Annotated in this window: 45 protein-coding genes (1 of these 45 running past the window's edge); 28 read left to right on the plus strand and 17 right to left on the minus strand. The window is 40.7% G+C overall.

Annotated elements, in window-relative coordinates; all coding sequences use genetic code 11:
- Positions 1-831 precede the first annotated feature (831 nt).
- Genes mutT through pilB form a run of 7 tightly spaced genes read right to left on the minus strand, consistent with a single transcriptional unit; the run spans position 832 to position 6,846 of the window.
- Positions 832-1,269 carry an 8-oxo-dGTP diphosphatase MutT gene (mutT, locus tag A9267_RS13940; protein ID WP_231919140.1) on the minus strand — a complete coding sequence of 146 codons (438 nt, stop codon included), beginning with the start codon at positions 1,267-1,269 and terminating at the stop codon, positions 832-834.
- Positions 1,244-1,453, minus strand: a complete 210-nt coding sequence (gene yacG, locus A9267_RS13945) for a DNA gyrase inhibitor YacG (RefSeq protein ID WP_065109600.1) — start codon at positions 1,451-1,453, stop codon at positions 1,244-1,246. Before yacG ends, mutT begins: the two co-directional genes overlap by 26 nt.
- Positions 1,454-1,493: 40 nt before the next feature.
- Complete coding sequence (gene zapD, locus A9267_RS13950) at positions 1,494-2,231, minus strand: cell division protein ZapD (protein WP_065109601.1); 738 nt, start codon at positions 2,229-2,231, stop codon at positions 1,494-1,496.
- A 9-nt stretch (positions 2,232-2,240) separates the two neighbouring features.
- Positions 2,241-2,846: a dephospho-CoA kinase gene (gene coaE, locus A9267_RS13955; protein ID WP_065109602.1), complete on the minus strand. Its 606-nt coding sequence runs from the start codon at positions 2,844-2,846 to the stop codon at positions 2,241-2,243.
- A 12-nt stretch (positions 2,847-2,858) separates the two neighbouring features.
- Positions 2,859-3,788, minus strand: a complete 930-nt coding sequence (locus A9267_RS13960) for a prepilin peptidase (RefSeq protein ID WP_065109603.1) — start codon at positions 3,786-3,788, stop codon at positions 2,859-2,861.
- Between the two features lie 28 nt (positions 3,789-3,816).
- Positions 3,817-5,079: a type II secretion system F family protein gene (locus tag A9267_RS13965; protein WP_065109604.1), complete on the minus strand. Its 1,263-nt coding sequence runs from the start codon at positions 5,077-5,079 to the stop codon at positions 3,817-3,819.
- A gap of 60 nt (positions 5,080-5,139) precedes the next feature.
- On the minus strand, positions 5,140-6,846 hold the full coding sequence (gene pilB, locus A9267_RS13970) for a type IV-A pilus assembly ATPase PilB (protein WP_065109605.1): 1,707 nt from the start codon (positions 6,844-6,846) through the stop codon (positions 5,140-5,142).
- A 327-nt stretch (positions 6,847-7,173) separates the two neighbouring features.
- Here pilB and A9267_RS13975 point away from each other — a divergent pair, with 327 nt between their 5' ends.
- The gene (locus A9267_RS13975) at positions 7,174-8,538 is read left to right on the plus strand and encodes an O-antigen ligase family protein (protein WP_065109606.1); all 1,365 of its coding nucleotides are present in this window, start codon (positions 7,174-7,176) and stop codon (positions 8,536-8,538) included.
- Between the two features lie 94 nt (positions 8,539-8,632).
- Here the strand turns inward: A9267_RS13975 and A9267_RS13980 are convergent, their stop codons facing one another.
- Positions 8,633-9,064 (minus strand): pilin, encoded by a 432-nt coding sequence (locus A9267_RS13980; protein WP_065109607.1) that lies wholly within the window; start codon positions 9,062-9,064, stop codon positions 8,633-8,635.
- A 1,123-nt stretch (positions 9,065-10,187) separates the two neighbouring features.
- A complete protein-coding gene (gene nadC, locus A9267_RS13985; RefSeq protein ID WP_065109608.1) occupies positions 10,188-11,066 on the minus strand; it encodes a carboxylating nicotinate-nucleotide diphosphorylase in 879 nt (292 codons plus the stop codon).
- A 237-nt stretch (positions 11,067-11,303) separates the two neighbouring features.
- Between nadC and ampD the strand changes: the two genes are divergently transcribed.
- From ampD to A9267_RS14025, 8 genes are all read left to right on the plus strand, one after another.
- Positions 11,304-11,864, plus strand: a complete 561-nt coding sequence (ampD, locus tag A9267_RS13990; protein WP_055022946.1) for a 1,6-anhydro-N-acetylmuramyl-L-alanine amidase AmpD — start codon at positions 11,304-11,306, stop codon at positions 11,862-11,864.
- 210 nt (positions 11,865-12,074) lie between these two features.
- Positions 12,075-12,926 (plus strand): beta-lactamase regulator AmpE, encoded by an 852-nt coding sequence (gene ampE, locus A9267_RS13995; protein WP_065109609.1) that lies wholly within the window; start codon positions 12,075-12,077, stop codon positions 12,924-12,926.
- Between the two features lie 369 nt (positions 12,927-13,295).
- Positions 13,296-14,048 (plus strand): pyruvate dehydrogenase complex transcriptional repressor PdhR, encoded by a 753-nt coding sequence (pdhR, locus tag A9267_RS14000; protein WP_055022944.1) that lies wholly within the window; start codon positions 13,296-13,298, stop codon positions 14,046-14,048.
- Between the two features lie 74 nt (positions 14,049-14,122).
- Positions 14,123-16,786, plus strand: coding sequence for a pyruvate dehydrogenase (acetyl-transferring), homodimeric type (gene aceE / locus A9267_RS14005; protein ID WP_055022943.1), 2,664 nt, complete (start codon positions 14,123-14,125; stop codon positions 16,784-16,786).
- Between the two features lie 11 nt (positions 16,787-16,797).
- Positions 16,798-18,774, plus strand: coding sequence for a dihydrolipoyllysine-residue acetyltransferase (aceF, locus tag A9267_RS14010; RefSeq protein WP_065109610.1), 1,977 nt, complete (start codon positions 16,798-16,800; stop codon positions 18,772-18,774).
- Positions 18,775-18,936: 162 nt separating this feature from the next.
- Positions 18,937-20,364, plus strand: coding sequence for a dihydrolipoyl dehydrogenase (gene lpdA, locus A9267_RS14015; protein WP_055022941.1), 1,428 nt, complete (start codon positions 18,937-18,939; stop codon positions 20,362-20,364).
- Between the two features lie 197 nt (positions 20,365-20,561).
- A complete protein-coding gene (locus tag A9267_RS14020; protein WP_065109611.1) occupies positions 20,562-25,004 on the plus strand; it encodes an EAL domain-containing protein in 4,443 nt (1,480 codons plus the stop codon).
- Between the two features lie 129 nt (positions 25,005-25,133).
- Positions 25,134-27,347, plus strand: a complete 2,214-nt coding sequence (locus A9267_RS14025; protein WP_065109612.1) for a patatin-like phospholipase family protein — start codon at positions 25,134-25,136, stop codon at positions 27,345-27,347.
- 79 nt (positions 27,348-27,426) lie between these two features.
- Here the strand turns inward: A9267_RS14025 and hxpB are convergent, their stop codons facing one another.
- Positions 27,427-28,098 (minus strand): hexitol phosphatase HxpB, encoded by a 672-nt coding sequence (gene hxpB / locus A9267_RS14030; protein WP_065109613.1) that lies wholly within the window; start codon positions 28,096-28,098, stop codon positions 27,427-27,429.
- Between the two features lie 434 nt (positions 28,099-28,532).
- Between hxpB and acnB the strand changes: the two genes are divergently transcribed.
- The gene (gene acnB, locus A9267_RS14035) at positions 28,533-31,130 is read left to right on the plus strand and encodes a bifunctional aconitate hydratase 2/2-methylisocitrate dehydratase (RefSeq protein ID WP_055022937.1); all 2,598 of its coding nucleotides are present in this window, start codon (positions 28,533-28,535) and stop codon (positions 31,128-31,130) included.
- 340 nt (positions 31,131-31,470) lie between these two features.
- Here acnB and A9267_RS14040 read toward each other — a convergent pair whose 3' ends face one another.
- The 7 genes from A9267_RS14040 to priA form a co-directional block, all read right to left on the minus strand.
- The gene (locus A9267_RS14040) at positions 31,471-31,875 is read right to left on the minus strand and encodes a MerC domain-containing protein (RefSeq protein WP_065109614.1); all 405 of its coding nucleotides are present in this window, start codon (positions 31,873-31,875) and stop codon (positions 31,471-31,473) included.
- Between the two features lie 412 nt (positions 31,876-32,287).
- Positions 32,288-32,668, minus strand: a complete 381-nt coding sequence (locus A9267_RS14045; protein ID WP_055022935.1) for a gamma-butyrobetaine hydroxylase-like domain-containing protein — start codon at positions 32,666-32,668, stop codon at positions 32,288-32,290.
- A gap of 236 nt (positions 32,669-32,904) precedes the next feature.
- The gene (hslU, locus tag A9267_RS14050) at positions 32,905-34,230 is read right to left on the minus strand and encodes an ATP-dependent protease ATPase subunit HslU (RefSeq protein ID WP_065109615.1); all 1,326 of its coding nucleotides are present in this window, start codon (positions 34,228-34,230) and stop codon (positions 32,905-32,907) included.
- Positions 34,231-34,252: 22 nt separating this feature from the next.
- The gene (hslV, locus tag A9267_RS14055) at positions 34,253-34,777 is read right to left on the minus strand and encodes an ATP-dependent protease subunit HslV (RefSeq protein WP_055022933.1); all 525 of its coding nucleotides are present in this window, start codon (positions 34,775-34,777) and stop codon (positions 34,253-34,255) included.
- Positions 34,778-34,929: 152 nt separating this feature from the next.
- Positions 34,930-35,508: an SPOR domain-containing protein gene (locus A9267_RS14060; protein ID WP_065109616.1), complete on the minus strand. Its 579-nt coding sequence runs from the start codon at positions 35,506-35,508 to the stop codon at positions 34,930-34,932.
- A gap of 1 nt (position 35,509) precedes the next feature.
- Complete coding sequence (argS, locus tag A9267_RS14065) at positions 35,510-37,255, minus strand: arginine--tRNA ligase (protein ID WP_065109617.1); 1,746 nt, start codon at positions 37,253-37,255, stop codon at positions 35,510-35,512.
- Between the two features lie 153 nt (positions 37,256-37,408).
- On the minus strand, positions 37,409-39,604 hold the full coding sequence (priA, locus tag A9267_RS14070) for a primosomal protein N' (protein WP_065109618.1): 2,196 nt from the start codon (positions 39,602-39,604) through the stop codon (positions 37,409-37,411).
- Positions 39,605-39,792: 188 nt separating this feature from the next.
- Between priA and A9267_RS14075 the strand changes: the two genes are divergently transcribed.
- The 18 genes from A9267_RS14075 to A9267_RS14160 all read left to right on the plus strand — a co-directional run.
- Positions 39,793-40,491 (plus strand): FimV/HubP family polar landmark protein, encoded by a 699-nt coding sequence (locus A9267_RS14075; RefSeq protein ID WP_197495545.1) that lies wholly within the window; start codon positions 39,793-39,795, stop codon positions 40,489-40,491.
- 127 nt (positions 40,492-40,618) lie between these two features.
- A complete protein-coding gene (gene rpmE / locus A9267_RS14080; RefSeq protein WP_055022928.1) occupies positions 40,619-40,831 on the plus strand; it encodes a 50S ribosomal protein L31 in 213 nt (70 codons plus the stop codon).
- A gap of 429 nt (positions 40,832-41,260) precedes the next feature.
- Positions 41,261-42,508: a malic enzyme-like NAD(P)-binding protein gene (locus A9267_RS14085; RefSeq protein ID WP_065109620.1), complete on the plus strand. Its 1,248-nt coding sequence runs from the start codon at positions 41,261-41,263 to the stop codon at positions 42,506-42,508.
- Positions 42,509-42,706: 198 nt separating this feature from the next.
- Positions 42,707-44,590, plus strand: a complete 1,884-nt coding sequence (csrD, locus tag A9267_RS14090; protein ID WP_065109621.1) for an RNase E specificity factor CsrD — start codon at positions 42,707-42,709, stop codon at positions 44,588-44,590.
- A gap of 401 nt (positions 44,591-44,991) precedes the next feature.
- The gene (locus A9267_RS14095) at positions 44,992-45,921 is read left to right on the plus strand and encodes a hypothetical protein (protein ID WP_065109622.1); all 930 of its coding nucleotides are present in this window, start codon (positions 44,992-44,994) and stop codon (positions 45,919-45,921) included.
- On the plus strand, positions 45,918-46,520 hold the full coding sequence (locus A9267_RS14100; protein WP_065109623.1) for a PilN domain-containing protein: 603 nt from the start codon (positions 45,918-45,920) through the stop codon (positions 46,518-46,520). Before A9267_RS14095 ends, A9267_RS14100 begins: the two co-directional genes overlap by 4 nt.
- Positions 46,517-47,167, plus strand: a complete 651-nt coding sequence (locus A9267_RS14105; protein WP_065109624.1) for an MSHA biogenesis protein MshJ — start codon at positions 46,517-46,519, stop codon at positions 47,165-47,167. The genes A9267_RS14100 and A9267_RS14105 overlap by 4 nt, the downstream gene beginning before the upstream one ends.
- Positions 47,154-47,468 (plus strand): hypothetical protein, encoded by a 315-nt coding sequence (locus A9267_RS14110; RefSeq protein ID WP_065109625.1) that lies wholly within the window; start codon positions 47,154-47,156, stop codon positions 47,466-47,468. Before A9267_RS14105 ends, A9267_RS14110 begins: the two co-directional genes overlap by 14 nt.
- A gap of 13 nt (positions 47,469-47,481) precedes the next feature.
- Complete coding sequence (gene mshL, locus A9267_RS14115) at positions 47,482-49,158, plus strand: pilus (MSHA type) biogenesis protein MshL (RefSeq protein WP_065109626.1); 1,677 nt, start codon at positions 47,482-47,484, stop codon at positions 49,156-49,158.
- Positions 49,159-49,182: 24 nt separating this feature from the next.
- Entirely contained in the window at positions 49,183-50,115 is a 933-nt protein-coding gene (locus tag A9267_RS14120; RefSeq protein ID WP_065109627.1) for an ExeA family protein, read from the plus strand.
- Positions 50,112-51,485 (plus strand): tetratricopeptide repeat protein, encoded by a 1,374-nt coding sequence (locus A9267_RS14125; RefSeq protein WP_065109628.1) that lies wholly within the window; start codon positions 50,112-50,114, stop codon positions 51,483-51,485. The genes A9267_RS14120 and A9267_RS14125 overlap by 4 nt, the downstream gene beginning before the upstream one ends.
- On the plus strand, positions 51,482-53,236 hold the full coding sequence (locus A9267_RS14130) for a GspE/PulE family protein (protein WP_065109629.1): 1,755 nt from the start codon (positions 51,482-51,484) through the stop codon (positions 53,234-53,236). Before A9267_RS14125 ends, A9267_RS14130 begins: the two co-directional genes overlap by 4 nt.
- 2 nt (positions 53,237-53,238) lie before the next feature.
- Entirely contained in the window at positions 53,239-54,453 is a 1,215-nt protein-coding gene (locus tag A9267_RS14135) for a type II secretion system F family protein (RefSeq protein WP_055022917.1), read from the plus strand.
- A 7-nt stretch (positions 54,454-54,460) separates the two neighbouring features.
- Positions 54,461-54,985 (plus strand): hypothetical protein, encoded by a 525-nt coding sequence (locus A9267_RS14140; protein ID WP_065109630.1) that lies wholly within the window; start codon positions 54,461-54,463, stop codon positions 54,983-54,985.
- Positions 54,986-55,122: 137 nt separating this feature from the next.
- Complete coding sequence (locus A9267_RS14145; protein ID WP_055022915.1) at positions 55,123-55,728, plus strand: prepilin-type N-terminal cleavage/methylation domain-containing protein; 606 nt, start codon at positions 55,123-55,125, stop codon at positions 55,726-55,728.
- Positions 55,729-55,905: 177 nt separating this feature from the next.
- The gene (locus tag A9267_RS14150) at positions 55,906-56,430 is read left to right on the plus strand and encodes a type II secretion system protein (protein WP_055022914.1); all 525 of its coding nucleotides are present in this window, start codon (positions 55,906-55,908) and stop codon (positions 56,428-56,430) included.
- 202 nt (positions 56,431-56,632) lie between these two features.
- A complete protein-coding gene (locus A9267_RS22170; RefSeq protein ID WP_065109631.1) occupies positions 56,633-57,121 on the plus strand; it encodes a type II secretion system protein in 489 nt (162 codons plus the stop codon).
- Positions 57,122-57,311: 190 nt separating this feature from the next.
- A protein-coding gene (locus A9267_RS14160; RefSeq protein ID WP_065109632.1) for a type II secretion system protein crosses the window boundary here: on the plus strand, positions 57,312-57,671 show its 5' portion. Its footprint extends 138 nt past the window's final position; the window shows 360 of its 498 coding nt (coding positions 1-360); the start codon lies at positions 57,312-57,314; the stop codon falls past the right edge of the window.

Below are 57,671 nucleotides of genomic sequence, written 5' to 3' on the forward strand. Positions count from 1 at the left end.
GCCAAGCGCCTAATTTCTCTTTTAAGAGAGCAGATAGCCCGTTACTCACGTAACGGGCTTTTTTGTGTCTGCTTGTTAAGTGAGTTGAGTGTAGTGAAAGAAAGTGTGGATGATATGCCCATGTGAAAGTCAGCTATGGTAAAGTGCCTAATTTGTTTTTTAAGAGAGTAGGTAGCCCGTTACTCATGCAACGGGCTTTTTTGTGTCTGTAATTTAAGATATACATCTTCAGAAACGAAGCTAAAGCTCAATTTTAGACTCATGAACTGCTGATCGTGTGATTGATATGCCATGTGAAAGTAGGTCACCACCAAGCGCCTAATTTCTCTTTTAAGAGAGCAGATAGCCCATTACTCACGTAACGGGCTTTTTTGTGTCTGATTGTTAAGTGAATTGAGTGCAGGGAAAGACAGTATGGACGATATGCCCATGTGAAAGTAGGTCATTGCCAAACGCCTAATTTCTCTTAATTGAGAGCAGGTAGCCCGTTACTCACGTCTCGGGCTTTTTTGTGTCTGATTATTAAGTGAATTGAGTGCAGCGAAATACAGTGTGGTCAATACGCCCATGTGAAAGTAGTTCATTGCCAAGGGCCTAATTTCACTCGTAAGAGAGCAGATAGCCCATTACTGATATAACGGGCCTTTGGAGTTTAATTCTTAAGTATTTAGAGTGGCGTTACAGATAGTGTAAGTGCTCAAGCATGTCATTATCATGCGTATATGTCATTAGCAGTAAAAAGTTGTAGTAGTAGCTATGGTAATGCGGTTGGTTACGTTGAAATATTTAAACTAAATTAAAGCTAATGTAATCAGCACCAGCCTGTGTGGTTCATATTATTTCGCTCATTAGTTTCTTTATGATGGGTATATTGGCTTCAGGAAATTCATATTGTGGCAAGGCTGAGACCTCTACCCATTTGATCTCTTGATTTTCAAGACCTTCTCCGCTCCCATCAAACTCTTTGACTAAATGTATATCCAGTAGTACATGTTTATCAGGATAATTATGTGCTATCTCCAAAAATGAAATCGAAGTATAAACATCTAGGTTTACTTCTTCTTTAAGCTCTCTAATTAGCGCTTGTGTGACCGTCTCATTGTTTTCCACCTTACCACCAGGAAATTCCCATTTACCACCTTGATGGAGGTGTGAGTGACGCTTTGCTAATAATATTTTTTGTTCATCATTAATGATAACGCCAACGGCTACATGAACTCTTTTCATTTTTACTTCCGGTAGGTTAATGCTTGAAGAAGTCACCTTCATCGAATCCTTCTGTATCTAATGTTTCGTGATCAAACTCTGGCTTTACTGGAATAGCATGTTTTTCACTAGCCCAATCTCCTAAATCAATCATTTTACAGCGTTCACTACAAAATGGCTTAAATTTAGATTCACTGTTCCATTGAACATCTTTTTGGCAAATTGGACATTTAACTGAAATTGGCATAATTCTTCTCTCTAACTAATACAGTGAGATCCTAAAGAATTTATTGGCAAGTAGCTAGTTTGAATTTAATTTGTTTGTCGGTATGCTTTTGAGAATCAAAATTAACAAAGTGAATGGCAAACCGGCTTTTATGACCGCTGATGGTAGGGTAACAACCATGAGATTGTGATAGTTTTACTCTAATAAGTGACAAGGTTTGGGGACTGGTTCCTTGATAGAAGCCTTGTTCTGCCTCTGAGGTTCTAAATTCAGCAGTACTTCGAGTTAGCTCTAGCAATAATGTAATAGGTTTCAAAATAGGTTCAAAATTTGCTATCCATGCTTTCAAATCTTTTTGTCTTTCATTCCAAGGCTTTGAAAGCCAAAAATGCAGTTGAGGTAAATCAAAATTACAACATGCTCCAGGCATACCAAAACGCTGCTTTAAAGCGGATATAAACCTATCTTGCTTTAACTTACAGCCGATACGGTCGTTACTTTGCAGTGGAGCTTTTGCTGCTTGAAGTTGGTCAATTATTGATTGTATTTGTTGTTTATCAACATGAGGTAAAGCATGCCATTTTGTTAATACAATTAGCTGCTTATCGATGTCTTTAAGAATATCAGAACGGTAATCACAACGATCTGTTAGTTCAGCAAGCGAAAAAAGAGGGTAGAAACAGTGGTGCTGCTGGTCATCATTGGCATGACTGTTAAGCTGATCTGCTAAATATTCGAGTCTTAGGTAACTACGCGTTTTTTCATTTAATGGTTGCTCATAAATCAGATCGTTATTCATTGTTATTATCTATGCTGAAGATGCTTGGGCTAAATATCTCAAATGTAATAACTGAACAGTGTCTCGTAATGCCTCGGGAGATTGAGTATTCTCAATAACGTTATCTGCTTTAGAAAGTCTCGTATTTCGGTCTATTTGGCTGGATATAATACGTTCAACTTGAGCTGATTCGACCCCGTCTCGTTTTGCTGTTCTGGCTATTTGTTCATGTGGTGGAATATCCACCACTAAAGTCGTATTGACTAAACTATCTAACCCATTCTCAAATAGCAAGGGAACAATCATAATTACATAGGCTGATTTAGCATTTTCTACCGCTAGGAGCATTGCGTTGCGGATCATTGGGTGTAGTAGGTTATTTAACCAAAGCCGTTCTTTCTCATTATCAAATACAATTTCTCTTAACGCTGCTCGATCGAGCTCACCAGAAGGCTGCAATAGTTTTTGGCCGTGACGGAGAACGATTTTTTTCAGTCCGTCGCTTCCTTTTTCAACGACTTTTCTTGCGATAATATCCGCATCTACAAGTTCAATTCCTAATTTTGCAAATTGATTTGCAACCGTGGTTTTACCTGAACCTATTCCACCTGTAAGTCCGACTATATATTTAGACATATTGCGCTCTAATTAATATAAGGTTCCAAGATACCAATTGATAATATCTTGTCCCCAGACTAATGCAATCCAGCCTGCTACCGCTATGTATGGGCCAAATGGAATCGGGTTTTCTCTCGATAAATTTTTCAATAACATCATAGTAATACCGACAATGGCTCCTACTAACGAAGATAGGAGGATGATAAGCGGTAAAAATTGCCAGCCTAACCAAGCACCAAACACGGCTAACAATTTGAAATCGCCATAACCCATGCCTTCTTTGCCTGTAATTAGCTTGAACAACCAAAACACAGACCAAAGACTTAAATAACCAGCAGCTGCACCGACTATGGCATCAGTAGGGCTTGCATAGATCCCCTTAAGATTAATAAGCAAGCCAAGCCACAATAAAGGTAAGGTTAACTGGTCCGGTAGTAGCATTTCATCTAGGTCGATACCTGTTAATGCTATCAGTATAAACGTCAGTATTGATGCAAATAGAAACTGCCAGGTAGGTCCAAAGTGCCAAGCAAGCACTGCAACTAAAATGCCTGTTATTAATTCAAACAGAGGGTATCTAGCGCTAATTGTTGCTTTACAATTAGCGCATTTACCTTTTAATAAAATCCAACCTAAGATAGGTAAATTATGCCAAGGTTTGATATTACTTTTGCATTTCGGGCAGGCTGAGCCAGGTACAACTAAGTTATATTTTAGGGGGTATTTGTCTATTGGCTTATTTAAACGTTTTTCACCGACTTCTTTGACGATGTCTGGGTGGTATTCCGATAAATAAAAGTTACATTCACTTTGCCATTGACGTTTCATCATCACTGGAAAGCGGTGGATGACGACGTTTAAAAAGCTGCCAATGGTGGCAGCAAAGATAAAGCTAATTGACAGAAAGAGCCAAGGTGATTGGCTCATTGATGTTATGAAGCTAGATAAAAATTCATTCATGACTTTTTTATTCTTAATGTTTTAAGCTTTAGCCGACAACGTTACCCATTTCAAAAATAGGTAAATACATACCGATAATCAAACCACCAACAATTGTGCCAATGACAACCATCATGATCGGTTCAATCAGGCTTGATAAGCCATCCACTGCATCATCAACTTGCATTTCATAAATGTTTGCAATTTTATTAAGCATGTCATCTAATCCACCAGACTCTTCGCCGATCATTACCATTTGTATAAGCATGTCAGGGAAGATGCCAGTGGTTCTCATTGCTACATTCATTTGCATACCAGACATGACTTCTTGGCGTACTTTTAATAATGCTTTTTTATAAACGGCATTACCGGATGCGCCAGCAGCAGACTCTAAACCATCAATTAATGGGACACCCGCGGCAAAAGTTGTTGCCAGAGTGCGCGCAAATCGAGACATTGCTGCTTTATGTAAAATATCACCAATTGCGGGGATTTTCAGTAATGCGACATCGACTTGATCTCTAAAGCCTTGGGAATTTCTATGTGCTCTTTTAAATGCAAAAATTCCAATTATTAAAGCAACAGCAAAGTAGTACCAAGAACTTTGCAGCCACTCTGAAATACCTATGATCATTTGAGTAAATGCTGGTAGCTCGGCACCAAAACCATTAAATATTTCTTCAAACTGAGGGACTACAAATAATAATAATAATACCGTAACTGCTATAGCTACGATAACGACAGCTGCAGGATAAAACATGGCTTTTTTAATTTTAGATTTTAAGGCCTCAGCTTTTTCTTTATATACAGCAATGCGATCGAATACCGCATCTAATGATCCTGAATGTTCACCAGCAGCGACCAAGTCAACATAAAGATCATCAAAATATTGTCTGTGGGGACGAATAGCATCAGATAGAGGAATACCTGATTGAACGTCGGTCAAAATTCCAGATAATAGCTCACGCATTTTAGCCTTTTCATGACCTTTGCCTAAAAGTTCAATGGTTGTAACAAGCGGTACACCTGCGGCTAGCATAGTGGCTATTTGTCGAGTAATCATTGCAATATCCATCGCAGTGATCTTTTTCTCTGACTTAAATAGTGGAGTCGCTTTTTTTCTCACTCCCTTGGGAGTCACTCCTTGGGCTTTTAAAACACTGCGTATTTCAGCAATCGAAGTGCCGCGTAGTTCGCCAGATGTTCTTTGACCATCTCTATTTACACCTTTCCATTCAAAAGTGAAGGTTTTAGGTTGTAGCTTGGTGTCTTTTTTTGTTCTCGGCTTTCTTCTTGCCGCTGCTGTTGCCATAAAGCAAATCCTTTTCTATTTATTATGTGCAATCAATGCTTAACGAAAATTTACAGCTTGTTAATTAAAGCTTGTAACACGGTTTACCTCAGCAATACTAGTAATCCCTTGCGTTACTTTGAGTAAGCCTGATAAACGTAGATCTCGCATACCACTTTGTGTTGCTTGTTTGGCTATTTGCAGAGAGTTACCTCCTTCCATAATGGTACGAGCGATTTCATCTGTCATTTTCATTACTTCGTATATACCCACTCGACCTTTATAACCGCCAGAGCAATGGTCACAGCCAACCGGTTTGTAAACCGTGAACCCATTATTAATTGAGCTTTCGCTGAAACCTAGGCGCTGTAATTCTTCAGTGGGAACATCTTCTGGAGATTTACACTCAGGACATAATCGTCTTGCAAGTCGCTGAGCGATAATTAAATTCACTGAGCTAGCAATATTATAGCCAGGTACACCCATATTGATTAATCGAGTTAAGGTTTCTGCTGCAGAATTAGTATGCAAGGTCGACAATACTAAGTGACCTGTTTGTGCGGCTTTAATTGCAATTTCTGCCGTTTCTAAATCACGGATCTCACCGACCATCACAACATCAGGATCTTGACGTAAAAATGATCTAAGTGCTGAAGCAAACGTTAACCCAGCTTTTAAATTGATATGAACCTGATTAACGCCTTCAAGGTTAATTTCAACAGGATCTTCAGCTGTTGATATATTTCGCTCTTCCGTATTAAGAATATTTAAGCCAGTATATAACGAGACTGTTTTACCAGAACCTGTAGGCCCTGTTACTAATATCATTCCTTGTGGTTTAGCGAGCATTTCTTCATATAGAAGACGCTGATCATCTTCATAGCCAAGTTTTTCAATACCTAATTGCGCAGAAGAAGAGTCTAAAATACGCATTACAATTTTCTCACCCCAAATAGTTGGGAGTGTACTCACACGAAAATCGATAGATTTAGTACGTGATAGCTTCATTTTAATTCGGCCATCTTGCGGTACACGGCGCTCCGCAATATCTAATTTCGACATGACTTTTAAGCGAGCAGAAATTCGGCTTGAAAGATTGACTGGGGGCTCAGAAACTTCATGTAAGATACCATCGATTCTAAAACGAATACGGTAACGTTTTTCATAAGGCTCGAAATGTAAATCTGAAGCACCTTTGCGAATTGCATCGGTTAGAATTTTGTTTATATATATAACTATTGGTGCATCATCACTGCTTTCTGCTGGCTCTTCTTCTTGTGAAGTATCTGTAACTTCAATACCTGCTAATGCTTCTTCATCCATGCCATCGAGGCCGAGACCTGAAATATCATCTTCAAGTACCTTTTCAAGTATGGTATTGAGTTTATCATCTTCTACAATAATTGCTTCGGCATGCAGACCTAGACTAAATTGGAAGTCTTCTAATGCTGCAATATTCGTTGGATCAGAGGTAGCAATGTAGAGCCTATTCCCGCGTTTAAAAAGCGGTAAACAGTTATGGGTAGCAATGAGTTTTTTGTTAAGAAGGTCTTCAGGTATATTTGCTACATCAAATTCGGATAAATCCAGTAATGGTGAGCCGTATTCTTCATAGCACATTTCTGCAATTTCTCTCGCAGATAATGCTTTCATAGCAACTATCGTGCTTACTAAAGTCTTTCTTTTTTTCCGAGATTGTAAAATTGCATCAGACATCAGTTGTTCGTCTAATAAATTTTTTCTAACAAAAACGGTTGAAAGCCCTAAATTGAGACTTGTTGCTGCCATGAGGATTCCAAATTATAAATATTTACCAAATATTAACTTCTTTTAGTTAAGATGTCATTCAATAGAAACGCACAGTTGCTTTGTAGCTATAAAATTTTATTCCTAGATGATATATGCTAATAAATCAACCTTTTATTCCTTTATTATATCAATAATAGATAGAAGTTTATGTCAGCAATTTATTTTATCTGAAGTAAAAAAACATAGCTAAGCAGGATAATTTAAAGCAACAAGGTTTGTTTATGTATTAGGTAGCAGTAGTTTTGAGCGTTATATCAATTCTGCTAAATAGTGAGTCTTTTAACAAGTTTTAATGGTATTTAATGAATGCAGCTAAGAACAGCTAGTTTTGCTATATTAATTGTTTTTTTGATAACTATCATACTGGGAACAGTTTTAGCGAATCGATTGACTGATATATTTGAAATAGGAACTTTATATGACAGTAAGCGCTTCTTGGTTTTACTGTTTATATGGTTCTCTGTACTTTTATTGTGTGCAACAAACAATCTAACATTTTTATCGCCAACACCTAATCAAGGGCTTTTTGCGATAGCTATCTTAGCGCTCATCATAAGTTCTTTAGTATTAAGTGAACATCCTTATTGGAGTGGGATTGAGCTTACAAATTTGGCTCTTTTGTTTGTTGTTTTTGTGTGCTTTTGTAGCATAACAAAAGTATTAACTAAACTAGAACTAGTCAGTTATTTGCTTTTTTTCGCTGTATGCTTTTCTGTGCTTCATTTTATTGTTTACTTGCTATATCTTACATTTTCCTATTTAGATAATGGTCCGGCTGGAATTTCAAGTCTCATCTCTGGGTATGATAATGTACGATTTTTTAATCAACTACAGGTGATGATTTACCCTTTACTCTCTTTGGTTATATTTTTTGAACCATTACATAAATATAAAAAAATCGCTTTAGTTCTGGCTTCACTTCATTGGTTAGCTTTATTACAAACTGAGGCACGCGGAGCAGTTTTGTCATTGCTCATAGCTTTTAGTCTGATCACTTATTTTTCAATACATCCTAAAAAGAAGTTATTTATATTATTTATTACTAAGTCTTTCACAGTTGGCTTCATTCTTTGGCTAGTATTTATTGTTGTTTTACCGAATACTTTTTTTGATTCGCCTACTGTTAATTTAGATACTTCGAGTTCTGGCAGACTGGAGATGTGGTTATATGCTATTAACACTATATTCGATCGCCCTTGGCTTGGTTTTGGACCAATGAGTTTTGCTTGGGGGGAAGGAAGGCCTCTAGCAAATGCACATTTACATAATTCAATGCTGCAAATCCTATATGAGTACGGCATCCCAATGTTTTTAGTTACTCTTAGTTTAATTTGTTTGTATTTTAAACAGGTATTATCTCAGTTAAGCTCTAATCACATTGTGTTAGAGAGTGTTTTGTTTTCAGTTCTATCTGCTGCTATTTATTCTCTATTTAGCGGAGTTATAGTTATGCCATTCTCTCAATTATTACTTATATTTCTTATTTCTGTGGGACTCTATGACAGGCAATATTCAGATAAGAGGTTCATTACTCTAAGGAAAGGAAAAAAGTTAGTGTTATTTATTCTGACAACAATATTTGTTGGTGTTGTAGCATCTAGTTTTCAACATTCAGAACTAAAGAATACCCAACATCCAAGAGTTTGGATAGATGGTGCAATTAGTTTTTAAACACTTGTCTATTTCATCTGGTATGCTTTCTAAATCTGATAGACAAAAAAAAACCTAGGCTTAAACACCTAGGTTTTAATACTTAAAAAGCTTGTTAGCTACAGCTTCCAGGCTTAAATTTAGCGTCTAAACCACCGCCTGTAGCACATGACCAAACACCTTCAGTTGTACGGTTCAATGTTAGTGTTTTACCATTTGCTTTATCTGCATTTGAATTCTTAATTGAGCAAGCAATGCTTGTACCTGTAACTGTAAGCGCACAATAACGACCGCCGCCAGCAGTCTGACCTATATAACCAGCGTCAGTAGCAGTCAATGAAGGTGTTTTACCTTCATTCTTAATAACTTCAAATTGTGACTTTAAAGAGCTAAGTTCAGAATAAGCAGAACCTACTTGTGACTTAACAGTGTAATCTTGGTAAGCAGGCAATGCGATTGCTGCAAGAATACCGATGATCGCTACTACGATCATTAATTCAATAAGAGTAAAACCCTTAGCGTTTTTCATTTGGTTAATGCTTTTCATTTTTGTCTCTCTCTGTATTGCTTCGGGCTTGTTCTTATCCTTGAAACTTAAAATTATTAAAGGCCCTTAATAACTTTAAGTGGTGTCCTATCACCACAATCCTTCCGACATTAGTAAACTAGTGTTCTTATTAAAATGGTAATGCAGTTACGAGACAGCTAAATAACTCGCTTCTCAGGGAAACCAGTCATAAGCCATATCGTTACATTAGTGTTAAAGGATAGAGTAGTGTTTGAATATTCGCCACTTTACCTTTGACCACAATTAGCAGTGTAACATACTTGCTACATTGTTAACGGAGTGTTCAGTTGAGAGTTAGTGCTTAAAAATTACTTATCAAAGCAATTAATTGTTACCAAGGTAACACTTTGAAAAGTCATTTGTTAAGGCTTGCGTCTCAACATTAACTCGTCTGTAGTGAACGTTATTATAAAGTTACTAAAAAGGGAATACTTTATCGGCGTAAAGTGCGAAAAAAGCGTTTTTTGCTGGTTTTATTTCATTGAAACGACTCAGTAAGTAACATTTTTGTGACAATGTTTGCTTGTTTTGAATAATAATTGACTGTCGATTAGTTTTGTCAAAATTATGGCATTGTTAAACAGCCTAAACATATAGAAATAAGTACTATATAAATGAAACTTTAATAATGGTAGGACCTCCCAAGGTATTATGAGAAACTGGAATTCAATTAAAATCGAAAGCATGAACTCCCGCTTCAAATAAGAAAGCAATGAGCAGATTAAAGGTTGGAATGACAATAAATGCAGCTCGTTTTTTAGCCTGAATGACAGTATTATTGTCTCAGTGTGAATCAGATAAAGGCTTTATTTAGTTCGATGTACCAATGTTTAGACATGTTATTTGTGCTCGTGAAACCATAACCATAACCAAAGTCATATTCTCTATGTGAAGTGAGTAATCGCTGAAGTTATTAGAGAAAGCTGATTACGCACTTTTTAGGAGCACTAGCAAGGTATTAAAAAGCCTGCTTCAAGCAGGCTTCATAGAAACATCAAGGTTTAATTGTTAGTTATGCCATTTTGTTGATGTCATTTGTTATAAGTACCTAAATGCTAATAACTGTGTTTCTAATCTATATCAGTAACGAGTTCGCCGATATTTATGATTTTAGACGTAATGATAAATCAAGCGCTTTAACATGCTTGGTGAGTGCGCCAACAGAAATAAAATCGACGCCAGTTTTTGCAAAATCACTGATGGTGTCGATAGTGACGTTACCAGAGACTTCTAATTTAGTATTAAAGCCTTTTTGCTTAAATTGTTCATTTAGTGCTACTGCTTCAATCATCATAGTGACATCAAAATTATCGAGCATAATGATGTCTGAGCCAGCTTCTAATGCTTGAGTTAACTCATTAATAGACTCAACTTCAACTTCCACGGGTTTATCAGCCGCTAGTTTTCTCGCTGCATTGACAGCCAGCTCAATATTACCGCAAGCCATAATATGATTTTCTTTTATCAAAAATGCATCGAATAAGCCGATGCGATGATTTTTACCGCCACCACAGGTGACTGCGTATTTTTGTGCTGTGCGAAGTCCTGGAATGGTTTTACGCGTATCAAGCAGACGAGTGTGTGTGCCTGCTAATTTGTCGACATAATGCTTGGTTAAACTCGCTACACCAGATAGCGTTTGAATAAAGTTCATTGCAGTGCGTTCGCCAGTTAAGATTGCTCTCGCTGGCCCTGAAAGCTCACATAGCACTTGGTTCGGAACTAATAAATCACCATCATCAACATGCCAATGTAAAGCGACTTCGCCACCAAGTTGGTTAAATACTTGCTCTGCCCAAGCTTTACCGCAAAAAACACCTTCTTCACGGGTGATAAGTTCGGCTTCTGCATACTTTTCAGCAGGAATAAGTTGTGCTGTGATATCTGCAGCTAACATGTCTTTTGGAGTATGAGACGGATTGTGTCCTAGATCTTCATCAAGAGCGGTTTTCACTGCGTGACGGATGTCATTTTCAATCATGTGATTTGTCCTTGCTATAACAGCTGCATCAAGTTGGTCAATATATAATGAAATCCAACTGATAATAAAACAGGTATGCGAGCAACTTTACCACAGTTGTTATTTCAAAATATAGCGCTTAACTGATACATTAAGCTTGTTTACTAGCAACGCAGAAACAAGCTTAGTGATTAAATTCATTATGTATATAACAGCCCATTAAAGGTTGTAGTTTAACGCTGATAATAAGAATAGATTATGAACAAAAGTATTCATGCAGGCTGGCACCGAAAAGCCCGCATATGTAAGTCACCTCATTTTAATCAACGACCCCTACATGAGGTGAGTGGATTAATTATTCATAATATCAGCCTTCCCGCAGGCTGCTTCGGTTTACCGCACATTGATGGCCTTTTTCAAGGTTGTTTAGATGTCAGTGCCGATCCTAGTTTTGAAGAGCTTGCGGGTCTTGAAGTCTCTGCGCACTTTTTAATACGTAGAGATGGCGAGTTAGTGCAATATGTCAGTTGTGATGACAGGGCATGGCATGCTGGAGTGTCGAGTTTTGAAGGTCGTGACAATTGTAATGACTTTACGGTGGGGGTCGAACTTGAGGGAACAGACGATGCTCCTTATACCAATGAGCAATATCAAGTTTTAGCTGAATTAACCTTGGAGTTGTTCAATGTATACCCTATGCTTAATCAAACTAGAATTGTAGGGCACTGCGATATAGCACCGGGGCGAAAAACTGATCCTGGCGATAGTTTTGATTGGTCACGATATTTTAGTTTATTAGCAAACCGTGGTGCCAGCTAATGCCACTGATTAAATGATGTTCGGAATCTAACAGTAAATGTCTATTGTGTCAGTGGTTTTTATGATGTTGTTAGCTTGTATACTTCAGAAGGTAAGGCCAAGTAAGCCTTTGTTATAAAGTCATTTTTTAATTATAGTGTTGAACTTATTGTTGTACTTGGTTTTGCGTTTATCCAGTAACTTTATTTTTGTTTAGTTTGCAGGAGTCACATGGCACTTTTTTCGTTATTAATTGCAATCATGGTCGAAAGACTCAAGCTACTTCCTGCAAGTTGGCAATTTGATTCAATGCTCGCTAAATACCAGTCTTTATTTTGGAAAGATAAGCAACTTGATTCAGCTATTTGGGTTTCTGTTGTTATCCTTATTCCTGCGGTTATGATTTTTCTCTTGTTAGTCCTCTTGGATGGTCTCGTTTATGACTTAATGACATTATTGCTATGGGTAGCAATATCCATTCTTTGTTTTAGCCATCAAACTCTGCGTAATAACTTCAAAAAATACATGCTTGCGGCGTGTCGAGGAGATGTACAGGCCTGTTACCATTATGCCGAAAGCCTAGATTGTGCTGAATGCTTAGATGCTATTGATGAAAAAGATTTGGGCCAACAAATAGGTAAAACAGTGGCTTGGGTTAATTATCGGTACTACGGTGCTGTAGCATTATTTTTGATCTTCTTTGGGCCAGTTGGTGCAGTGCTTTATTGCACGGTACGTTTTTATGACCAACATAATCAGTTAAACCAACTCAATATGCCTTTTATTAGTCGATTACTGTTTTTACTCGACTGGCTACCGAGTCGCATTTTTAGCTTTGGTTTTGTATTAAGTGGTCATTTCGCTTCAGGCATTGCCGAATGGCGTAAACAGGTATTCAGTGCCAGCAATCATGCAAAAAATATTGTCACCCGTACAGCCATAGCCGCTGAAAGTATACCTGAATCAACCTCGGCGCCTGTTTGTGTGCAGCCAACGTTGGCATTATTAGCATTAAGTAAACGTAACTTTATTTTATTACTGACAGTTTTGTCGGTACTCACTATCTTCGGTGTGGTGAGTTAATACACCATTAAGTTTATGCGAAATTAATGCATAACTAATATTTATTTGAAATAGAAAAACAGTTTTTATTTTATAGACGATTAGCATTTAAATTAGCTGCTAAAGTTTACTAGAAATGCGCTTTATATTTTAGCCGCTAACGACATTGAAACATTCCGTATCCCCTCAGTGGTTGCGTTTGTGAAATGGTCAGACCCCTTAAAAGTTTTTTTTCGTTATGCTCATAGCACCTTAAGAGTTGTGATGTTTTAAACTTTTAGCCAACATCCATTCAACACTAGCCTAACTAGACATCAATTGTTTGATTTGATAAAGTGCGCTATCTCATATAAATTGGTAAGACCAATTGACAACGGAGCTGAGGGCCAAATGGCTTATAGCAAAATAACCCAGCCAAAAATTTCAGATGTGATCATGGAGCAGCTAGAGCGCATGATCCTCGAAGGTAGCTTGCAACCAGGGCAAAAATTACCGCCTGAGCGTGAGCTTGCCTTGCAGTTTGAAGTGTCTCGTCCTTCTCTGCGTGAAGCGATTCAAAAGTTAGAAGCCAAAGGTCTGCTAATGCGCCGACAAGGTGGAGGCACTTACGTCAAAGAGCAACTTTGGCAGAGCCTAGCAGATCCAATTGTAGAGCTGATGCATAACGACTCTGAAAGCCAATACGACTTATTGGAATTTCGTCATGCTACAGAGGGTATGATGGCCTATTTTGCTGCGCTTCGTGGAAACGATGCCGATATGCAAAGCATCAAGCGTTCAATTAATGAAGTTGAAACGGCGAGCAATATTGAAGCTCAAGCCGATGCGATTGTGCGATTTTATCGTGCAGTTGCAGAAGCATCGCACAATGTGGCGATGTTACACCTAGTACTCAGTTTAACCCCTGTGTTGCACAAAAACGTGGCACAGAACTTAGAGCTTTTAAGCCGTCGCGAAGAAGCCTCTACTATGGCGAATGAACACAGGCGAGCATTACTCGCTGCGATTGTTCGCCGTGATCCTGATGCGGCACGTGAAGCCTCGAACGAACATTTGAGTTACATCGAGGAAGTCATGTTGTCAGTGAGGGAAGAAGACAGTCGGTTGCAGCGTAGCTTGCGCCGTTTAAAGAGCGGTGTTTGATACAAAATATAGTGAACATCACTATAGATTGACCGAAACACATTAATTATCAGTATCTAGAGAAGGACAGCGACATGTCTGAAGATATGCTACAAGACTTAGATCCATTAGAAACTCAAGAATGGGTAGATTCCCTGCAAGCGGTATTAGAGCAAGAAGGCCCTGAACGTGCGCATTATCTACTTGAACAGTTAATCGATAAAGCGCGCCGTAATGGTACTCATCTACCTTACAAGGCAACGACCGCTTATTTGAATACCATTCCGTCTGGCCAAGAGCCACATATGCCTGGTGATCAGGAAATGGAGCGTCGCATTCGTGCTATCGTTCGTTGGAATGCCCTTGCAATGGTATTACGTGGTTCTAAGAAAGATTTAGAGCTAGGTGGTCACATTTCTAGTTTTGCCTCTAGTGCGACTATTTATGATGTGTGTTTTAACCACTTCTTCCGTGCTCCTAATGCAAAAGACGGCGGCGATTTAGTGTATTACCAAGGTCATATCGCGCCGGGTATCTACTCTCGTTCTTTCCTTGAAGGTCGTATTAGCGAAGATCAAATGAACGGATTCCGTCAAGAAGTTGATGGTAAAGGTCTGTCTTCTTATCCGCATCCGAAATTAATGCCTGACTACTGGCAGTTCCCGACAGTATCAATGGGCCTTGGTCCGATTCAAGCAATTTATCAAGCGCGTTTCCTTAAGTATCTCACTGACCGTGGTTTAAAAGATTGCTCTGAGCAAACGGTTTACTGTTTCTTAGGTGATGGTGAGTGTGATGAGCCTGAAACATTGGGTGCTATCGGTCTTGCTGCTCGTGAAGAATTAGATAACTTAGTCTTTATTGTTAACTGTAACTTGCAGCGTCTTGATGGTCCTGTTCGTGGTAACGGTAAAATCATTCAAGAATTAGAAGGCGAGTTCCGCGGCGCAGGCTGGGAAGCCGTTAAAGTGATTTGGGGTCGCTACTGGGATCCATTACTTGCACGTGATACTAGCGGTAAATTACTACAGTTAATGGAAGAAACCGTTGATGGTGAATACCAAAACTGTAAAGCTAAAGGTGGCGCTTATACACGTGAGCACTTCTTTGGTAAATATCCTGAAACTGCCGAAATGGTTGCTAACATGTCAGATGATGACATTTGGCGTTTGAACCGTGGTGGTCATGATCCAGTTAAGATTTACGCTGCATTACAACATGCTAAAAATACTAAAGGTCGTCCTACAGTTATCCTTGCTAAAACAGTAAAAGGTTACGGTATGGGTGATGCGGGTGAAGGTAAAAATATCGCGCATAACGTGAAGAAAATGGGCGTAGAATCGCTTAAATACTTCCGCGATCGTTTTAATATCCCAATTAGCGATGATCAGTTAGAAGATATTCCTTACTACCATCCAGGTGCTGACTCTGAAGAGGTTAAATACCTCAAAGCGCGTCGTGAATCACTCCATGGTGCGATGCCAACTCGCCTTGAGAAGTTCTCTGAAGAGTTAGAAGTACCATCGCTTAAGATTTTTGACTCAGTGCTGAAAGGCTCTAATGGCCGTCAAATCTCAAGCACAATGTCATTTGTCCGTATCTTAACTGCACTGCTTAAAGACAAGAAAATCGGCAAGAACATCGTACCGATTATTCCTGATGAAGCACGTACTTTTGGTATGGAAGGCTTATTCCGTCAGGTGGGTATTTATGCCCATGAAGGACAAAAATACGAGCCGCAAGATTCAGATCAAGTTGCTTACTACCGTGAAGATAAAACCGGTCAAGTATTACAAGAAGGGATTAACGAATTAGGTGCAATGTCATCTTGGGTCGCAGCGGCAACAAGCTACTCAGTTAACGATACTCCTATGATCCCATTCTACATCTACTACTCAATGTTTGGTTTCCAACGTATTGGTGACATGGCTTGGGCTGCAGGTGATATGCGAGCGCGTGGCTTTATGGTGGGTGGTACTTCTGGCCGTACTACCCTGAATGGTGAAGGTCTTCAGCATCAAGATGGCCACAGCCATGTCTTAGCAAACACTATTCCAAACTGTATTTCTTACGATCCTACTTACGGTTACGAAATTGCTGTGATTGTTCAAGACGGTATTCGTCGTATGTATGGTGAGCAGGAAGACGTGTTCTACTACCTGACTACTATGAACGAAAACTACGAACAACTTGCGATGCCTGAAGGCAGCGAAGAGGGTATCGTTAAAGGTATCTACAAGCTAGAAAGTCATCAAGGTAGTGGTAAAGGTTCAGTTCAGTTAATGGGTAGCGGCACGATTCTAGAGCAAGTGCGTAAAGCGGCTGTCGCTTTATCAAAAGACTTCGGAATTAGCGCAGATGTATTCAGCGTGACTAGCTTTAACGAGTTAACACGTGATGGCCAAGCCACTGAGCGTTACAACATGCTTCACCCAACTGAAACGCCAAAAGTGCCATATATCTCTGAAGTGTTATCAAAAGATGCACCAGCGATTGTCGCAACAGATTATATGAAGATTTACGGCGAACAATTACGTGCTTACATCCCGACTGATTACAAAGTGTTAGGTACTGACGGTTTCGGCCGCAGTGATAGCCGTGAGAATTTACGTCACCACTTTGAAGTTGATGCTAAGTTCATTGTTATTGCTTCACTTAAGTCTCTTGTCGACCGTAACGAAATACCAGTTGATGTGCTAACTAAAGCTATCAAGGAATACGGTATTGACGTTGATAAGATCAACCCACAGTTCGCATAGAGAGAAACAAAATGGCTGAATTAAAAGAAGTTTTGGTTCCTGATATCGGTGGTGATGAAGTTCAGGTTATTGAAGTCTGTGTTGCAGTTGGTGATGAAATCGCTGCAGAAGACTCAATTCTTACCGTTGAAAGCGACAAAGCAACCATGGATATTCCAGCGCCGTTTGCCGGTACTGTAGCCGAGTTAAAAGTGGCTGTAGGCGATACCATCGCTGAAGGTAAGCTGATTGCGATGTTAAATGCAGCTTCTGCGGCGGCTCCTGTTGAAGCACCACAAGCAGCGCCACAAGCAGCACCAGCTCCAGTAGCACCAGCGGCTCCTGCTGCACCAATCGTTGAAGCTCCTGCAGCGCCAGCAGCTGGCGGCTCGCAAATCATTGAAGTGGCAGTGCCAGATATTGGTGACGCTGAAAACGTTGATATTATTGAAGTTCTGGTGAGTGTGGGTGAAACCATTGAAGCCGATACTGGTTTAATCACCTTAGAAACTGACAAAGCGACGATGGAGGTGCCTGCACCTTCAGCGGGCGTGGTGAAAGAACTTAAAGTTGCCGTTGGCGATAAAGTGTCTCAAGGCTCATTAGTATTGATGCTTGAAGTTGGCGCATCGGCTCCTGCTGCAGCTGAACAAGTTGCCACAGCTCCTGCAGAAGCAACACAAGCTGCTGCGCCTGCTGCTAGCACTGTTGAAGTGAAAGAAGTTGCGGTTCCTGATATTGGCGATGCATCGGATGTCGACGTTATTGAAGTTTTGGTTGCCGTTGGTGATGTGCTTGAAGTGGATACGGGATTAATTACCCTTGAAACGGATAAAGCGACGATGGAAGTGCCTGCACCATTTGCTGGTAAACTTGTAAGCTTAACAGTAAATGTGGGTGATAAAGTTTCTCAAGGTAGCATTATTGCCACTGTCGAAACGACTTCATCTGCCGCCCCAGCTCCAAGTGCACCAGCGCCTGCACCGGCTGCAAGCAAACCAGCTCCTGCAGCGACACCTGCTCCAGCTAAGGCTGCACCAGTGCCACATCATCCAAGTGCGGGTAATCAACCTAAAACGGGTGTGGTACATGCTTCACCTGCTGTACGCCGCTTAGCGAGAGAGTTTGGCGCCGATTTAACGTTAGTTAAAGGCACCGGACGTAAGGGCCGTATCTTAAAAGAAGATGTACAAGCCTTTATTAAGTATGAGCTAAGTCGCCCTAAAGCATCTGCTGCAACTTCTGTTGCTGGTGGTGCGGGTGGATTGAATGTGATTGCTGCGCCGAAGGTGGACTTCAGTAAGTTTGGTGAAGTTGAAGAAGTGCCGTTAAGTCGTATTCAGAAAATCTCTGGACCTAACTTACATCGCAACTGGGTTACGATTCCACATGTGACGCAATTTGATGAAGCTGATATCACTGAATTAGAAGCATTCCGTAAAGAACAAAATACACTTGCTGCTAAGAAGAAAGCGGATTACAAAATTACGCCGCTTGTCTTTATGATGAAAGCTGTAGCGAAAACATTGGCTGAATTCCCAGTGTTTAACTCAAGCTTAAGTGCTGATGGTGAATCATTAATTCAGAAGAAATATTTCCACATTGGTGTGGCTGTTGATACACCAAACGGATTGATGGTACCAGTTGTTCGCGACGTTGATAAGAAAGGTATCGTTGAGCTATCTCGTGAGTTAATGGACATTTCAGTGCGTGCTCGTGACGGCAAGCTTAAGTCAGCGGATATGCAAGGTAGCTGTTTCACTATCTCAAGTTTAGGTGGCATTGGCGGTACGGCATTTACCCCAATTGTTAACTATCCTGATGTGGCTATTTTGGGTGTATCTAAGTCTGAAATGAAGCCTAAATGGAATGGCAGTGATTTTGAGCCTAAGTTGATGTTGCCATTATCGTTATCATACGATCACCGTGTGATTGATGGTGCAATGGCAGCGCGCTTTAGCGTCACATTATCTAGCATTCTTAGCGACATCCGTACGTTAATTTTGTAAAGAGAAAGGCTGCTCAATGTGAGCAGCCTTTTTTATCTCGTCACAGGATTGTGATCAGTGTCAAACAAAGGGTAAAATGCGGCCACCTTACAAGATTCAATAATGACCCCATTTTGCAGTTTGGACGGTTTTTCCGCCAACAAGAGAAAAATAGAGGAAAACATGAGTAAAGAAATCAAAACTCAGGTAGTAGTACTTGGTTCAGGCCCTGCAGGCTATTCAGCAGCATTCCGAGCTGCAGATTTAGGTTTAGAAACAGTTATCGTTGAGCGTTTTAGTACGTTAGGTGGTGTTTGTTTGAATGTGGGTTGTATTCCGTCAAAAGCATTACTACATGTCGCTAAAGTGATCGAAGAAGCAAAAGAAGTTGCTCATCACGGTGTTGTATTTGGTGAGCCAACGATTGATTTAGAAAAATTACGCGGCTTTAAAGAAAAAGTAGTGGGTCAATTAACAGGCGGTTTAGGCGGAATGTCTAAAATGCGTAAAGTTAATGTAGTTAATGGCTATGGTAAATTTACTTCATCAAACACCATGGAAGTTCAAGGTGAAGATGGCGTTACAGTGATTAACTTTGAACACGCAATTATTGCTGCTGGTTCACGCCCAATCGAGCTACCGTTCATTCCACATGAAGACCCACGTATCTGGGATTCTACTGATGCACTAGAACTTAAAGAAGTGCCAGGTAAATTATTAGTTATGGGTGGCGGTATTATTGGCCTAGAAATGGGTACCGTTTATTCATCAATCGGTAGTGAAATTGATGTGGTTGAAATGTTTGACCAAGTCATTCCTGCTGCTGATAAAGATATCGTTCGTATCTTCACTAAGAAGATCAAGAAGAAATTCAACTTGATGCTTGAAACGAAAGTGACAGCGGTTGAAGCAAAAGAAGACGGTATCTACGTTACTATGGAAGGCAAGAAAGCACCTGCTGAGCCTGTGCGTTATGATGCTGTATTGGTTGCAATTGGTCGTACACCAAATGGTAAATCAATTGATGCTGAAAAAGCTGGTGTAAATGTTGATGAGCGTGGTTTCATCAATGTTGATAAGCAGTTACGTACTAACGTACCTAACATTTTCGCTATTGGTGATATCGTAGGTCAGCCAATGTTGGCTCACAAAGGTGTGCATGAAGGTCATGTGGCTGCTGAAGTTATTTCAGGTCTTAAGCACTTCTTCGACCCTAAAGTGATCCCTTCGATTGCTTATACAGACCCAGAAGTAGCATGGGTTGGTCTAACTGAGAAAGAAGCAAAAGAGCAAGGTGTTGCATACGAAACTGCAAGCTTCCCTTGGGCTGCAAGTGGCCGTGCTATTGCTTCTGACGCAAGTGATGGCATGACTAAGTTAATCTTCGACAAAGAAACTCATCGTGTGATTGGTGGTGCTGTTGTTGGTGTTAATGGTGGTGAATTACTAGGTGAAATTGGCCTAGCAATTGAAATGGGTTGTGATGCTGAAGATTTAGCATTAACTATTCATGCTCACCCAACCTTACATGAGTCTGTCGGTCTTGCTGCCGAAGTTTATGAAGGTTCTATTACTGATTTGCCAAACCCAAAAGCAAAAAAGAAAAAATAACTAGCAACTCATTGTAGCTATTTGTATCAAAGCACCTTACGGGGTGCTTTTTTTTGATCAATTTTTACAATATGGTGATATATTTAAAATGTGTATCAATTGAGTTTTAGATAGTTGTTGGCATGAAGCCAGTTTATATTTTGCAAGGAAACTTCCAACGTTACGAATAAATCATTTTCCAGAGTAATAATTAACAAATGATAAATCGCGTTAAACAGTTTTTAAGTTTCATTTTTCTAACCATTTTATTTTGTAACCAGGCTTCAGCTGTAAATGTTGTCCAGCGACTATTTAATGCCCAAGATGGGTTAATTAACTATTCGATTAATGATATTACTTTTGATGATTATGGTTATGTCTGGCTTGCAACTCAGCAGGGGTTGTATCGTGTCAGTAGCTCTGCAATTCGCAGAATTGACCAACCTAATACTGCTGATGCTCTCAGTTATCAAAATATCAAATTACTGATTAAAGTCGGTAAAAATCATCTATTACTCAACAGCAATTTCTCTTTAACCCTTTACGATATTTCGACAAACCAATTCTCTGATCTGCTTATTGATTCACCTGACAGCTTTTATAACGATCCTATTTCAGGTTACACAAGGCTTGCAAACGGAAGTGTGGTGTTATTAACCAATGCTGGTCGAGTATTGCTGCTTGATAACGAGTCTTTACAGCTAACCTTGTTACACTCACTCGATGAAAATGTGGCTTGGAACAGTATTCATCAATGGGCTGATAACACTTTTTTATATTCAAATAGCCTTGCTATTGAACTTAGGGATGCTCAAGGTGCACTGTTATCTCAAATTGATTGGGATATAAAAAATACCTTTATTCGTGGCTTATTTATCGATAGCAAAGATGATATTTGGGTATACAGTAATAAAGGCTTATTCCTTGTCGATATCGATAAAAAAACCATTAACCGCGTGGCTATTGCCCCCTTTAATATTCATCAATTGGTAGAAGATAAGCAAGGTAGTTTATGGATGTCGACGACTTCTGGTCTGTTTTCTTGGCAACCGCATACCGACGAGATTAAATCTTATAAAGAAGAGCTAAAGCGTGATGCTGATATTGATTACATTGACGATGTTGCCGTTGATCAGCATGGGTTGATTTGGCTTGGCGGTTCTGGTGAAGGCTTGGCTTTATTAGCGTTAAAACCTGATTTCTTACTGGATTACTTTAATAAGGCCTCTAAATATAAACTCGTCGATGAGATGATATGGAGTGTATTTGCTCAAGACGATAAGTTATGGCTTGGCGGTGATGGTGGATTGAATATTGTCGATAAACAAGCTGTTTCTTCTAGTTTGCATCTCCCAAATGGGTTTCAAGCAAGTGATTCAGTATACAGTCTATCTGAGTTAGAGAGCCAATATGTTTCACTCGCGACCACCAATGGCGTGTTTGTGTATGACAAAGATACGAATAACGAAGTCGACTTTTCAACATTTGCTCCTAACAGTGACGGCCTTAGAGGATCGCAGCTATTCACCTCTTATAACGATCCCCTGATTGATGGGCGAATTTGGTGGGGTACGTTTGATAAAGTCCATTATTGGCAGCCTGGGTTGACTGATATTAAACAAATATCAATATTCAATGAAGGTGAGCGAAATACCCGAACCAGTATTAGCAGCGTTTATCGTGATGATGAAAACACGCTATGGGTCGGTGGAGATAAATATTTAGGTTATTTAACCAATCAGAATCAATTGAACTCGTTATCAGACATTTTGGTGAGAGAATATCCAAATGCTAGTGTGAATAACATCAATCAAATTGACGATGATACGTTGTGGTTAGGGACTTACCAGGAAGGCTTACTTCGATTTAATACGAAAACCCATGATATAGAATCAATGAACAAATTATGGGATTTAGACTGCAGCACTGTGTATTTTATCCAGCAAACTGAACGCTATAATCTCATTGGTTGTGAATCGATTTTAATCCGCCACGATCCCCTTAAAGATGTCGTAGACGTTTTCTCTGTGAATGATGGTTTTACGGCATCAGAGTTTAATGAAGCTGCATCCTTTTATGACCCCAAAGCGGGGTTATATATTGGTAGCCCTGACGKGGCAATGCTGGTGGATGTTGATAAGCTTGAGCACCGAAGTCAAAGCCATGATATTTCATTGGAATCGATCTCAGTTTTTTACGACGATCAAACCGAGCTGTATTTATTGCCAGACTCATTCAATATTGTCAGGCCTGATGCCAAACTGATTAGTTTTCAAATGACCACATTTGATTATATCGATACGGCGCCAATTAGTATCAAATATCGTTTAGTGCTGGATGGTTCAGCTAAAAAGCCTAACTATATTCTTCTTGAAGGGCAGACACAGGTCAATATTGCTGACTTAAATGCCGGCGTATATACCTTGGAGTTACTGCATAAACAGCAGGGAATATGGTCGATAGAACCGTTTCAATTTCAATTCAAAGTTAATGAATATTGGTGGGCATCGCAGTGGTTTAAAATGTTGGTGTTATTAATCATTTTATTAACTGCATTCACATCAGTGGTTTTGCGTCAAAAGCAAGTTAGGCGGGTATTAAAGATTAATACGGCGCTTCGGGAAAGTGAAGACAAACTCCGTCAATCTCTGCGGGGAAGTGATTCTGACTTGTGGGAATGGAACAGCCACTCAAATAGTATTTTATTCGAAAATAAAGCGGGGATTTTAGGCGCTAAATCTCAGTTATCTTATCTCGTACCGGACTTGCCTATTATCGATGAGGATAAAGAAGGTGTAACTCGCCATTGGATGGATTTACTCAAAGGCAAGCAAGACTCGATTGATATTGAGTTTCGATATACCCGAGCCGCCGGCATTCTAGGTTGGTTACGTATCCGTGGACGTGCAGTAAAAGTCAATGATGAAACAGGGCAAGTGCAGAAGGTTGCGGGTATTTATACCGAAGTGACAGAGCAGCGAGAACTTCAAAGTGAAATTGATTTACTCGCAAAAGCTTTCGAGAATACCTCCGAAGGAATGTTAATTCTGGATGCTAAAAAGCACATCAAGGTCATTAATGCAGCGGCCAACAATTTGGTAGGCGCTGAAGAAGAACAATTGATTGGACAGCCTTTTGAGTCACTGCTGCACAAAAGTAACCCTGAAAATGACATAGATGTCTTAAAGCTTGTAGAAGGCATCTGGAATGGCGAATTGACATTTATACGCCAGCCAAATGATAAGTTTCCAGTATGGGCCAATATTTCGGTGATGACTGATAAGCATCAGGTTATTCAGCATTATGTGGTGGTGTTTTCTGATATTACGTTACGTAAGCAAAATGAACTTAACTTACGCAATCTAGCCAATAATGATGTATTAACAGGGCTATCTAACCGTTCCATGTTTAATCGGCAATTAGCACGAATTACTTCAGACGCTCATGGCTCCAATGAACGATTAGCGTTATTGTTTCTCGATTTAGATCGCTTTAAGCACGTGAATGATTCATATGGTCATAGCATGGGGGATGCGTTATTAGTCGAAGCCGCTAAGCGTATTCAACGAAGTGTGGGTAGCGAGCATCTTGTGTGCCGATTTGGTGGTGATGAATTCGTTATTCTATTAAGGCAAGTTGAGTCAATCGACGAAATTAACTTGGTTGCTGAAAAAGTCCTTAAGCAAATTGCGGCACCTTTTAGGTTATTCTCACGAGAGTTTTTCGTTTCTACTAGTATTGGTATTAGCATGTGGCCTGAAGACACTTTGGACCCTGAAACTCTGATTAAAAATGCTGACTTAGCAATGTATCACGCCAAGGAAGAAGGGCGGGGAAATTTTCAATATTATTCAGCGGAGCGAAACGCAGAAGCACAATACCATTTATGGATTGAATCGGAGCTCAGAAAAGCCATTGAGAATAATGAACTGCAACTGTATTACCAGCCGCAAATTGATATTTTAAGAGGTGATAAATTTATTGGGATGGAGGCGTTGATCCGTTGGCAGCATCCTGAAAAAGGGTTTATTAGACCTGATGTATTTATTAAAGTTGCCGAGTCCTGTGGTTTGATTATTGATATTGACCGTTGGGTGTTACGTCAGGCTTGCACTGATGGTGCTCGCTGGCATGCCTTACATGATGAGCATTTTCAGTTATCGGTTAATGTCTCAGCAGTGCAATTTAGGCAAGTGGATTTCATTGATAGCCTAAAAACAATTTTAGCCGATACTGGCATGCCACCTCAATGCTTAGCTGTTGAAATCACAGAAGGTGTTTTAATGAAAGAGTTGCAGGTGGCAAATGCACATTTGGCACAATTAAAAGCCTTAGGGATAGAAGTGGCGATTGATGATTTTGGTACTGGGTATTCATCACTGGCTTATTTACGAAACTTTGAGGTTAATACACTTAAAATTGATCGGTCATTCTTGATTGATATTGTTAATAACGAGGCCGATCAAGCGATTGTGAGTAGTATTATAGAGTTAGCTCGTAACCTTAAATTACATGTGGTTGCAGAAGGTATTGAGTCTTACGATCAAATGGAGCAAGTATTCAGCCGTGGCTGTTATATCATTCAAGGTTACTATTTTGCTAAGCCGATGCCACGTGACGCGTTTGATGCATTTATCGGAATTTCAAAGGCGGACTCATAAACGAGCGAATACATTCCAAATACGATAATGCAAATAAAGGTTAATAAGATGGTTTGAAAGGTTTTATTAATGATGCATTTTCTTTGCTAGAATGGCGCCGATAATAATTTAAAGATAGGGATGCTTTATATGGGTCGTAAGATCGCATTGTTACTGTTGTTGAGTTTAACCACGAGTTTCACTTATGCAAAAGAACGTCCAACAGTAGGACTGGTATTAAGTGGCGGTGGCGCAAAAGGTTCGGCTCATATTGGCATCCTGAAAGTATTAGAGCAAAACCGTATTCCAGTTGATTATGTGACGGGTACCAGTATTGGTTCGTATGTAGGCGGTATGTATGCACTTGGTTATACCGCTGATGAAATAGAAACGATCATGCTGAACTCTCCTTGGGCTGAGGGCTACTCAGATACTATTCCCCGCGAAGATTTAACCTACCGTGATAAACAACATCGAGATAAATTTAATATCCCATTAAATGTGGGCTATAAAGATGGCGGGCTTGCTGCGCCAAGTGGCTTACTTCGAGGCCAAACAATGTCACAGCTACTGCAACATTCAACTGACCTCGTTGAGCAGTTTGGTGATTTCGATGATTTAGCGATTCCTTACCGTGCAGTTGCAACAGATTTATCCACAAGTCACGCCGTTGTATTAGATAAGGGCAGTATTGTAAAAGCCATGCAAGCTTCTGCCACTGTGCCAGGTGCGCTGCAACCAGCAGAAATCGATGGCAAGCTTCTCGTCGACGGCGGTATTTCGAATAATATGCCGATTGATGTGGTTAAAGCCATGGGAGCAGATGTGGTGATCGCTGTTGATATTGGTTCACCATTGGCAACTAAAGAGCAGCTAGATAGCACCATTGCAGTATTGGAACAGCTATCGACGATTTTAACCAAAGCAACCACTGAAGAGCAGAAGACCTATTTAACGGATGGTGACGTGCTCATTCGCCCCGCGATTGATGACATGAGTACTACTGACTTTGAAATCATGCCGCAAGCATTAGAAGCTGGGACTATCGCTGGTAATGCTGCTCTGCCTATGTTGGCTCACTTGAGTATCAGTGAAGATGATTATCAAGCTTATCAAGATAAAAAAAGACGAGCCAAGCTGGTGTTTGTTAATCAAGTCAACCGTCCTTCCACCAAGATTGTTTTCGACAATAACTCTAAAGTTAGTGAGCGCTTATTACGAGAAGAGTTAGGTCTAAAAGAAGGCGAGGTGATCACTAAAGAAGAGTTAAATGCTGCAATCAAACGACTCTATTCGCTTAATAAATTTGAACGTGTCGATGCAGAATTTGAAGATACTGAAGAAGGCCGTGTTTTAACCGTCAGTACCCATGCAAAATCTTGGGGACCTAATTATTTTGATGTCGGCTTTAATTGGGAAGACGACTTTACTTTAGATTCGGCGATTACCTTGAGCTTGGCTTACACCATGGGTGAACTTACCGATAATGGTGGCGAATGGCGAAACGAGATGCAACTTGGATTTGAAAAACGAATTAGTACTGAGTTTTACCAGCCTTTCTCAAAAGACCAAGATTTTTATGGCCGGGCGATTTATGAGTATGAGATTAAAGACTGGGATTTTTATGATGGCAATGACCGTTTATATGAGCTTAAAAATTCGTTAAATCAATTCTCTATGGGTGTTGGTTATAACTACTCTCACGCTGGTTTGATTGAGATTGGTGCTGTGGGTGAACTAGGGACACTATCTAATCGTGCCGTTTCCGAAATTGATTTGGATTATGATTCAGTCGGTGGATACTTTTTGATGACGTACGATACATTAAATAGCATCAGCTTCCCGACTGAAGGTCAACGCTTAACCTTTAAAGCGGCAGTGCGTGATGAAAAATACTCAGGTGCCGTGGTCAATGACTCCGATCAACTGGCTTGGCAATTTGAAGCAGATTGGAAAGGGGCATTAAATCTAGGTAACCATGCCATTGTAGGTAAAGCGGCAATCACTACAGTGGATGTTGACCGTGATTTCACCATTCATGTTGCTGAATTAGGTGGATTCTTGAATTTATCGGGTTATCACAAAGGTGCTCTTGCTGGACCTCACAAAGCATTTGGCGCACTGATTTATCAGTATGATCTTGGTCGAGATGTTTTATTATCGGATGTGCCACTCTACTTGGGTGCCAGTATTGAGGCTGGTAACGTGTGGCTACTAAAGGATGACATTGATTTAGATGACTTGATATATGCGAGTAGTCTTTATTTAGGTACCGATACTAGCTGGGGGCCGGCAGCATTAGGCTTTGGCTTTACTGATACTGGCGAGCAAGCGTTTTACTTATTCATTGGTAAAAACTTCTAATTTAAGTCTTTATTCGAATAGACTTGGTGATGTAAAGGGCTGCGGGTGCAGCCCTTTTTATATCGCTTTTGTTGCTTAGTTAGATTCTGGTAGTGGCATTTAGCACATCAGCTAATTGGCCTAAATGCTCAAGCTGTTGATGCGCAATAACCCAACGTGATTGCTCTGCCAATTCAGGAGCAGGAACCGCCACGGTTTGCATTGTCGCTGCTCTTGCTGCAATTAGGCCATTAAATGAATCTTCAATGGCTAGGCAATGTGCAGGATTTACCTTTAATGCATTGGCGCAATTCAAATAGACTTCTGGATGCGGCTTTCCGTATTGAAGATTTTCAGCAGATGCAATTGCTTCAAAATATGATCTTATCCCTAGTTTTGCCATGACTGAGTCAATGAGATCTGTTGAAGAAGAGGTCGCTAGTCCAATTTTAAGCTGCTTTTGCTGGCATAGTTTCAGTGCATCGATAACGCCGCGCATTGGTGCACCTTCAGTTTCAATAAACGTGACGACTTTATCGATAATCTGCTGCGCGACAGCACGGTTATCATAGTTATCCCATGGGTATCGCTGGTACCAATAGGCAACCAATAAGTCTATTCGTAATCCTGTGGTAACTTCGGCATCTTTCATGGTGATGGGTACACCGAGTTGATTGAGCACTTCGACCTCAGCTTTTTGCCAAGCTGGCTCGGTATCAATAATCACGCCGTCCATATCAAATATGACCGCTTCTATAGTGGTTAATGACATATTACTCCCTTACTTAGTTTGAATAGCTAGTCAATAAAGTTGAATAAACAGTGTTTTAGGCATGTGTTAGGTGGTGCTGTTCAAAGACTATGCAGAATAGCGAAAAAAAAAGCAAAATTTCATCTAAGTTATACGATTGATTTATAGGACTGAATTAAATTGTGGTGTCAGGTTAATTTACTGAAATTAAAGTGTTTATTTAATGTTTTAAACTATTGTCTAATTTTATTTGTTTAAAGCAGAAGTTAAATTATACTGCGAGCTCAATATTAGTATCGATTTCGTCTCCATTAGAGTGTGATCTAATTCATACTTTTGCAAACCTGTAGTATACTACGGGTCGGATTTCAAGCCCGAACCTGTGGAATGGTCATTTTTTCTATTAAATGATGTTCAGTTTCGCTGTTAGGCGCAAAACAAAGAGGAATGTTGCCGTGCTAGAAGCATATCGTAAACACGTCGCAGAACGTGCTGCAGAGGGTGTTGTCCCTAAGCCATTAGATGCACAACAAGTGGCTGAATTAGTGAAGTTAGTTGAAACTCCGCCTGCTGGTGAAGAGGCCGTGATTCTAGATCTATTAGAAAATCGTATTCCCCCTGGTGTTGATGAAGCTGCGTACGTAAAAGCGGCATTCTTAGATGCAGTTGCCAAAGGCACTGTTTCGTCACCAATCCTATCAACTGAGCGTGCTACTGAACTACTTGGTACTATGCAAGGTGGTTACAACATTGAGCCGTTAATCGCTCAATTAGATAATGATGCACTTGCTCCGATCGCAGTCACTGCATTATCAAATACACTATTAATGTTTGATGCCTACCATGATGTGGTAGAAAAAATGCAAGCAGGTAATGACTTTGCTAAGCAAGTTGTTAACTCTTGGGCTAATGCTGAGTGGTTCCTAAACCGTCCTAAATTAGCAGAAAAAGTGACCTTGACTGTATTTAAAGTGTCAGGTGAGACAAACACAGATGACTTGTCTCCTGCTCCTGATGCATGGTCTCGTCCTGATATCCCATTGCACGCATTAGCCATGCTGAAAAATGCCCGTGACGGCATTGTGCCTGATGAAGCTGGCGTAGTTGGCCCAATTAAAGAAATCGAAGCACTTAAAGGCAAAGGTCATCCACTGGTTTATGTTGGTGACGTTGTTGGTACTGGTTCTTCTCGTAAATCAGCGACTAACTCAGTGCTATGGTTCATGGGTGACGATATCCCTTATGTACCTAATAAGCGCGCTGGTGGTTTCTGTTTAGGTGGTAAAATTGCACCAATCTTCTTCAACACGATGGAAGATGCAGGCGCATTACCAATTGAGCTAGACGTAGAAAAAATGAACATGGGCGATGTTATTGATATCTACCCATATGAAGGCGTAGTTAAGCGTGCTGGCACTGATGAAGTGATTTCAACGTTTGAACTTAAAACTGACGTACTGCTAGATGAAGTACGTGCTGGTGGCCGTATTCCATTAATCATTGGTCGTGGTTTAACAGACCGTGCACGTGAAACGCTAGGTCTTAGTGCTTCAGACGTATTCGTACGTCCACAAGACGTTGAAGCATCAAGTAAAGGCTTCACACTGGCGCAAAAAATGGTTGGTAAAGCTTGTGGTGTAACAGGTATTCGTCCAGGTCAGTATTGTGAACCTAAAATGACATCTGTTGGTTCGCAAGATACCACTGGCCCAATGACACGTGATGAACTAAAAGATTTAGCATGTTTAGGTTTCAGTGCAGACCTAACGATGCAGTCATTCTGTCATACTGCCGCTTATCCTAAGCCTGTTGATGTGAATACGCATCAAACATTACCAGATTTCATCATGAACCGTGGTGGTGTTTCACTTCGTCCAGGTGACGGTGTTATTCACTCATGGTTAAACCGTATGCTTCTGCCGGATACTGTTGGTACTGGTGGTGACTCTCATACGCGTTTCCCAATAGGTATTTCATTTCCTGCAGGTTCTGGTCTTGTTGCATTTGCTGCAGCAACTGGTGTTATGCCATTGGATATGCCTGAGTCAATTTTGGTTCGCTTTAAAGGTGAAATGCAACCAGGTATCACATTACGTGATCTTGTACATGCTATCCCACATAAAGCTATCGAAATGGGTCTATTAACGGTAGAGAAGAAAGGTAAGATTAACGCTTTCTCTGGCCGTGTTCTTGAAATTGAAGGACTAGAGCACCTTAAAGTTGAGCAAGCATTCGAGTTATCAGATGCATCTGCTGAGCGAAGTGCTGCTGGTTGTACAATCAAGTTAGACAAAGAGCCAATCATTGAATACTTAAACTCTAACATCGTGATGTTGAAGTGGATGATCTCTGAAGGTTATGGCGATCGTCGTACTATTGAGCGTCGTATTAAAGGCATGGAAGAGTTTATTGCTAATCCAGAGCTAATGAGCGCAGATAGTGATGCTGAATACGCTGAAGTTATCGAAATTGATTTAGCTGATATCAAAGAGCCAATCCTTTGTGCGCCGAACGATCCAGATGATGCAGTGTTATTATCATCAGTTGTTGATACTAAAATTGACGAAGTCTTCGTCGGTTCTTGTATGACCAACATCGGTCACTTCCGTGCAACAGGTAAAATGCTTGATAAGTTTGCTAAGACTTTACCAACACGTTTGTGGATTGCTCCACCAACGAAAATGGATAAAGACCAGCTAACAGAAGAAGGCTATTATGCAATCTTTGGACGTGTCGGTGCACGCATCGAGATCCCAGGTTGTTCACTGTGTATGGGTAACCAAGCACGTGTTGCTGAGAATTCAACAGTCGTATCAACATCGACACGTAACTTCCCTAACCGTTTAGGTACTGGCGCAAACGTTTACTTAGCATCTGCTGAGTTAGCTGCCGTAGCTGCACTATTAGGTCGTTTACCATCTCCAGCAGAATATCAAGAATATGCGAAAGAGTTAGATGCAACAGCAGCTGACACTTACCGCTACTTGAACTTCGATGAGATTGAGTCTTACACGAAGAAAGCTGATAGTGTAATTTTCCAATCAGCAGTGTAGCCTTTGATAAGATGGTTACGTTTTAAAAGCGTAAACTGAAAAATGCCAGCTCATTAGCTGGCATTTTTGTGTCTGGATTTTGTCTGGATCAAAGTCGCGGCACTTCATCCATACCCGAGTCAAAAGGAGGCGTTTATCCTTCTTAATAAACCCACATCGCCCAGTGCTATTCTATAAAGCGAATGATTGCTAACGGCCGGTTCATCTAAAGACTGACTTCAATTGATATTTGGCTAAGTAATTAGCTTACCTCGACAACTAGAGATTAATTGGGATTCTACAATCTTAATCCAAACGAAGGTTGGAGCGCTAACAACAAGTTTCCCTTAATAACCAAAAATCACTTCTCGCTGTGCTCACAAGAATCACTGCGACAAAGAGAGTAATTACGCCAATGTGCACAAACCAGAATGATGGTTGATGCAAGTGTCATTAGCTTTTCTCCAGTCTCACCAAATAAATCATGTCCATAAATTGCGGTCACTCCTAGCCCTATCATTCCAGAAAATGCTAACACTAAAACGGTAGGATCTTTGTGTCGTGTACAGCCAAGAAAGACTGCGATACTGCTTGTCGGGATAATAACCCACACCATGAGAATATGATAAAAGTGATCGCTTACAGGTAGGGACAACATCGTTGGAAACAGTATTAATAATAATGGCCCCGCGATACAGTGAAGTGCGCACAACGCTGAGACTGAAATAGCAAGGCGATCTAATAGTATTTGGGCGGGCTTATTCATGTTGATACTCAAGTGATTAATTGGTTAGGTATGCTAATGATATGTTATATCATAAAAGATCGTTAATCTATCATTGGCATCATGAGTATTCAATAAGTTATCGGTAATATAAGTATGATTTACATATTGAGTCTTGGGTTTAAGGTTAAACTCATGGTACCAAGCGATGGTACTAAGTGATGGTACTAAGTAATGGCGGTAAGCGTGATAAGGTCGAGCCAGACGATATAAAAGGCTAGATAAGCATGGAGGTGAAGATTGGTAATTTGGCTAACATCGGTATTCATTAAATTTTCTGGAATGAAAAGTCGTAAATAAGGGAAATACTATCATTTCCCTTGTTTCAGTTTTGGTCACTGAGAAACAGTTGTCGTGCTTTGTCCTCAACCTAAGCTGTATCAGGAAATGAACACTAAGAGTACTTAATATTCATATCAATTAGCGGCTCACGAGAGCCTTTTTCTGCACGTAATCTCGCTAAGTATCTTTCCCAAATTTCAACCTGATGAGTACCAAACTCGTGTAATAATTTCCATGAGAATAGCCCAGTATCATGACCATCATCAAAAATGATTTTTACGGCATAATTGCCGACTGGTTCAATGGCGGTAATGTTCACCGCTTTTTTATGGGTGACTAATATCGGGTTACCATGGCGTTGTACTTCTGCTGATGGAGAGTTAACTCTGAGCATTTCACAGGTGATATTAAAAACGTCGCCATTATCAAACGTGACTTCAAGTAGCTTGGATTTACGTTTTAATTTTAGGTTAGTGACATTGGGTGAGCTCATAACGGTTACTCTCTTATAATGGAACGTTATCTAATGATAGCTTTTCAAGAATGATACTTCATAGTTAAACAGGGTGCTTAAAAACAGCGTCGAGGCTTCAATAAAAAAGGTGGTTACTCTGGGAGTTAACCACCTCTTTTCATGTAGCTATCCTATTTATAATAGTTAATGTTAACTAAAATAAGGACAGCTAACACAGTGATAGCTCACAATTGAGGCATATCACCTACCACTGATTATAAAATAAAGCGGCTTAAATCTTCATCTTCCACCAAGGTGTCGAGATGCTCAGTAACATAAGCTTCGTCGATGACAAAAGTACTGCCAGATTTTTCAGAAGCATCATAAGAAATTTCTTCCATCAGTTTTTCCATCACAGTATGCAAACGGCGAGCACCAATGTTTTCTGTGGTCTCATTGACTTGCCATGCCGCTTGAGCGATTTTTTCGATACCTGATTCAGCAAACTCGACTTTTACGCCTTCAGTGCCCATCAGTGCAACGTATTGCTCTGTAAGTGATGCATGTGGTTCGGTTAAGATACGCTTAAAGTCGTCAGCACTTAGGGCGCTAAGCTCAACACGAATAGGTAAACGACCTTGTAACTCAGCAATCAAATCAGACGGCTTAGACATTTGGAACGCACCAGATGCGATAAACAGGATATGGTCAGTTTTAACCATGCCGTGTTTAGTTGTCACTGTGCAGCCTTCGATCAATGGGAGTAAGTCACGTTGTACGCCTTCACGAGATACGTCAGGGCCCGAGCTTTCGCCACGTTTACAGATTTTATCGATTTCGTCTAAGAATACGATACCGTTTTGCTCGACTAAATCGATAGCTTGTTCTTTAAGATCTTCTTGATTAATCAGTTTTGCCGCTTCTTCTTCAATCAATAGCTTGAACGCTTCTTTGATTTTGACTTTCTTACGGTTTTCTTTGGTTTGCCCCAAGTTTTGGAACATGCTTTGAAGCTGATTGGTCATTTCTTCCATGCCTGGAGGCGACATGATTTCAACACCCACTTGTGGCGCAGCTAAGTCGATATCAATTTCTTTATCGTCTAGCTGACCTTCGCGGAGTTTTTTACGGAAGATTTGACGGGTATTAGAGTCATCTTTTTGCTCAGTATTCCAATCATCTTTAGGCTTAGGCAGTAGCGCATCTAGAATGCGCTCTTCTGCTTGTTCTTCTGCGCGGTGACGGCATTTTTTCATTTGCTGCTCACGCGTCATTTTGATCGCTGAATCGGTTAAATCACGAATGATTTGTTCGACTTCTTTACCTACATAACCAACTTCTGTGAACTTGGTTGCTTCTACTTTAATGAACGGCGCATTAGCAAGTTTTGCTAAACGACGGGCAATTTCAGTTTTACCCACACCTGTTGGGCCAATCATCAGAATATTTTTAGGGGTCACTTCTTGGCGCAATGAAGGCTCAAGTTGCATACGGCGCCAGCGATTACGCAAGGCTACGGCAACAGAACGTTTTGCATTTTTTTGACCAATAATATGCGAGTCCAATTCATGGACAATTTCGCGAGGGGTCATTTCAGACATAAATAATTCCTTACGTTCTAATTTAGTAGTCGATTTGCTCAACCGTTTTATGTTGGTTGGTGTATACGCAAATATCACCGGCAATCGTTAGTGATTTTTCTGCAATTTCACGGGCCGTTAAGTCAGTGTTTTGCAGTAATGCTAACGCTGAAGCGTGGGCATAATTACCGCCTGAACCAATAGCAATCAAATCATGCTCTGGCTGCACTACATCACCATTACCGGTAATGATTAATGACTCTTTGGTGTCGGCAACAATCAGCATGGCTTCAAGGTTACGGAGCATTTTGTCAGTACGCCAATCTTTAGCGAGCTCTACAGCTGATTTTAATAAATGACCTTGATGCATTTCGAGCTTGGTTTCAAAGCGCTCAAAAAGGGTAAATGCATCGGCTGTGCCGCCAGCAAATCCGGCGATCACTTTATTTTGGTATAAACGACGCACTTTACGTGCATTGCCTTTCATGACGGTATTGCCGAGGGAAACTTGGCCATCACCTGCGATGACAACTTGATTATTGCGGCGTACGGATACGATAGTAGTCACGGTAAATCCTCTTAACGACGGCAGCGAATAGGAGTCTGCTGCTGGTTGATAAAACAGATATGGGGATGCTTGTTAATAATTCAAGGGATAAAAAAAGCGCTTACTAAAGTAAGCGCTTAATATTGCGGAAAAAGTCTTCACATTAAAACTAATTAATATTCCCACAGCCAAATTTGGCAACCATTAATACCAGCACGTTGCAGTTTGTGCCTGCTGCGCTCGGCTGCACGTTTAGATTCAAATGGGCCTAAAATGACTTTATGCCAGACGCCACTTGAGCCTGTGGTCGCCCTGACTTGTGCTTCCATGCCTTGAAAAGCAATCATGGCTTTCATTTCTTCTGCGGGTTCAAGCTTTCTAAACGACGCACATTGCATTTGATATGGACCTTTAGATTTCAATGCATCTTCTGGTACTTCAACATCAATGCTCTTGTTTTCTAGCTCTTCTAAGTAAGTCCATTCTTCCGTCGGTTTTGGCGGTAGTGCATTTGGATCTTTCTTCACTGGCTTAGGCTTAGTCTGTTCAACAGTGACAGCGGGTGCCGTTGTTGCTGCAGCATCATCAGAGCTGCCGCTTATCCACCATAAAAAATAGCCAAATCCGCCGACAAGTAACAAGACGATTAATGTCGGCAGGTAAGGAATCGATCGCTTTTGCTGTGGTTTCTTTCCTCGAGAAGACGAACGTTTTTTACCACTAGGCTTTTTATTGGCGTAATCTCGACTCATGTTACATACGCTCTAACGTTTCGATACCTAACAGAGATAACCCTGTTTTTAAGGTCTTAGCGGTTAACTGTGACAACAATAAGCGACTTTGTTTTTGCTCTTCAGTTTCCGCTGCAAGAACTGGACAAGCCTCGTAAAAGCTTGAGAACTCACTGGCTAACTCATAAACATAAGCACACATCACATGTGGTAATGCTTTATCTGTCATACGAGCCAGTACTTCACCAAACTGAGCAAGTTTAGTACCTAGTTCTTTTTCTTTATCATGTTCAAGAACAATTTTCGCTTGGCTCAAATCGATATCTTCAGCACGTTTGAAGATGCTAGCCACACGTGTGTATGCATAAAGAAGGTATGGTGCAGTGTTGCCTTCAAAGCTCAGCATTTGTTCAAAGCTGAAAATGTAATCACTGCTACGGTTTTTAGATAAGTCAGCGTATTTAACTGAGCTAATACCAACAACACGGGCAATTTCAATGATTGTCGCTTCGTCCATATCAGGGTTTTTACTGCGAACTAATTCGATTGCACGGGTGTTTGCTTCATCTAATAAGTCGACTAGTTTAACCACACCGCCACTACGTGTTTTAAATGGACGACCATCGGTGCCATTCATTGTTCCGAAACCAGTGTGCTCTAGAGATAGCTCTTTACGGACAAAACCTGCTGTTTTCGCTAGGCTAAATACTTGCTGGAAATGCAGTGCTTGGCGTAAATCAACGAAGTATAAAGCACGATCAGCTTTTAAAACGTTTGAGCGATAACGCATTGCTGCTAAATCAGAGGTGGCGTATAAGTATCCACCATCGGCTTTTTGGATAATAACGGGTAATGGCTCACCATCTTTGGTGCGGAATTCTTCTTGAAATACCACTTTAGCGCCGTTGCTTTCGCTTAATAGGCCTTTACTATCAAGATCTGTTACGACTTGCTCTAGGTCGTCATTATAAGCACTTTCACCGTGAACATCTTTACGGGTTAAGCTCACGCCTAAACGTTCGTAAACTTCATGACAATGATTTAACGAGATGTCATTAAATTCACGCCATAATTTATTGCAGTACTCATCGCCCGATTGCAGTGAAACCACTAAATTACGTGCACGTGTTGCAAAATCTGTTGATTCATCAAAGCGGACTTTAGCGGCACGGTAGAAGGTTTCCAAATCTGAAAGTTCAAGTGCTGCTTGCTCGCCATTCGCTGCTCGTAACTCTTCCATGTAGGCTAGTAGCATGCCAAATTGTGTGCCCCAGTCACCCACATGGTTTTGACGGATAACATCATGGCCTAAAAATTCAAGTGCACGAACGACACTGTCGCCAATAATCGTTGAGCGAAGGTGACCTACATGCATTTCTTTAGCAAGGTTAGGCGATGAATAGTCTACGACCACTCTTTGTTTTTCTGGTAACGAAACGCCTAAGTGTTCATCTGTTAGGGCATGTTGTAGTTGGTTTGCTAAGGCATTTTCATCGATAAAAAAGTTAATGAATCCTGGGCCTGCAATATCGACCTTAGCCACATGGCTAGACGCTGGAAGATTATCAATAATCAACTGAGCAATTTCACGAGGATTTTTCTTAGCGACTTTGGTTAGCATCATGGCCAAGTTAGTGGCGAGATCACCGTGACTTTTATCTTTGGTTCGCTCCACTTGAATGCGTGCCTGAAAATCAGCTGGGATAATGCCTTGTTGCTTAAAAGAGTCGATGGTTTGTTCTAGTAAAGATGCAATATGTGATTTCATGGGCGTTTATTAGCACTAACTTAAAGTGGATGAGTGGAGTAACCTTGTATTTTACCCGCTAATGCTATGCAAATGCTATCTCAGCGGGGTAATTAATCGAGTTTTTTTTGATTTTCTTTGCTATCGAGCTAAACCCATTGTGCTGCAATTTGATTACATTAAATCTTGCGGATCGCGATCGATACTCCAGCGACAACGTTTACTCTCTGTCAACGCTTCGATTTGGGGAAGAACAGATTCAAACTCTTGTTGTAAACGCTGTCGATTTTTAGCTTGAAATAACAGTTGTCTGCGATATTTTCCGGCTTTTCTATCCAGGGGCGCAGGCATGGGGCCAATGACTTCAAAATCTCTATCTTGAGGCAACAGGTTCGCGACTTGTTGTAGAAAATTATCAGCATCTTGTGCTAAATGAGCATCGGCTCGCAACAGTACCATGTGCCAAGCGGGAGGAAGTAGTGCTTGTTGGCGCTCTTCTAACTGAGCTCGCGCAAATTTACCGTAACCATTTTTTAATAAATCATGCAGTATTGGGTTTTCGCTTTGATGGGTTTGCAGTAATACTTTACCGGGTTTGTCGGCGCGTCCTGCTCGCCCAGAGACTTGGGTGTAAAGCTGAGCAAAGCGCTCAGGTGCTCTAAAGTCGGCACTAAAGAGTGCGCCATCAACATCCATTAACCCCACAAGTGTGACATCGGGGAAATGATGCCCTTTGGCTAGCATTTGAGTGCCCACCAAAATTTTGTACTCACCCTTTAAAATACTGGTGAGTTGTTTTTCTAATGAGCCTTTTTTGCGTGTGGTATCACGATCGATACGTACCACGGGGTACTGAGGGAATTCTTGCTCTAATGCTTGAGCAAGCTGCTCTGTTCCCGTGCCATGGCCCATTAGCATGGTGCTACCACATTCATGGCATTGATGTGGAATAGCGTATTGATTGCCACAATGGTGGCAACAAATTTCGTTCAGCCCTTGATGTACGGTAAAAAAGGCATCGCAGCGATCGCATTCATGCAAATGACCGCACTCATGACACAATAATGCAGGTGAGAACCCGCGACGATTGAGAAATAAAAGGACCTGATTGCCCGCATCAAGATGCATGCGCATTTCATTAATTAGCGAAGCAGACATCCCTGACTTTAAAGGTTGTGAGCGTATATCGATAATACCTTGCTTAACTTTTTGTGCAGGACCTGCGCGCTCTGCCAAGGTTAAATGCGTATAGCGGCCACAAATCGCATTTTGCAGCGTCTCTAGTGATGGGGTTGCTGAGCCTAAAATGACTTGGACATCTTCTAAATGCCCCCGCATGACAGCTAAGTCGCGGGCGTGATAACGCACACCTTCTTGTTGCTTAAAGCTACTATCGTGCTCTTCATCTAAAATTATCAGCCCAGGAAAGGCCATTGGGGTAAATAAAGCGGAGCGAGTACCGATGATAATAGCGGCTTCACCACAACGAGCTTGGCGCCACGCCTCAAGACGTTGATTATCTGTTAATGCAGAATGAATAACGGCAATATTCACATCAAATCGACGTTTGAAGCGATTAATGGTTTGTGGTGTTAACCCGATTTCAGGCACTAAGATGAGTGCTTGTTTACCCTGTTTTAAGATGGTTTCTAAAATCGATAAGTAGACTTCTGTTTTACCTGAACCGGTGATACCTTCAAGTAAACTGCAATGAAAGCCTTGTTGTTGATTTAAAACTGAAACGGCAACTGCCTGTTGCTTATTGAGCTTTAACGGTGTTTCAGTCATATTAAGTTGTTGGCGCCAACTTAAGTCGGTTTCACTGGTGACATGTTTACGCGCTACCCAGCCTTTATCCTCTAATGCTTTGAGGGCAACTTTGCTAAGTTCTTGGGTGGTAAATTCTTCTTGGCTAATGGCTGATGTTTGTAAAAGTTCGAAGAGTTTTTTTTGTGCTGGAGCACGTTTAAGTACACTGACATCGACCTGTTTTCCTGCCTCGTTGAGGCAATAAAAGGTGACGGTTTGCGGTTGTGCACTTAAGCCTTTTCGCAAAGCGACAGGCAAGGCCTGACTTAACATTTGGCCTTGGCTTGCAAAGTAATACCTTGCCGCCCATAAAGTGAGCTTATACAGTGAGGTAGGTAATAAAGGTTTGTCGTCTAATAGTGCGGTAAATGGTTTTATTTTATTCGCAGGGACGTCGCATTCATTATTGATAGCGGTAATTAAGCCGACAAGTTGCTGTCTACCAAAAGGGACTTTAACCCTTAGCCCAAGTTGTATTTGCGATACGTTGGCTTCGGGGACTTGGTAACTAAAGGTTTGCCGCATAGGAACCGGCAAAGCAACCTCAACAAACACGGGCATAAGTTATCATCATTAAGAATTGAGAGGGTCTAGTTTACTAGAGCCAGAACATAAAGAAATAGAATAAGAGAAAATTGATGTTAAAAGGAATATTCAGTAAGGCCAGCTTAGCTCTCTCCCTTTTTTTATTTTCATTTATTGCTCAGGCTGCCCTGACGCATATCAGCATAAACAGTAGGCAGTTTGAGTTGGGTCAACACCCAAAAATCAAACTTAACATTGTTGCCTCTAGCAAAGACTTGTCTCGACTTAGTATTCATTTGCGACAAACTAATGATGATAAAGAAAGCATGGAAGAGTTGATGGTACAGCCTATCAGTAGCTTTATGTTATTTGCTATTGGTGTTGAAGATGTGAGCGATCCGAAAGCAAAGCTGATCGTCAGCGAATATAAAGGCAACAGCTGGCGTCAATTTGCTGTATTACCGGTTTTTGATTCTCCATTTATTAAAGAAACAGCTAAAACTCAAATAAAAATAGATAAGCAAAAACAACTGCCAAAAGTGGTCACTCAGGCTAAGCCTAAATTGGCGTCATCAAGTCAATCAGTTGCTGAAAAACCTTCAACTAGTCGACCTTCAACGACAGCAAAAGTTCTCAATAATAAGCCGACGTCTACAATGGGTCATTGTTATATTGAAAGGCAGGCATCAGATACTTTATGGCGCATTGCTACTCGCTATCAAAGTGAGTGGGATTTAAACGTCTATGGAGTGATGATGGCAATTTTTGATGCTAACCCTCAAGGCTTTTCTAAACAGAAAATTCATTTAATCAGACAAGATGTCACACTGGCATGCCCTTCACAAGAGCAGCTAAATCAGTATGGTGATAAAGCACAAGATAAGCTGAAATTTGAGGCGTTACAGCAACAACATCGACAGTGATAATTTTTACTTGTCTGGGCTGAACAGATACTGTACTATTGCGCGCCTTAACACTATTGTTATTAACGCATGTGGTGCTCAACTTCGGGTTGGGAGAGCGACATGGCCTGCTATTAAGGTAATCCAAATGAAACCAGGTATCCACCCAGACTACGCTGAAGTAACTGCAACTTGTACTTGTGGTAACGTAATTAAAGTTAACTCTACTGTAGGTAAAAACTTACACTTAGACGTATGTGGTGCATGTCACCCATTCTACACTGGTACACAGAAAGTTGTTGACACTGGTGGTCGTATCGACAAATTCAACAAGCGCTTTGGTGCACTTGGTAAAAAGTAATTGCGACTGCAATTATTTTAAGAAAAAGACGCCTTCGGCGTCTTTTTTTGTTTTTGGATTAAATTTTTTAAAAAAATTAAAATTTTTAGTTATAAATTATGTGTTGCCAGTTAGGTTGATAATATTGTTATTTAGGCAAACTATTTGTAACTTTATCATGCTAATTCTGCTTTTTTATGTCAAATCTTGTTATTTTTCTACAGTTTTAAGTCTTTGATTCTTATTGTGATGATTTATTTAATATCGATAAATTGTAACTTGATCAAATTCTGCCGATTAAAGATAACTTTTGTTAATTTTTCATTTATACTCCCTTTCCAAAGCACGCTACAGCTCATTTTACTGACATTCAGTAAAGTTAGTTTTAATGCGTTGCGACTGAATTAATCTTACTTTCGCCGTATAAATTGCCTCATTCAGGAATAAAAAATGTCAGATTTCCGCCAGCAAGCTCTCGATTATCATGAATTTCCAGTAGCAGGTAAAACTGCTGTTAGTCTTACTAAACCTGCTCAAACGAGCCATGATTTATCTTTGGCATACAGTCCTGGTGTTGCCGAGCCTGTACGTGAAATCGCCGCAAATCCTGACGATGCATATCGCTATACCAATAAAGGGAACACTGTTGCCGTTATTTCAAATGGTACTGCTATTTTAGGGTTAGGTAATTTAGGCCCATTAGCATCTAAGCCAGTTATGGAAGGCAAGGCCTTACTGTTTAAGCGTTTTGCGAATATCGACTCTACAGACATTGAGGTGAAACACCGCACCACTGCAGACTTCATCAATACGGTTGAATCGATTGCGGATACATTTGGCGGTATCAACCTTGAAGATATTAAAGCGCCTGAGTGTTTTGAAATTGAGCGTGAGTTGATCGCTCGCTGTAATGTCCCTGTGTTTCATGATGATCAGCATGGTACTGCCATTGTTACCGCAGCAGGAATGTTGAATGCGTTAGAGATTCAAGGTAAAAAAATCGAAGATGCCATCTTTGTGTGCCTAGGTGCAGGTGCTGCTGCCATTGCGTGTATGACAATGATTGTTAAGTGTGGTGCACAGCGTGAAAATGTTTACATGCTGGACAGACAAGGCGTTATTCATACTCGCCGTGAAGACATCAATGAGTACAAAGCATTATTCGCTAACAATACTGACAAGCGTACACTTCAAGATGTGATTAAAGATGCTGACGTGTTTTTAGGCCTATCAGGTGCAGATTTATTAACGGCTGACGATATTGCGTTAATGGCGCCAAATCCAGTTATCTTTGCCTGTTCAAACCCCGACCCTGAAATTAAGCCTGAGATTGCGCATAGTATCCGTAAAGACTTGATTATGGGAACAGGCCGCAGTGATTACCCTAATCAAGTTAATAACGTACTTTGTTTCCCGTTCATCTTCAGAGGTGCATTAGATGTGAGAGCATCACAAATTAATGATGAAATGAAGATTGCGGCAGTTAAAGCCCTTGCTGCTATTGCTAAAGAGCCAGTTCCTGCTGAAGTCCTTGCTGCTTATCCAGACGTCGATTCAATGACCTTCGGTCCAGAGTACGTGTTGCCTAAACCAATGGATCCACGCTTACTAAAAAATATTGCGAGTGCGGTGTCACAAGCGGCTATTGATTCAGGTGTGGCAGTATTAGATAAAGTACCTACTGATTACTCACTGTAAGCGATTGGTAAGGTGAAATACAAAAGGGGCGAAAGCCCCTTTTTTGTGTCTACAGAACTCGATAAAGATTAGGTTTGCCTTTTACTATAAGCTACTGAATAATCATCTACAGTTGAGTGGTGAGTATTTGGCATGATTAGGCCAAATGCTGATAATAATAAAATCTCACGGTATTGCGCTTTAGCAGGACGCTGATAAATGAAATTAACCAAAATTTTAACGAAAAAATTGACCAGTTTTTGGCTATTGTCATTAACTGCTGTCGGAGCGATTTTTTTTATTGGTGCATTAATCAGCTTTATCCAGCTCACCTACAAATTTCAGCAACAAAAAGTCACTCAATTAGAATCAATGCTCGTGGAGCACTATCAGGCTGACAGTCATTGGGAGCTACATGCTTGGCTACCGCCGATTTTAATCGCCTACAATACCACTTCATTTAAATTAACTCAGGGCGATACCATTTTATTTGAGTATTACTCGCCCACACCTGAGCCTAATCCAACCTTATATAAACACGTTATCGACGCAGATAAGTTGTTATCGATGGAGCTTAAGCTGCCCCAGCCATTTTTATTACATCAATTAGGCTGGTACGAGTATTTAAGCTTATTGATTTCATTTATCGCGATTGCTTTATTTGTCCGCTATGGTCTTCGCTGGTTTAACCATGAGCTTGATGGTATTGAGCAAATTGCCGAGCGCAGTATGCTTGTGATTGAGGGGGAGCATGAAAAAGCACTGCAATTTTCAGGCAAAGGCCGCCCTCGCTTAGTCAATAGGGCAATGACTAAGTTGCTTGAACAACTGCAAGATGCGCAAAAAGAGCGTGGCCGCTTTGACCAATTTATTCGCTCTAAAACCTTCCTCGATCCTGCTACTCGTATTGGTAATCGAATTTTCTTTGAAAATAGACTCGAAGCACTGACGCATCAAAGCAGTATGATTGCCCACGGTGTGATCTTGCTCATTAACTTTGATGATTTGGATTTACTGCTTCAACAAGAAGGCGATGACATTGTTAATGAGCAACTTAACGACTTCGTACAAGCGATTACTCAAGTATTACACCCCTATGAAGATGTCACTTTTGCACGGTATGATTTTAATCAGTTTGTGATTGTCGCCCCTCAGCTTTCTTTAGATGAAGCAGATAGTTTGGCAAACAAACTGCTGAAACTGGCTATTAGGCAACTACAAAATCAGTCAGACACTCAAGATAACTATGTGCATTTAGGCGCTGCTTTTTATAGTGCTGGAGACATGCAAGAACAAGTATTAGAAGAAGTTGAAATGGCACTAAAAGCCGCGCAGCTTCAACGTAGTAATAACTGGTTTATGTATGACAAAGGCGCTGTAGATAAAGAAATAGCAAAAGGCTCTGTGCGATGGAGAAGCTTTTTAGAAAACACATTAGTGAATAAGCGCTTTGTTGCGATTACGGAAAAGGTCATTGATAGTGATGGGCATACTTGTCATCAAGAGGCCTTTAGCCGTGCAATTGATAATCAGGGTAATGAAGTTAGGGCGACCTTATTTATTCCAATGGCGAACAAGTGTGGCTTGATGCCTCAAGTTGAAAGGCAATTAATAGAAACAGTCATGTTTGATTTGATGGTGAATAATCAAGATCACTATAGTATTAACTTAAGCCTCGACTCGTTAACGAGTCGTGCATTTAGCCGTTGGTTAAAAATCACCTTGATGGAACATCGTCATTTAGCTTCCCGTCTTACTTTTGAGGTATCAGAAGATATTGTGGTGAAACATCAGCATAAATTGGTCGAGAATTTGAATATGCTTCGCAAAATAGGAGCTAAGCTGTGTGTTGACCATGTCGGATTGCAAGTTGTGGGTACTCACTATATTCAAGAGTGTCACTTTGACTTAGTAAAACTGCACCGTTCGATTATTCACCAAATCCACCTAAAACCTGAAAACCAGTTATTTATTCGTAGCCTAATTGGCGGCTTATATCGTGCTGAAGTGCAGGTATTTGCTGAAGGTGTGACTCAATTTGAAGAATGGCAAACATTGAAAATTTTAGGTGTGAGTGCCGCTCAAGGGGATTTTTTTAATTAACAGCGACCACAACCCTGTGTCGCACATTGATACCTTCCAATCCAAAGTGGTATGTAACTTGTATTGCTTTATATTTCGCCAAATTAATATCTCATTCGCTATTAACAATTGCGTTACATCTTGAGCGTGATGAGATTGTGAAACTTGAGTATCAAGGCATAACAATCTATCTTAAATGTATACAATATTTTTAAGATTATTTTTCTATAAAATTAAGTGATTAGCAGTTAAAATGTCGTACGGTATTTTTTTGACTTATTTTCCTGCTCAGAACGTTCTTTATGTTACATAGTTGTTGGTTTTGAGCTGGTATTTTTGAGTGAAGTGAATCGTTGCTGTGAAGTTGCATGGTGTTTGCCGCTATGTGTTATTTTCCTGATTATCTGGGCACAGGGTTTTGAATGAATAATGGTTTTTTAAGTAAATTGACCTTTTGGCGCCAAACTCAAGTTTCTGCAAAACTTGGGGTGTATATCAGTGCAACTCACATTAGTGTTTTCCAGGCCGATTTATCAGATAGTCAAAAGCAAGAACTTGATTCTACAAATCAAAAAAACGCTAACCTCAGTTTATCTGACAACATACAGCAATTTGCCTTTAATGGTGAGAATTGGGCAGAGGTGCTGGCTGAGATTAAAGCGAGCTTTGGTGCGGCGAAATTACACATTGTATTGGCTGAATCATTTTATCAATTGATTGTGGCTGATAAACCCAATGTAGAGGCGAATGAATTAAACCAAGCATTGTTATGGGCGGTAAAAGATTTAGTGACCGAACAGGTGACGAACATTCAATTAGATTATTTTGAATCATCACTCACGACAACAGGAAAAATAAACGTTGTGGTCGCCAATAAAATGCAACTTTCTACCTTGGCACAATCCTGTGAGCAGCATGGCTTTGTAATTGAGGATATCACCATTGAAGAATTAGTTATGCCGCGTTTATTTGACGATCAAGCGCCGCATATGGTGGTGAGTCATGTACCAGAGCAAGAACTGTTATTAACGGTCGTCAAACAAGGTGAGCTGTTGATGCAGCGTCGAGTACGTGGATTTACCCAAATAGATAAAGCCAGTGCCGCCGATTTGCAGTATGGACTCGCTGATAATCTGAGCTTAGAAATTCAGCGTTCAATGGATTATTTTGAAAGTCAGCTGCGTCAAGCACCGGTTGCTTCAATTGATTTATTGATTGATGGCGAATGCCAAGCGTTAGTGCCATTGGTATCGCAGAACTTTAATCAACCAGTCAGTGCGATTGAACATATCTCTGTGGCAAGTCAATTGGCTTATTTGGCCGCGGTGGAATTAACCGGAGGTGATGCATGATAAAAACCACGGTTAATCTTTACAGTGCGGATTTATTGCCTGCTAAATTAAGATTGTCTTTCCAGCGCATGATGATGGCAGTTGGCGGGCTTATCGTATTTAGTATGTTGATTTGGGCAATTGGCTATTGGTCTGTTACAGGTCTGAATGCAGAAGTGTCGAGCGTTTCTGCTGCTAAATCTTCACTTGATACTCAAAAAAATGCACTTGAATTAGAGATATCAACTCGTGCACCAGATCCAGAACTTGTTGCGAGTGTTGAATTGGCTCAACAGCGTTTAGATTTAAAACGTTTATTATCGGGTGAGCTCAAGCAACGTGAGAATTTAATCAGTCAAGGCTATTCAAATTTACTGACCGATCTTGCTAGCGTATCAGATGGTTCGGTGTGGCTCAGCCAAATTAACATTAACCAACAACACTTTGAGTTCGAAGGATATGGGGCACAGCCACAAAGTATTCCGTTATGGGTCGAGAAGTTAAAGCACACCGAAACATTGAAAGGGTATGCCTTTTCAACCATGACGATGGATAGAGGCGAGTCAAAACCTATTGCTTTCAAGTTATCTAGCACGCCAGACGTGGAGGTAAAAAAATGAAGCAATTATGGCAGCAATTAGACACTAAATTTAATGAGCTGAGTCAGCGTGAGCGGGTCTTAATTTGCATTGCAACTTTAGTTGTTATCGCGATGGTCGTTTACCTTCCTGTTGAAAGTATCTTTAAAGAAAGACAAAAGCTTAATCGACAGTTAAGCCAATTAAATACCGATATATCCGTTTCTGAGCAGCAAATCGCTTTGTATCAACAACGATTAGCAATGGATCCCAACACAGATTATCGCAACCGATTAACCTTGATTGAAGAGCAAACGGCCGTTGCAGATGCAGAGCTTGATAAACAAATGGTATCTATGGTGCCTGCTAGCTATATGCCAACCGTGCTCACTAACCTGCTTGCCAATGTTCAAGGTGTGAAGCTGTTATCTTTTGGATCGATAGCGCCAACACCGTTATTGCAAGTGGGCGAAGAAGACAAAATGAACTTATACAGTCATGGCATTCATTTGACGTTGGAAGGGAGCTTTTTTTCCATTTTGGCATTTATTGAGTCAATAGAATCCATGCCAGATAAATTGTATTGGAAGCGTCTCAATTACCATGTTGATACTCATCCCAATGCCACTGTCGAACTCGAGCTATATACCTTGAGTATTAATAAGGAGTTTATCAGTGTCGCAGAATAAATTAATTTTATTAGTGCTGAGCTTGTGTGTTTTTAGCGGGCTAGCTTCAGCCAAGTCATTAAGAGATCCGACATTACCAGGACAAGGTTATGTGACAGCCTCAAGTGGTGGGGAGCGAGTTGAATCATTAGTACTCAATAGCATTGTAAAAAGTGCTAGCCCTCACGCTGTAATCAATAATCAAATTTTTTCTGTTGGTGAGCGTGTTGATGGCGCCAAAATTGAATATATCGGCAAGAGTTACGTTAATTTGTCTGACGGACGAAAACTTAAGCTATTTCAGTCGATAACAGAGCGATAGGACAAGAATAACAATGACATTTATTAAATACGCAACCCCTCTGCTATCTCTTTGTTTGCTAGGTTGTCAAACAACAGACAGACCTGATCCAACGACGTCTAAAACGGAGTTGAGTCAATCACTCGCTGAAGCGCAAACGGCGCAAAATATTGTACCGCCTCCTGCGCAAATGCCTGAGGAAATTCAACGTGAACTCAATGGTTCCAGTTTACTTGGTGGAGCGACATCTTTACCTAAAGAGCGTCGATTTGATGTGTCTGCTAATGATGTTGATGCAAAAGTTTTCTTCCCAAGCCTTGTTCAAGGAACGCCACTCAGTGTTGCTGTTCACCCTGAAGTTAGCGGGACAATATCTATTTCATTAAACGGCGTAACCTTGTCGGAAGTGATTAAAGTTGTTGAAGATATTTACGGATACGAAGTGAGCCGTGAAGGTCGTATTTTGCGTATCTTCCCTGCTGGAATGCGCACAGAAACTTATCCGCTAAATTATCTTTATATGGAACGAGAAGGGCTATCGTTAACCTCGGTGAGTTCTGGCCGTATTTCAGATAATAATGACAACTCAAACTCGAATTCGAATTCGAACTCCAACAGTAGCTCATCAAGTAGCAACTCGAGTAATAATAACAACTCCAACAATAATAACGATAGTAACGACAACACTAACGGCACCTTTATTCGCTCGAAAACGAAATCTAATTTCTGGGGTGAATTAGAGAAAACCTTAGTATCAATTATCGGTAATACAGGTGGCGGGCGCCAAGTTGTGATAACGCCACAAGCAGGCTTAGTGACTGTAAGAGCGTATCCTGATGAATTACGTCAAGTCAGTACATTCCTGAAAAAAGCGGAAACGCACTTACAACGCCAAGTGATCCTAGAAGCTAAGATATTAGAAGTAACATTATCGGATGGCTACCAACAGGGTATTCAGTGGGATAACGTATTAGGACACGCAGGCAGTACCGATATTAACTTTGGGACCTCACCTGGTAGTGGCTTAAGCGACCAAATCACTAATGTCATTGGTGGTGTGACGTCAATTAGCCTTACAGGAACAGACTTTAGCACCATGATCAGCTTACTTGATACCCAAGGCGATGTAGATGTGCTGTCCAGTCCTAGAGTCACCGCATCAAACAACCAAAAAGCCGTAATTAAGGTTGGTAATGATGAATACTTCGTTACTGATGTCTCGTCAACGACAGTGGCAGGTACAACACCTGTAACGACTCCTCAAGTTGAACTCACTCCTTTCTTTTCAGGTATCGCGTTAGATGTGACACCACAAATCGATGCAGACGGTAATGTGTTATTACATGTTCATCCATCCGTTATTGATGTCTCAGAGCAAGTTAAAGAAATTAAAGTTAGCGGTTCAAGTTTAGAGTTACCACTGGCTCAAAGTGAAATTCGTGAGTCAGACACTGTGATTAAAGCCTCTTCAGGGGATGTCGTTGTGATTGGTGGCTTAATGAAAAGTGAGAACATCGAAGCGTTGTCTAAAGTGCCTTTATTAGGTGATATTCCATTTATTGGAGAAGCTTTTACTAATCGCAGTAAATCCACAAAGAAAACAGAACTTATTATCATGCTAAAACCTACCGTAGTAGGAGCTGATACTTGGAGTAATGAATTACAACGCTCTAAAGATTTACTTGATCGTTGGTATCCAGAGCAGGAGTAACGGCTAAATGCCGTTGAAAATGCTATGTATCAACAACACTTTGGCTTAACTCAGTTACCTTTTACGTTAACACCTAATACGCAATTCTTTTTTGGGTTAACGCCGCATGTTGAAGCATTACAAGTGCTGCAAACTGCGATTGAGAATGGTGAAGGCTTTATTAAAGTCACAGGGGAAGTTGGCACGGGTAAAACATTGATTTGCAGAAAGCTGCTCAATGATTTACCGGAACAATACCATTGCGCATATGTGCCAAACCCCTATTTAAGCCCAGAAGAGCTTCGTTGGGCATTAGCGACAGAGTTGGAGCTTTCATTAGATGAGAACTTAAACCAGCAACAGCTAACGAGTTTAATTCAAAGCAGGTTACTTGAGCTTAATCAACAAGGTTTACAGGTCGTTTTAGTATTGGATGAAGCCCAAGCTTTGCCGAATGAAAGTTTGGAAACTTTAAGGCTATTTACCAACCTAGAAACAGAAAGCACCAAGTTAATTCAAGTGGTGTTGTTTGGCCAACCTGAATTAGATGAACGACTTGAAGATAATAAGCTAAGGCAACTAAAACAAAGAATCACCTTTAGTTATAAATTAAGACCACTAGCGTGGGATGAAATCCAAGCCTATATCGACTACAGGTTGTCCGTTGCTGGTTATCAAGGTCATTCATTGTTTAATGACAAAGATGTGAAACTTATTGCCGCTGCAGCGCGAGGGGTTCCTCGTTTGGTGAATGTGATTACTAATAAAGCGCTGTTACTTTGTTTCGCAGAGGGTGAAACTCGAGTTCATACAAAGCATTGTAAAGCGGCCATTGTGGATACAGAAGATGCTGAACCCTTGCCGTCTGCTCAGCAACAAGAACGATGGATTTTTTTATTACTACTTTTATGCGCTTCACTGGCGATGCTATATGTCGCTGATGTTGATTGGGTATCGATGTTAAGAGAGTCAATATGAGCGTCATTAATAAAGTATTAAAAGATTTGGATAAGCGTCAGCAACAACATTCTGATGAGAGTCCACAAGGCGCAGAGGCCAACGGATTTCAGCGACCTGAAGTACAGTTTACTAGTCAAGTTAATATGGCAAAAGGGACGACTACTCACAGTGCAAGCTCTTCTAACAAAAGCTTGCTGATGTCGGTACTGATGTTAGTCGCGGTAGCTTTGTTAGGCATAATGCTGTATCGACAGGGAATGCAGCTGCAAAAATTGCAGCCATTGACACCTGAACGGGTTAACAACAATGCTTCAGTAGTGGCTAACCCTAATGAGAATTTAGCTGATGATCAGCCTATGGTTACGGCAGTAAAAAGCAGTGATGAATCTATCTCGCTGAGCCAGTCAGCGATAGCGGATGCGTCATTTTCATCTAATGAACCTACTGATGCCATGAAACAAGATGACGACAAGATAGCCGAAGAGGAAAGTGTCGTCGATAGGGATGTAAAACCAAAAAGTACTGACATCGCGGCGGTGGAAATTACGAAAAATGAAAGCAAGCAAGATATTGATAGGGCAGTAAAAGTAAATAAGGTCGAGCAAACTCAAACCAATGATTCAGGTTCAGTACAAGTCAGGTTTAGCCAAAACACTCGCAGTTCGGCCATTGTCGCTGATAACCAAAAAGAAACGGCTAATAATGTCGTTACAATCAATGAATCAAAGCCAACGAGAACAACGGCAAGAAATCGCGTTAGCGCGACAGCGAATAAGGGCAGCATGGCTGTCACTGAGGTAGTGTTATCTAATGCAGAGCTTGCACAAAAGAAATTTGATATTGCAGAGGTTGCAGAGCAGCAGCAAAAAGTAGATAGAGCCATTAAATACTATTACGAAGCATTGATGTTAGAGCCATCAATGCATCAAGCAAGAAAGCAGTTAGCATCTTTGTATTACGCGCTTAATAATTTGGGGCGAGCTGAGCAGATTTTGGCACAAGGCGTGGTTCAATTTCCTGAGGAAGTGGAATTAGCTATTTTAAAAGCCAAAGTTGAGAATGCGTCATTTAGCCCTGATAAAGCATTAATCACCTTATCAGGAGTGAGTGATAACAGCGAGTGGGCAAGGGATAAATGGATTTTACAAAGTGATATTGCCCAGAAAAATGGCCAATTTGAATTGGCTGAGTCGGCATATCGCTCATTAGTCGGACTGGAGCCTTCACAAGCGCGTTGGTGGATGGGATTAGCATATGCACTCGATTCACAACAAGCATATAAAGAGGCGGCAGAGACTTACCGTAAAGCGTTATCTTATCGAGGCTTATCAACTGGTGCTATGACGTATATAGAACAACGATTAATTCAACTTGAAGGTAGCCAATGAAACCAAAATTAAAAATGCGTTTAGGCGATCTTCTCGTTCAAGAACACATTATTACTGATGACCAATTAACCCAGGCTTTATCTGAGCAACGAAACTCAGGTAAGAAATTGGGACGCACATTAATTGATTTGCACTGTATTACAGAAGATCAATTGCTCAAGTTTTTATCTCAGCAATTAAACCTGCCGTATTTAGACATAAGCCGTTTATCGATTCCTTCTGAAGTCGTCAACCTTATTCCTGAAGTGCAGGCTAGACGCTATCGTGCGCTTGTGGTTAAGGCCACTGAAGATACGGTCACACTGGCCATGAGTGATCCTGCAGACTTACAGGCTATCGATAATTTAGAAGTGTTCGTAGCACCAAAGAAAATTACTATTGCGGTGACGCCTGAGCAACAATTACTGGATGCTTTCGATAACTTATATCGTCGTACTGGTGAAATTGCCAAAATTGCAGGTGAGCTTGAAGAAGAATATGCCGCTGATGACATGTTTGATTTGGCGAGCATTACTGACAGCGATAGCGATAACGAAACCACCGTGGTTAAGTTATTGCAGTCAATTTTTGAAGATGCAGTACAAATGCGTGCTTCGGATATTCATATTGAGCCAGGTGAAAAAGTATTACGGATACGCCAACGTATTGATGGCCAGCTGCATGAAAATACCTTAGATGAAGTTAATATTGCTTCCGCACTGGTGCTGCGTTTGAAGTTAATGGCTGGTTTGGATATTTCAGAAAAAAGAATGCCACAAGATGGCCGTTTTCATATTGAAATCAAAGGCCATAAGATTGATATTCGTATGTCTACCATGCCAATTTATCATGGTGAATCTGTGGTGATGCGTTTACTAGATCAATCAGCCGGCCTACTGACGTTAAATGAAACGGGTATGCCTGATCATATTTTGCAACGGATCAGAAAACAGATTAGACGTCCTCACGGCATGCTCTTGGTAACAGGGCCAACAGGTAGCGGTAAAACCACAACCTTATATGGCATTTTAAGTGAGCTAAATACGCCTGATACGAAAATTATTACTGTTGAAGATCCGGTCGAGTATCAGTTACCTCGCATTAACCAAGTACAAGTTAACCATAAAATTGGTTTGAATTTCTCTAGCGTATTAAGAACAACGCTTCGTCAAGATCCCGATATCATCATGGTCGGTGAGATGCGTGACCAAGAAACGGTAGAAATTGGGTTAAGGGGAGCATTAACCGGTCACTTTGTATTATCAACCTTGCATACCAATGATGCGATTACCAGTGCATTACGTTTACTGGATATGGGGGCGGCAAGCTATTTGGTTGCGAGTGCATTAAGAGTGATTATTGCCCAGCGACTCGTTAGGCGTGTATGTTCAAATTGTATGACGGATCATCAACCTACAAGTTCAGAATTAGCCTGGATAAACACGGTTGCTAAAAAAGATTTTAGTGCTGCGAGTTATAAAATAGGGACAGGTTGTCAAAGCTGTAACGGTTCGGGTTATCGTGGTCGTATTGGTATTTTTGAAATCCTTGAACTTGATGACGATATGGTCGATGCCATGCGTACAGGAAACCCGCAAGACTTTGCTCGTGCTGCGCAAAAAAGTCCGACCTTTGTGCCATTAGCTGACTCGGCCTTTGAGTACCTTTATAACGGCATGACAACCATCGAGGAAGTTGCCAAATTGGTAGAAGATGTCAGTGAAATACCAGGCACTGAAACCCTGCCTGCAGATATGGGTATGGGGAGCTAAGTATGCCAACTTACCGGTATCGAGGTCGGAACAATCAAGGCGCAGCCGTAGAAGCCTTTATTGAATCAGCAAATGAAAGTAGTGCTGCTGATGCTTTGATGTCTCGAGGCATCATTCCCCTTGAGCTGCGTGAAGTTAAACAATCTCAGCCATTTAAATTGGGTAGCCTTTTTGCAAGCAAAGTCTCGCTTGAAGAGTTGCAAATTTTTACCAGACAGATGTATTCATTGACTCGATCTGGCATTCCAATTCTGCGGGCGATAGCGGGGTTAGCTGAAACCACGCATTCTCAGCGAATGAAAGATGCTTTAAATGATATCTCAGAGCAATTAACGTCTGGTAGGCCCCTTTCTGCGGCAATGAACCAACACCAAGATGTGTTCGATTCATTGTTTATCTCGATGGTTCATGTGGGTGAAAATACCGGTAAGCTGGAAGATGCATTTATTCAATTATCTAGCTATATAGAACGTGAACAAGAGACTCGACGTCGAATAAAATCGGCAATGCGTTATCCTATTTTTGTATTAATTGCGATTACCATCGCCATGGTGATCCTCAATATCATGGTCATCCCCAAGTTTGCAGATATGTTTTCACGGTTTGGCGCTGACTTACCTTGGGCAACAAAAATTTTAATCACCACTTCAAATGTATTCGTAAATTATTGGCATGTCATGTTAGTTGCTGTGGTTGGTGCAATTATTGGGATTAGATATTGGCATCATACAGAAAAAGGTGAGCGACAATGGGACCGGTGGAAACTGCATATCCCAGCTGTAGGCTCAATTATTGAACGTTCAACGCTTTCTCGGTATTGCCGAAGTTTTTCGATGATGTTGGGAGCAGGTGTGCCTATGACCCAAGCGTTAAGCTTGGTTGCCGATGCCGTTGATAATAGCTATATGCACGACCGAATTGTGGCAATGCGTCGAGGTATTGAATCAGGTGAATCAATGCTGCGGGTATCTAACCAAAGTGGACTGTTTACTCCGTTAGTTTTGCAAATGGTGGCTGTAGGTGAGGAAACTGGGCAAATCGATCAGCTGTTGAATGACGCCGCAGATTTTTACGAAGGGGAAGTTGATTACGACTTAAAAAACTTAACAGCAAAGTTAGAACCGATTTTAATCGGATTTGTAGCATGTATCGTATTGATCCTAGCACTAGGTATTTACTTACCTATGTGGGATATGCTGAACGTTGTTAAGGGTTGATTGCAAAATGCAAAAACAACAGAAGTCAGAAAGCGATCTCCTAAGAACCTACGGGCGTATTATTACGTTAACCTTAGTCTTGGTTATTATGGCCGTTATCGCCAGTAAGCACTTTTCGAGTGTTGAAAGTATTGGAACAAAGGGGCTACAGCTTGAGCATAGCCGCCTGTTATATGTGTTGGCTATGGTGAAAAGCCAATGGCTAAGCCAGGGCAGGCCCAGCGCACTTAAACTCAGTTGGGAAGATACAGGTGTTGGTTCAGCAAATCGACAGCTTGATGAGGTTAAGGTTCAGCCTCAAAATAACATTATTCAGATGTCGCCTCAGGGGTGGCCGCTATTAAACTCGAGTGATGAAGCAGGTTGTAGGGCATTATGGCAACAGCTAATGGCAAGTGATTTGCATGACATTAAAGCTGATGTTTTTTATCAAAAAGAGCCAGAAATTTGTCGCTTTACCACAGAGCAAAGTGGCAGCATCAGCTATCAAGCAAGCTCTGGGCGAGTGATTTTTTTAGAAGGCAGTGATTAAAATTTAACTATTACAACTGTTTAAATGTAGAAATGATGCTAAAATTTGTTTACATATAAGCTTTAGCTAGGTAACAATGGTCTTACTGCTGAGATGTTTATTCAATGTTTGTAAGGCGTAAAATAGGTATTTTAGATATGAAATTAAGACAGCAAGGCTTTTCATTAATCGAGCTGGTTATTGTTATTGTTATTCTCGGTTTATTAGCCGCAACAGCAATACCACGTTTTTTAAATGTTACTGAAGATGCGCAAAATGCCAGTATTGATGGTGTTGCTGGTGGACTCGCAACAGCAGTTGGCTTTGTACGTGCTCAGTGGGAAGTTGATGGTCGCCGCAATACGTCCGTTATTTTAGACGGCACAGTGGTGTCATTAGACACGCGATTTGGTTTCCCTACAGGAACAAGTAATACTGATGTCACCGCTATGACAGATGCTACGTGCCAAGAAGTGTTTAATAACGTTTTACAAAGTGCGCCTCGTAACGTGATTTACAATGAAGATGCTCGTGAGCAACGCTACACGGTCAGAGTGCAAAATGGGGTTGGCGGTTCAGCCACGTCTATTGATGGCACAACCGTCACTGGAATTGACTTATGTGTTTACCACCAAGTAGCGTCTTTAACATTAAATCAAAATTCCGGCGTTCCTTCACCCGCTCCTGACTTGTCTACTGCAGGTGCGAAGGGTGTGACATATAACCCTGGTACTGGGCAAGTGCTTAGTTTCAGCAATGACTAGATTTTATTAATTGTTTGTCAATGAAGGTTTTCAACATTGACCAACGAAGAGTAACAATTAAAGTCGCAATATAGCGGCTCGAAAAACAACCACAAAATATGGAATGTTGAGTGGGCATTTTACAAATGAACAGATGTACAAAATTCACATATTTGATTTAAATAAAGGGTCTACATTATGCAAAAGCAACAAGGTTTTACATTAATTGAGTTAGTTGTCGTTATCATCATCTTGGGTATTTTAGCGGTAACTGCAGCACCTAAATTTATTAACCTTCAAGGTGATGCTCGTGTATCTGCGTTAGCGGGTATGAAAGCTGCTATTCAAGGTGCCAACACTTTAGTTTACTCAAAAGCAGCTTTAGCTGGTGAAGAGAAAAAAGCATACAATGATACTACTCCGCCAGCTGTTGATATTGGAACTGGTACTGATGCAGTGACTCAGTATGGTTACCTACAAAGCTTTTTAGATGAAATTGAAAATGCAACTGATGTGACATTCAATATTGGTACTAGTGCAACAGATCCTACTGTAGTGACTGATAATGGTGGAGATTGGACTATTTTCCCAGGTACTGCTGCTGCGACAGTTACTATTTGGCAAGTTGGTGCTCCAGCAACGTGTACTTTAACGTACACACAAGCAACAAGCACTACAGTTTTACCTTCATTTGTAGCAGTTACAGATCCTGATAACTGTTAATCGCTGTCAGAAATTTAAGCCCGCATTATTGCGGGCTTTTTTGTGTCTAAATATCAGGTTTTAAAACACTTTTGTGCTGTCGGTAACACACTATAAATCAACGGAATGATAACATTACCTTGATAAAAGAATATGCTCATGAACATTAATTATAGTGTCAACAAGAGCTGTCGTTGTTCTACTTTTTAGTGAAGGTTTTCAAATGCAAAAGCAACAAGGTTTTACACTTATTGAGTTAGTCGTGGTGATCATTATTTTAGGGATCTTGGCTGTGACCGCAGCACCTAAATTTATCAATTTACAAGGTGATGCTCGAGTTTCCACATTGCAAGGTGCGAAAGCTGCTATTCAAAGTGCCAATAGTTTAGTTTATTCAAAAGCGGCTTTAGCTGGTGAAGAAAAGAAAGATCCTGGCTCTGTTGATATTGGCGCAAGCAGTAATTTGGTGACAGTTTTTGGCTATGCTGAAGGTGATGCCGATGAACTTATTAAAGCGGTTGATATGTCTACTGACGACTGGGATATTACAGGAACAGGCGGTACGGTGAAAATTCAGCAAAAAGATGCACCAACTAATTGTTATATTGAATATACCGAAGCGCAAACATCAGGAAGTACTCCAACTTTCTCAAGTGGTATTTCTGACGGTAATGGTGGTTTTTTACCTATGCCTACAGCGGCTGACTGCTAACATTCGTTTGTAAATAAAAGGTCTGCATGCAGRCCTTTTTTATTGTCTGAAATATTCTCCTCTATGTCGTGTTGTTACCTTTGAAACATCATTGCTAAAAAGTATTTTTAATAAAGGATATCAAGACGTTTATGTTATATTTTGCCATACTGTGTATAGGAAAATGTAATAAAAGGCGTTAACCGTTCGGATGCAGCACAATCAGAGTAAACGATACGCTTCAGGCTTTTCACTTATTGAGCTAGTCACTACGATTTTAATTGTAGGGATTCTTGCTGTGTTCGTCATACCCAAACTGATACCTGAATCGAGTTACAGTGCCTACACTTTGAGAAATGAATTTATAAGTGAACTGAGGCAGGTTCAAATTAAAGCGCTTAATAACAGTGATCGGTGTTATCGCATCACTGTCGATTCAGACGGTTATCAATTAACAACCTATAGTCATAACATTAATGCGTCGTTTGCGGGGTGTGTCCCAGCCCAGCTGATACGAACCGATCTAAAGCAAACCTTTAATGGTGGTGCGTATATTGAGCTTGCGAGTAAT

The organism is Shewanella sp. UCD-FRSSP16_17, from assembly GCF_001675935.1.
GTDB lineage: Bacteria > Pseudomonadota > Gammaproteobacteria > Enterobacterales > Shewanellaceae > Shewanella > Shewanella japonica.

Bases quoted from the DNA above. Each gene is read 5' to 3' on its own strand.
- priA (WP_065109618.1), bottom strand. From the start codon at position 39,604: ATGCCCGTGTTTGTTGAGGTTGCTTTGCCGGTTCCTATGCGGCAAACC.
- A9267_RS13960 (WP_065109603.1), bottom strand. From the start codon at position 3,788: ATGAATGAATTTTTATCTAGCTTCATAACATCAATGAGCCAATCACCT.
- ampE (WP_065109609.1), top strand. From the start codon at position 12,075: ATGGCACTTTTTTCGTTATTAATTGCAATCATGGTCGAAAGACTCAAG.
- yacG (WP_065109600.1), bottom strand. From the start codon at position 1,453: ATGCCAATTTCAGTTAAATGTCCAATTTGCCAAAAAGATGTTCAATGG.
- A9267_RS14150 (WP_055022914.1), top strand. From the start codon at position 55,906: ATGCAAAAGCAACAAGGTTTTACATTAATTGAGTTAGTTGTCGTTATC.
- A9267_RS13980 (WP_065109607.1), bottom strand. From the start codon at position 9,064: ATGAAAAGCATTAACCAAATGAAAAACGCTAAGGGTTTTACTCTTATT.
- zapD (WP_065109601.1), bottom strand. From the start codon at position 2,231: ATGAATAACGATCTGATTTATGAGCAACCATTAAATGAAAAAACGCGT.
- mshL (WP_065109626.1), top strand. From the start codon at position 47,482: ATGACATTTATTAAATACGCAACCCCTCTGCTATCTCTTTGTTTGCTA.
- A9267_RS13965 (WP_065109604.1), bottom strand. From the start codon at position 5,079: ATGGCAACAGCAGCGGCAAGAAGAAAGCCGAGAACAAAAAAAGACACC.
- hslU (WP_065109615.1), bottom strand. From the start codon at position 34,230: ATGTCTGAAATGACCCCTCGCGAAATTGTCCATGAATTGGACTCGCAT.
- lpdA (WP_055022941.1), top strand. From the start codon at position 18,937: ATGAGTAAAGAAATCAAAACTCAGGTAGTAGTACTTGGTTCAGGCCCT.
- A9267_RS14120 (WP_065109627.1), top strand. From the start codon at position 49,183: ATGTATCAACAACACTTTGGCTTAACTCAGTTACCTTTTACGTTAACA.
- aceE (WP_055022943.1), top strand. From the start codon at position 14,123: ATGTCTGAAGATATGCTACAAGACTTAGATCCATTAGAAACTCAAGAA.
- A9267_RS13975 (WP_065109606.1), top strand. From the start codon at position 7,174: ATGCAGCTAAGAACAGCTAGTTTTGCTATATTAATTGTTTTTTTGATA.
- A9267_RS14130 (WP_065109629.1), top strand. From the start codon at position 51,482: ATGAAACCAAAATTAAAAATGCGTTTAGGCGATCTTCTCGTTCAAGAA.
- ampD (WP_055022946.1), top strand. From the start codon at position 11,304: ATGAACAAAAGTATTCATGCAGGCTGGCACCGAAAAGCCCGCATATGT.
- A9267_RS22170 (WP_065109631.1), top strand. From the start codon at position 56,633: ATGCAAAAGCAACAAGGTTTTACACTTATTGAGTTAGTCGTGGTGATC.
- coaE (WP_065109602.1), bottom strand. From the start codon at position 2,846: ATGTCTAAATATATAGTCGGACTTACAGGTGGAATAGGTTCAGGTAAA.
- A9267_RS14135 (WP_055022917.1), top strand. From the start codon at position 53,239: ATGCCAACTTACCGGTATCGAGGTCGGAACAATCAAGGCGCAGCCGTA.
- A9267_RS14100 (WP_065109623.1), top strand. From the start codon at position 45,918: ATGATAAAAACCACGGTTAATCTTTACAGTGCGGATTTATTGCCTGCT.
- A9267_RS14045 (WP_055022935.1), bottom strand. From the start codon at position 32,668: ATGAGCTCACCCAATGTCACTAACCTAAAATTAAAACGTAAATCCAAG.
- A9267_RS14140 (WP_065109630.1), top strand. From the start codon at position 54,461: ATGCAAAAACAACAGAAGTCAGAAAGCGATCTCCTAAGAACCTACGGG.
- pdhR (WP_055022944.1), top strand. From the start codon at position 13,296: ATGGCTTATAGCAAAATAACCCAGCCAAAAATTTCAGATGTGATCATG.
- A9267_RS14095 (WP_065109622.1), top strand. From the start codon at position 44,992: ATGAATAATGGTTTTTTAAGTAAATTGACCTTTTGGCGCCAAACTCAA.
- hxpB (WP_065109613.1), bottom strand. From the start codon at position 28,098: ATGTCATTAACCACTATAGAAGCGGTCATATTTGATATGGACGGCGTG.
- aceF (WP_065109610.1), top strand. From the start codon at position 16,798: ATGGCTGAATTAAAAGAAGTTTTGGTTCCTGATATCGGTGGTGATGAA.
- rpmE (WP_055022928.1), top strand. From the start codon at position 40,619: ATGAAACCAGGTATCCACCCAGACTACGCTGAAGTAACTGCAACTTGT.
- A9267_RS14025 (WP_065109612.1), top strand. From the start codon at position 25,134: ATGGGTCGTAAGATCGCATTGTTACTGTTGTTGAGTTTAACCACGAGT.
- A9267_RS14125 (WP_065109628.1), top strand. From the start codon at position 50,112: ATGAGCGTCATTAATAAAGTATTAAAAGATTTGGATAAGCGTCAGCAA.
- argS (WP_065109617.1), bottom strand. From the start codon at position 37,255: ATGAAATCACATATTGCATCTTTACTAGAACAAACCATCGACTCTTTT.
- A9267_RS14145 (WP_055022915.1), top strand. From the start codon at position 55,123: ATGAAATTAAGACAGCAAGGCTTTTCATTAATCGAGCTGGTTATTGTT.
- pilB (WP_065109605.1), bottom strand. From the start codon at position 6,846: ATGGCAGCAACAAGTCTCAATTTAGGGCTTTCAACCGTTTTTGTTAGA.
- A9267_RS14085 (WP_065109620.1), top strand. From the start codon at position 41,261: ATGTCAGATTTCCGCCAGCAAGCTCTCGATTATCATGAATTTCCAGTA.
- A9267_RS14040 (WP_065109614.1), bottom strand. From the start codon at position 31,875: ATGAATAAGCCCGCCCAAATACTATTAGATCGCCTTGCTATTTCAGTC.
- A9267_RS14060 (WP_065109616.1), bottom strand. From the start codon at position 35,508: ATGAGTCGAGATTACGCCAATAAAAAGCCTAGTGGTAAAAAACGTTCG.
- A9267_RS14105 (WP_065109624.1), top strand. From the start codon at position 46,517: ATGAAGCAATTATGGCAGCAATTAGACACTAAATTTAATGAGCTGAGT.
- csrD (WP_065109621.1), top strand. From the start codon at position 42,707: ATGAAATTAACCAAAATTTTAACGAAAAAATTGACCAGTTTTTGGCTA.
- nadC (WP_065109608.1), bottom strand. From the start codon at position 11,066: ATGATTGAAAATGACATCCGTCACGCAGTGAAAACCGCTCTTGATGAA.
- mutT (WP_231919140.1), bottom strand. From the start codon at position 1,269: ATGAAGGTGACTTCTTCAAGCATTAACCTACCGGAAGTAAAAATGAAA.